Genomic DNA, 51775 nt, shown 5'->3' on the forward strand with positions numbered 1-51775 from the left:
GTTTTACTAGCCTTTGCCATTTTTTGTAGATAAAAATCTTTATTGACTACCTGCATGTAACCCAAGCGTGCAATTAACCCAATAAAAAGCAGAATAACCACGCCAAATAAGAGATTAAGCCGCCTAGGAATAACACGCGGATCAAAACTTCTTTTCTTCTTGCTCATGTCGTCCTCGTTCTAGAAAATCTACCTTTTATTTTACCACAAAATCAGCAAAAACAGTTTAGAATTTTTCAAAATACAAAAAGGGAGTGGGACAGAACTCCTTCCTAAAATAGAAGAGTTCGTAGTCCCACCCCCGCGATGCCTATTAGGCTTGTACGGAGTCTGTCAAGACGAACGTAAAAGTCAAGAGGCTACCGCGTCTAGCACTTAAACCGAACATGATTCAGAGGTCAAAGACTTTTGTCTCAGCCTCCTTTGATATCATTTTCCAAGGTAGTATTCCTTGACAAGATTCAAATTATCGTCAAATTCAAATACAAGCGGTGGGAAGTTTGGAATTTCAACACCCATGATTTCATCGTCTGACAAGTGTTTGATGTGTTTTACAAGAGCACGGATTGAGTTACCGTGGGCACCAACAAAGACATTTTTACCGTCTTTAAGGTCTGGAGCAATCTTGTCTTCCCAGAATGGAAGTGCGCGTTCAAGCGTTACTTTCAAGTTTTCAGCGTCTGGAATAACAGAGTCGTCAAGATGTGAGTAGCGACGGTCCGTGTGCGCTGAATATTCATCATCTCTTGGCATTGCTGGAGGCAATACATCATAAGAACGACGCCAAATGTGCACTTGTTCATCACCAAATTTTTCAGCAGCCTCTGCCTTATTTTTAGCTGTCAAACCACCGTAGTGACGTTCGTTCAAGCGCCATGATTTTTCAACTGGCACCCAAAGTTGGTCAGCAGCTTCAAGAGCAAGGTTGGTTGTTTTGATAGCGCGTTTCAAGACTGAAGTGTAGGCTTGATCAAATTCGATACCAGCTTCTTTAATCAACTTACCAGCGTCAATCGCTTGTTGTGTTCCTTTTTCAGACAAATCAACATCAGCCCAACCAGTGAACAGGTTAGCTTTGTTCCATTCAGACTCACCGTGGCGAGCAAAAACCAATTTTACCATTTGAATTCTCCTTGAAATCAGTTAAATTTTTGAAAACTGCTGTGCAGTCACCTCTATTATTTTACAAAATTTTTTCAAAAAAAGCTAGGAAAAGTAGGAAAGTCTTTGCATTTTTAAAATTTTTTTAAATTCCTATTTTACAAGCAAATTCTTTTAAAAACCTGATTTGCTCATCATCCGTCCAAGAAATGAGCGACAAGCCGTCAAATTCCTCAATCGTTTGATCTGCATGTTGGCACTTGAAATACCATTCCACAACTGTTTGATTTTCCTTATGGAAAAATTGCTTAATTTTCCAAACTAAAACCTGATGTGTTTGATTCCAAGCCTCAAACCAATCCTTTATTTCCTCAATCCCTTCGTAGCGTGGACCCCAAGATTCAATATAAATAACTTCTTCTGAAAAAATCCCCTCAAAGTCCAGAGAATTTTTACTTAACCAACTATTGAACCACTTGCTGATAATCATTTCTTTCTCTTCGTGTTCCATTTTATTCTCCTAAAAATGACCACTTTTCAGACACTCTGGACAAATACCATAGGCCATCATTTGTGTTTTGCGAATACGGTAACCTGTACATTCTTCTGCTTCTCGCTTAAGATCTGGAATATCTATATCCATATCAGCGATTTTACCACAAATTTCACAGATAACATTGAGGTGCTGATGCCCCATATAGTCAAAATAAGAAGTAGGATCTTTACTGATTTTCAATTCTGTGACAAAACCCTCATCAACCAAAAATTTGAGGTTATTATAAACTGTCGCTAAACTCATTTTTGGAAAATCTGGTTTTAAATCCTGATAAATTTTTTCCGCACTCGGATGACTTTTGCTTGCAATCATATAAGCTGTCACTGCCCGCCTAGTATCCGTCAGCCGAATTCCTTTTTTGCGAAAAATATCTAAAATGCGCGTTAATTCTTTTTCACCACGCTTTGTCAAGACGATACCCATCATCTTTGCCTACTTTCTTAACTACTTTATCTTATTATATCATGAAAATGGTTTAATGAGATAGAGAACAAGTTTTAAAACGCTAGTAAAAATACTATCCGAAACTTTTTCCACTCGCCATTTTACTCCACCCGCTCTGACAGGTCTTCCCATTCCTCTAGGAGGGTTTCTTGTTGGGCGGTGAGCTGGTTGATTTGCTCTTGGTGCTCCATGAGCTCTGCCGCATCGTTGGTGGCTGCCATGAGCTGATTGATTTCTGCTAGCTCTTGCTCTAGCTGCTCGATTTGATTTTCCACTTGCTCCAAGCGTCGCGCGAGTTTGCGCTGCTCTTTCTGGCTTTCTTTTTGGGCTTGGTAATCGTTGGATGCGCTCACTCGCTCCGCTGGGACAGTCTCTGCTTCCGCTTCTCTTAGGGCTTCCTGCTCTGCCTTTTTTTCCAAGTAATAATCATAATCGCCCAAATAAAGGGTGGAGCCAGCCTCTGTCAGCTCCAGCACCTGCGTGGCGACGCGGTTGATAAAATAGCGGTCGTGGCTGACAAAGAGGAGCGTGCCGTCAAAGTCAATCAGCGCCTGCTCTAGCACTTCCTTACTATCAATATCCAAGTGGTTGGTCGGCTCGTCTAGAATGAGAAAATTATTGTTTTCCATGGATAGCTTGGCAAGAAGCAAGCGTGCCCTCTCACCACCTGACAGCATGCCGACGGATTTCTTGACATCATCGCCCGAAAAGAGAAAGGCACCCAGCCGATTGCGGATTTCGACTTCGGGCGTCAGCTTGAAACCATTCCAAAGCTCGTCCAAAACCGTATTGCTAGCCGTCAGCTTGCTCTGGGTCTGGTCATAATAGCCGACCTCCACATTGGCGCCGAATCGCTCGCTCCCCTTGATAAAAGGAATTTGCCCGACGATAGACTTGATGAGGGTGGTTTTGCCAATGCCGTTTGGCCCGACAATAGCGACCGCACCTAGTTTTCTAAGATCAAGGTTAATGGGTGCAGACAAAATCTGCCCCTCGTAGCCAATGGCTGCATCCTCCACCGTCAACACCACATTGCCCGATACCTTGTCGGATTTGAAAGTCATGTTGGCGGATTTGCCCTTGCTTTCTGGCTTGTCCAAACGCTCCATTTTTTCCAACTGTTTGCGCCGCGACTGCGCCCGCTTGGTCGTCGAAGCTCGCACCAGATTGCGATTGACAAAGTCTTCCAAAGCTGCGATTTCCTTTTGCTGCTTTTGGTAATTTTTCGCCTCGGTCAATAATTTCTGCTCTTTTTGCTCCACAAAGCTGGAGTAATTGCCCACATAGCGATCCAATGAGTGCTTGGTCAAATCCAGCGTCACGGTCGCCACCTTGTCCAAAAAATAACGGTCATGGCTGACGATGACTAGCGCCCCTTTGTAGTTGACTAGATAGGTTTCCAGCCAAGCAATGGTCTCAATATCCAAGTGGTTGGTCGGCTCGTCCAAAACAAGAAGATTGGGCTTTTCCAACAACATTTTAGCCAAAGCCAGCCGCGTATTTTGCCCGCCTGATAGGTCGGAAATCTTCATGTCCCACATGGACTGGTCAAACTTGAAACCGTTCAAAATGGCGCGAATATCCGCCTCGTAGCTGAAGCCGCCTGCTTGCCGAAATTCCTCAGACAGCTGGTCGTACTGGCTCATGAGACTTGCCAAATCAGCACCCGTCAACTCGCCCATTTGCAGCTCCAGAGCTCGCAAACGCTGCTCTAGCGCCCGCAAATCATCAAAAACATGCAGCATTTCATCGTAAATCGTCTTGCTGGACTCAAAGCGGCTATCCTGCGCCAGATAGGACAGAGACAGGTCGCGTTTTTTGTTGATTTCGCCAGAAGTCGGTTCTTCCTCGCCCACCAAAATTTTCAAAAGCGTAGACTTGCCCGCACCGTTTTTTCCCACCAGAGCAATGCGGTCGCGCTCATCCACTTGCAGGTTGATATTGTCAAAAAGCAGGTCTCCTGCAAAAGACCGCTCAATTTTGTTCGCTTGTAAAATAATCATGTTTCTATTATAGCAGAAAAATACCCTTGAATACACTACCTTTCTATCTGATTTTTCAATAAACGAATTGCTTACATTTAAGCCGGATAACGTTATGAGGCAACTCTTTGAAACTATTTTCTTACTCTTTAGACACTATCAAAAAAACAGACCTCTCAACGAAGCCTGTTTTATCATCTTAATTACCACCCATAAAAGCTTCTTCAAGACTTGTATAAGTGTAGTCACTTGTATCAATTGTCCATTTATCGTTCTTACGAGTCATCTTGATTAGGTAACCATTTTTATCCATATATTTAGGGGTATCTAATGGTGTGCTTTCAAATTTACTTGGAGCTTGTTCAAGAACATATTTTTCCGCAGCCTTTACAGCCTCTGAATAACTAGAATATTTTCCTGAGTTTTCTTGCACAAATTGTGATGTCAAGTCTGAGACATTTAAATTATCCAAGTCAATAACTTCAGGACGAACATAAACTTCTGCTGAGTCAGGAAGATAGCTCTTGATTGTGTAGGTTATTTTAGCACGTTTAGCATTAGCTTTGATATAAGCTTCTACAAATGTACGATATTCCGCATCAGAAGGTTTATAATAAGTAAAACTGTTACCAAAACTCTTAATAAAGTTTTGGATAAAATTATTCCGTTCTTTCTCAATATCGTTAGCTAAAACAAAACTCCCTTTTTTAGATGATTTATTATCAAGGAAAGTCACCTGACCGCTCTTACCATCCGTTGAGACGTTTGTTGCTCCTCCGCTGTTCTCGCCATTTAGAAAGACTTGGTCAACATAAGACTTAGCTAAATCCGTAATTTTTTCTGTGTTATCTTCAAATTTAGAGGCATCTACCTTGAGTTCAATATCTTTATCCTTTTTCTTAGCATCAAACTCTAAAGGAGAGTAGTGCAATTCATATTTTTCTTTAGGATTTACTTCATAAACGACGTAAGCACTTGCAGACTTGCCTTTTGCAATACCTTCATAGCCAAAAGTTTGAAATTTGTCATTTGAATCATACACATGCTTTGGTTCTAATTTTTCATCGTCTGAATTATATAGCGTGAAATCACTTTCTGAGATGTTCAGTTTTTTATCACTTGTATTTTTGACTTCAACTTTGAGTGCTAAATATTTATTATCCGCACTCTCATCTTGTGGTACCACATAAGTTCCACTCTTAATTTTTACTTCAACACCATTTGCAGAAGCAACTTCATTTCCCTTAGCATCTTTTTTAGATGCTTGTCCGCATGCTACAAGAGCAGATACAGTCAGTAAGACTGCACCAAATTTTAACAACTTCTTCATAAGGTCTCCTTATCTACTTGATAAGCTAAGAGGATTCTAATGAAAAACAAAGAATCACAGAGTTTATGCTAAAAGCTTTAAAATCAGCTTTAACATCTGTCTAAATCTACACCCTTATTCTACTAAAAATATGGCAAAATGTAAACATTTACTTTAATTTCATACGTTGAGTTATTTTAAAATAAAAAGAAAAACGTCCCAAAAAAGACGTTTCTCCGTTGAAGAATCTTAATTTTGATATAAATTTTTTACAGCTGCAATATCAACTGGTTGGATACTATAATAAGATCCGGAAGACTGCATTACTGAGATATTTTCATTATGTTCGAGACCGATTGCGTGCCCTAATTCATGCTCTGCCGTATTGACAATTCTTTCAAAATTATAGCCGTAAAGAGGATTACGCAAATAATACTGGTTTAATTTAACTGTAACATGTGTAAATCGCTTGGTCAGCAAATTTGTCTCCGACTCCGCTAGACCCGCCGCAGAAATACTACTATCATTTACATCTGTTGCCACAATATCGGCTTTTTGTTCACTATCACTTATTTCAAAAAGGAAAGCACCTGTCTGGTTCCAACTTTGAATCGCCGCTTCATAAGCAGATAGTATTGTTGTATCTTGGCTTGCAATATAAATCGTGGCTTTCGCTTGTGGCCATCTTGCCCCTTCGGTTGAAGTATGCCCGTCATCGGTTGGTGTTTTTATCTGATTATTTCCTAACCACTGCTGTAGCTGTTCGGAGGCTTGATAGACAAAATTAGTTAGTGAATTATTTGTATTTGTCGTGTTCTGACTACCTGATATTCTCCAATAAAGAAGAGCAAATATGAGCACTGACAAAACAAGCGTTATACCGACCAGTCGCATCAAAAATCGCCAAACAAATCTGAAAAAACGAAAAATAAATCTCATACCTTCTCCTCTCCTCAAAATGAAAGGGTATTGTACGAGATTTATCTTAAAACAAACTTAAATACAAAGCAATTTTTGTAAATGAAAGAATTTTAACTATTTTGTTATTTACTTTATGCCAACCTTCTTGATAAAACGCATGAAAGCGGCTTGCCCTTCTTCAGTACGTTTGTAAACACCAGCATCTTCAAGGACACGTGCAAAAATCTGGCCAACAGATTGACGTACAATATTTGTAACTGTTTCTTCTGTTACATTGGGATGAGACTCTTTAAGTTCTGTTGCCCAAGCCTGATGAATTGGTGCCACGGCATCACACTTGCCTAAAAGATAGTCTTCCACTTCTTGCAACTCTGTTTTTAGTCTTGGCGGTAAAATAGCTAACCCCATCACCTCTATGAGACCAATGTTCTCTTTTTTAATATGCTGAACATCAGGATGTGGATGATAGATCCCATCTGGAAATTCATTCGACGTTTGATTGTCCCTAAGAACAAGATCAAGTTCAAACTGACCATTGCGCATCCGTGCAATCGGAGTGACTGTATGATGAGGAATTCCTTGTGTTTCTGCCACAATCCCTACACTTTCATCTGAGTAACCTTGCCAAACCGTATGAATTTTATCTGCCAAATCAATCAAACTTTCCTTGTCTGCTGAGCGTAAACGAATGACTGACATCGGCCATTTAACAATACCTGCCTGCACATGTTCAAAGCCAGCAAAAGTAAAGAGACATTCCAGTTCTGCCTTGTCCATTGGAAAACTATGGCGTCCACCTTGATAATGATCATGAGTCAAGATGGAACCGCCAACAATTGGCAAACCAGCATTTGAACCAACAAAGTAGCCCGGAAATAGCTCTAAGATTGTCAAAAGTCGCTCAAAACTAGTCCGAGTGATCCCCATCGGAACATGCTCGCAGTTCAAAAAGATACAATGCTCATTAAAATATGCATAAGGCGAATACTGAAATCCCCATTCTTCCTCACCCAGATTAAAACGAATGATACGGTGATTCGCGCGCGCAGGATAATCTAGGCGCCCTTGGTAACCCTCATTTTCCATACATAATTGACAGGCCGGATAGTTACTTGCCTCACGCAATTTTGCTTTGGCTATTTCTTTGGGGTCTTTTTCAGGTTTGGAAAGATTAATAGTAATCTCAAGATTGCCATACTTTGTTGGAGTCGTGTAGGCGATATTTTTGGCAATTGCTTTTAGCTTAATATAATCATTCCGCTGGCTAAGTTGATAAAAATCAGCAATAGCTAATTGTGGCTTAAAGCCATGCTTATGCCAGAAACATTGATTCAGTTGACTGGGTGACGGAGTTATAAAATCCATAAGTTGAGCGCCTAAAATATCTGCTGCTGCCATAGTATCATCTATCACCCCAGCTTTTTGAGCATTGGCTACCAACTCATCCTTCAGTTCAATCAACTGTGTTTCTTTTGTTTCGACTGTCAATACCTGTTCGCCAACTAGCGCTAAGACACGATTTTTTAGATAAATGCGATCCAATTCTTCATATGATGAAACAGAAATCACACTTGTTATAAAGGCATCTAATAAATTCGACATGGCTTCCCCTTAGTCCAAGACCCGACTTCCACCAGCTACTTCAGCGATATAGAAACTTGGTGCATAGCCTACAAGGTCTGTATAAGTTTTTTCTACAGCAACTTTAAAATCTTCTACTGCGTCTTTATTGACTAAAGCAATGGCACAACCACCAAAGCCAGCACCAGTCATGCGGGCCCCTAGAACGCCCTTTTGTTGCCAAGCTGTGTGTACAAGAGTGTCTAACTCAAGCCCAGTTACTTCATAATCATGTTCCAAAGACACGTGAGAAGCGTTCATAAGTCGACCAAATTTTTCTAGGTCACCAGCTTCTAAAGCTACCTTGGCTTGGAGAGTACGTTGATTTTCTAGAACTGCATGACGAGCGCGTTTAAGTCGATTTTCATCCTGAATTAAGTAAGCATATTCATCAAAAGCCCACTCATCAAGCTCACCCAAAGTTTGAATATCCACTTTTTCTTGCAATCCTTCTACTGCTTTTTCACACTCAGCGCGACGCTCATTGTACTTAGAATCAGCCAACTCACGGCGTTTATTGGTATTCATAATCACAACAACATTATCTTTGAGATCCAGTGGTACCAGCTCATAGTCTAATGTGTTTGTATCCAAATAAATAGCTCGCTCATCAGCTCCCATTCCGATGGCAAATTGATCCATAATACCAGAATTAACTCCGATAAATTCATTTTCAGTTTGTTTACCAATTTTTACTAAATCTAAGCGTTCTAATTTTAAATCAAAGAGTTTCTCAGCAACAACCCCTGTCAGTAGTTCCAAAGATGCAGATGAAGACAAGCCTGAACCATTAGGGATATTACCAAAAACATAGATATCCATACCTTTGTCAATCACATGACCTGCTGCCTGCAAGAAATGTAGCACACCTTTTGGATAATTGGTCCAGTTATGCTCTTTTTCAAACGCCAAATTTTGTAAAGGAACCTCAATGATCCCCTTATCTGCAAAATTAGCTGAGTAAAAACGCAGAGTTTGGTCATCGCGTTTACGTGCTGCACCGTAAGTTCCTAAACTAATGGCCGCTGGAAAAACATGACCTCCGTTGTAGTCTGTATGTTCACCAATCAAGTTAATGCGACCTGGTGAGAAAAAGGTGTGATCTGGCGCTTGTCCAAATATTTCCTCAAAATTTACTCGCAATTGTGCTGCTGAAAGTTCGTTTGCCATAAAATGACCTCCATTTGTAAACGTTTTATTTAGTTCCATTTTACTACACTTTTAGTAAATTTTCAAGCATATTTACTAATTTTTAGTATATTTTTATTTATTATAGTAAGGAGTGCCACTATATTCTTTCATCCATTTAGGGATTTCTTTACTAATATCCGTCGGAAGAACCACATAGGCTTTTTGCGAGAGTTGGTCTGCGATTGCCGAGTGCAAGTAAGTCGCTGCCAGCACCCGCTTGAGCAGGCTTGTCTTAGAAAATTGCCCTGCAAAGCCCGCAATCATGCCCGCCAGAGTATCCCCCATACCGCCCGTCGCCTGATAAGGACCACCGACCGCTAGCTGATAACAGTCTGCCGCACCGCTTTGGTAAAGGGTTGTTCCATGCTTTTTCTGCACGACAATCGTCCCATGAGCAAAGCGATTGACCGCCTCTTGGTTAGCTGTATCACTCTGCTCAGAAAGCGGTAAGCCGCTCAGTCGCTCCCACTCCTTTTGGTGGGGCGTAAAAATCGTTTGGGCTTGGGAAAATGGCAAAGCTGCTTTGCTAAAGAGGGAAATGGCGCCGCCGTCCAAAATCAAAACCTGCTGCTCATTGACCCGCTCAAGTACGTTTTCAAGAACCTTCAACCCCAAGTCATTTTCAGCCAGACCTGACCCTACCAAAACAACATCCGCTCTTGCAATCCGCTCTTCTAACCTATCCTTGTCCTTGACATCAAAAGCCATAGCCTCAGGCAAATGACTGTGGAGAGCTGGGATATTCTCCCTATCCGTCGCCCCCGTCACCAATCCCGCACCGCTATGAACAGCCGCCAGAGCCGCCATGATAATAGCTCCGCCGTAAGGATAAGTCCCGCCAATCAAAAGCAAACGACCATAGTCGCCCTTATGGCTGTCCGTAGAGCGCTCCCGAATGACTTCATTTAAAATTGTTTGTTCCGTTATCTGTTTCATGATTTTGCCTCTTTTTCTCTATTTTACCACAAAAGAAAAGGGCTTTCAGCTAGAAACCCCATTCCAAAAATCAAGAGGCTGGAACAAAAGTTTGCAACCTCGAAAATCTGTTCGAAATATGTACAAGACGCTGTAACCGCGTCGAAGAACCTTTCGCTCTGCACTTGCTTTCTGCAAGCTAACCGCTCCCAGTCTTCTCCTTCTTTCAAGGCATTCATCGAATTCCTTGAAGCTTTGTTCTCCATTACAGGCTCCGGATTTTGACACAAGCTTTGCTTGTTTTATCCGCAACCTTACACAGTCCACTGGACTGTGTAAACGTCAGCCTAGAAACAAGAAAAGCTGACGAACTTTTCCTTTTACAGGAAGAGAAGCAAGTGTCACTTGCCACATCTCCAACTTCAAATAGTTCAGTGAACTATTTGAACTGTCCCACTTCCTTTTTATTCTGATTGAATTTTTTGATAGATAGCATCAGCTAAAATTTGATAACCTTTCAGCCCGAAGTGCAAACCGTCATTTTCTAGCCCCGTCATTAGTGTCATCAAATTTTCTTCAGTATGATTGAGAAAAAGCTGGTATAGATTGAGAAAGGCACAATCTGTATCAAGAGCTACCATTTGCATCGTTTTCACATACTCTTCAATAATTGAATTTTTCCGATATTGCTGTTTACTCTCATCAACAGGTGGTGGAGAAATTATACATAAATTTATATGTGTAAATTTCTCTCGAAGTCGTAAAATCAGCTCAAGCAAATTTTCTTTAAACTCCACTAAAGGAATCTGCTTATGAGTCGCTAAATCATTAGCTCCAATCAAAAGAAATAGGTAATCTGTTGCCGACTGAGACAAGATATCTGCTTCCAACCGCGCCAACAAGTCGCGAGTATTATTGCCTGAAACAGCTGTATTTATAACTTGTAAATTTGCTATCTTTTGTTTAAGCAAATAATTTAAAATCGGCTCTTCGTAACCTTCAAAACGAGCCGCTAAGCTATCTCCTGTAATATGAATACGCATTTAATTTTTTAAACTCCGGACAGCTGCTTCATAAGTCTGCTCCATGAGCATGGTAATGGTCATGGGGCCAACGCCTCTGGGAACTGGCGTAATCAGGCTCGCCACTTCCGCCACCTCGTCAAACTTGACATCGCCGATGAGCTTGCCGTTTTCATCGCGGTTCATGCCGACATCGATGACAACCGCGCCTTCTTTGACAAAGTCCTTGGTCACAAAATGCCCGCGCCCGATTGCCACGACCAAAATATCCGCTCTCTTGGCAATTTTCGCCAAATGGTGGGTCCGCGAGTGGGTCAAAGTCACCGTCGCATTTTTAGCTAGAAGTAGCTGCGCCATAGGCTTTCCGACAATATTGCTGCGGCCGATGACAACCGCGCTTTTTCCTTCTAGCTCAACTCCATATTCATGAAACATTTCCATAATTCCAGCTGGCGTTGAGGGAACCATGACTGGATGCCCACTCCAGAGCCGCCCCATATTCATTGGGTGAAAACCGTCCACATCCTTTTCAGGATCAATGGCTAGCAGCACCGCTTCCTCATCAATATGTTTTGGCAAGGGCAACTGCACCAGCACACCATGCCAAGTGGGGTCTAGATTGTATTTCATAATCAGGGTCAAGAGTTCCTCTTGGCTGACACTTGCTGGTAGCCGTACAATTTCACTACGAAATCCAGCTGCCAGAGCTGAACGCTCTTTATTACGGACATAGACCTGACTGGCTGGATTGTCCCCAACCAAAATCACGACCAACCCTGGTGTCACCCCAGTCTCTTCTTTTAATTTTGCAGTTTTCACTGCTAAAGCCGCTTGTTTTTTTTCCGCCAAGGCTTTTCCATCAATGATTGCCATAAACACTCCCTTATTTGTATTCCCTAAAATTATACCAAAAAAATGACCTCTTGAGTATTTGCTTTTTTCTATAAAGGGTTATAGATAAGAAAAAAACTGGAAGTTTAACTCCCAGCCCATTCTTTACACTTAATATAAGAGCTCGTAGATTTCCATTGCAATGAGGTCAATACTGTCAAAAGTAAAGGTTTCATGTGCAGCTACATCACGCAAGGTGAAAACTGAACCATTTTCCTCGTCATAGTTGTAGGCAACCTCGGCCACTACAACACCATCACGCTCAAAATTGCGTTTCAAAGTCCCTCCATCAGTCGCCATACTCTCAAGGCGGTTAATTATTCTTACTAAATGTGATTCCATTTTCTTACTCCTATTTACTTAGTACTCTTCCATTTTACCATAAAACACAGCCAATAGACTAGCAAAAGTACTGAATTTTAATAAAAATATACTACTTTTTCCAAGAATTGTTAAAAGTGAACATCAATTACTTGCATTGTAAATTTTTCCTGCTATAATAGTAGATAAGTAGTTTGACCTTTTCTGACCTTTTTAATTTAAGTCAAACAAATCTACTTAGAAAGTGTGTCAAATCTAAAATCCTAAGAAATCTGGTGTACTGAAAAACGTTTTTTAATTGAGTTCTATCCTTACTCAAATTTGTTAAACTTCTAACTGTTCTCATCTTTTCTTTCGATTTTTATGACCTCTTATCTTTCAGTAAAGGAGAAAATCTATGCTTTGTCAAAATTGTAAAATAAACGAATCAACCATTCATCTGTATACAAATGTCAATGGTCATAAGCAACAAGTTGACCTCTGTCAAAATTGCTACCAAATTATGAAAACCGACCCCAACAATTCACTTCTAGGTGGTATGACCAATTTGGGCAACACGCCAAGCGATCCTTTTAGTGACTTCTTTAATAACTTAGGAAATTTCCAGACTCCTCAAGAATCACAGACACCTCCAACACAATCTGGTGGCGGAAATGGTGGTTACCGTGGAGGTTCGGGTTCAATGAATGCCCAACAAACGTCCAAACAACCTAATGGTCTTTTGGAAGAGTTTGGAATTAATGTAACTGACATTGCTCGTCGTGGTGATATTGATCCGGTCATCGGACGCGACGAAGAAATCACGCGCGTGATTGAAATTCTCAACCGCAGAACCAAAAATAACCCTGTCTTGATTGGCGAACCTGGTGTCGGAAAAACAGCCGTTGTTGAAGGATTAGCACAAAAGATTGTTGACGGGGACGTACCACAAAAACTTCGTAACAAGCAAGTTATCCGCCTAGATGTGGTTAGTTTGGTTCAAGGAACGGGCATTCGCGGTCAATTTGAAGAACGAATGCAAAAACTCATGAAAGAGATCCGTGAACGTGAAGATGTTATCCTCTTTATTGATGAAATTCACGAAATTGTCGGCGCCGGTTCTGCTGGTGATGGCAATATGGATGCTGGTAATATCTTAAAGCCTGCCCTAGCTCGAGGCGAATTGCAGCTGGTCGGGGCGACCACGCTCAACGAATACCGGATCATCGAAAAAGACGCCGCTCTGGAGCGCCGTATGCAGCCTGTCAAGGTTGATGAGCCAACAGTGGAGGAAACGATTACTATCCTCAAAGGGATTCAAAAGCGTTATGAAGATTATCACCACGTTCGCTATACCGATGAAGCAATCAAAGCAGCTGCTGTTCTATCCAACCGTTATATCCAAGACCGTTTCTTGCCAGACAAGGCGATTGACCTTTTGGATGAATCTGGCTCTAAGATGAACTTGACTCTTAACTTTGTTGATCCTAAAGAGATTGATCAACGCTTGATTGAAGCTGAAAATCTCAAAGCACAAGCAACACGTGACGAAGATTACGAAAAAGCCGCTTATTTCCGTGACCAAATTGCCAAATACAAAGAAATGCAAAATGCTAAGGTTGATGAGCAAGATACCCCCATCATCACCGAAAAAGAAATTGAAGCTATCGTCGAACAAAAGACAAATATTCCTGTTGGTGATCTCAAAGAAAAAGAACAATCCCAACTAATTCATCTGCCCGATGACTTGAAAACTCACGTCATCGGGCAGGACGCCGCTGTAGATAAGATCGCTAAGGCGATTCGCCGCAACCGTGTCGGCCTCGGCAGTCCCAATCGTCCAATCGGTAGCTTCCTCTTTGTCGGACCAACTGGTGTCGGAAAAACGGAACTCTCCAAGCAACTGGCTATCGAGCTCTTCGGATCTGCTGACAGCATGATTCGCTTTGACATGAGCGAATACATGGAAAAACACAGCGTGGCGAAGTTAGTCGGAGCACCTCCAGGCTATGTTGGCTATGAAGAAGCGGGGCAATTAACCGAGCGCGTCCGCCGCAATCCTTACTCGCTCATTCTTTTGGATGAGGTCGAAAAAGCGCACCCAGATGTCATGCACACCTTCTTGCAGGTGCTGGATGACGGTCGTTTGACTGACGGACAAGGTCGGACAGTTAGCTTTAAAGATACCATTATCATCATGACTTCTAATGCTGGAACTGGTAAAATGGAAGCCAGCGTCGGTTTTGGTGCTGCACGCGAAGGTCGAACCAATTCCGTCTTGGGTGAGTTAAACAACTTCTTCAGTCCAGAATTTATGAACCGCTTTGACGGCATTGTCGAATTTAGCGCCCTCAGCAAGGAAAATCTCCTGCAAATCGTCAACCTCATGCTAGAAGACGTCAACGAGCGTCTGTCTAGCAACGGACTTCATCTCGATGTGACCGAAAAAGTAAAAGAAAAACTGGTCGACCTCGGCTATGACCCTAAAATGGGGGCGCGTCCGCTACGCCGTACCATTCAAGAGCATATCGAAGACGCCATTACCGACTTCTATCTCGAAAATCCAAGCGAGAAAGATCTCAAGGCAGTCATGACTAGCAATGGAAAAATCATCATCAAATCAGCTAAAAAAGTGGATCAAGAAGATGTCCAAACGGAAGTCATTGAATAAACATAAAAATCAACCCTAATTTTATCAGGGTTGATTTTTTTAATTATTTCACATGTTTTTCCAAGTCTTTTTGATATTCTTCATTGGACTTAGCTTTTTCTTCTAACCATTTCTTACGAGCACTTTCGTATTCTTTGGTTGTCACTGGATCTTTTTGAAGTTCTACATATTTGTAGTAATTTTTCCCTTTGTTCCCTACCAAAGCAAAAGATTCTACAAATGGCACTTTTCTTTGAACTCCTGGAGCACCACCACTAGAATAAAGTGGCAATATCAAGCTGCTATCTGACAGCCATGCTTGTGCCGCTGCATATTTTTCATAGCGTTTAGCAATATCTGTTGTTTCACTATTCGCATCGTCCAAGAGTGTTTGGTAGTCATTGAGTCCTACCTTATTAATTAGCTCGGTATCTTTTTCTCCTAGTCCTAACTCTTTAAGATTATTCCCATTTTTAGGACTAAAGATATCCAAGTAAGAAGACGGATCAGCATAGTCAGGCGACCAAGCCAAACCATACATATCATAGTCTTTTTGTGCAGGTGTTTCTGCGAAGAAACCGACATTGTTATAGTCATCTTCTGACATCATATTCAAGTCAACTACAACATTTTCTTTACCCAAAGCTTCTTCAACGGATTGTTTAAAAGAGCTTTCTCTCTGTACCAAATCTTGCGCATTTTGTGATACAGGTACATCGAGGTGAATTGGGAATTCAACTCCTTCTGCTTGTAGAGCCTCCTTGGCTTTAGCAAACTCAGCTTTAGCCTTATCTACATTGTGAAGATTGTCTTGACCATCTGCCAGACTAACCCCTTTCCACTCATCGCCAAGAGTAGGAAGTTTTTCATCAACAATTTGTCCAAAATCTTTATCACCTACTTGGACAAAATTTGTAGGTACCAGCGATGTCCGAAGAATATGACTAGCCCCTTCTTTACCATTCACCTGTGCTGCATAGGCCGTACGATCAACAGCAAAATTGATAGCTTGACGGAAATCTTTATTTTGTACTGCTTTTTGCGTAGAAGTTTTTTGTGCTTCCGTCGTCTTAGCCGTATGACTGTAGCTTTGACGATTTACATTGAAGTAATTAAAAGCGGTATCTGCACTTTGGGCTGTGTAAAAGAGATTGTTCTTATATTTCTTTTCGACAGAAGCATAGTTTGAACTGGTTGGGAAAACCCGCGCTTGAGAATAGGCACCATCACCAAAACCACGAATTAATGTTTCTACATCTTGACCATCATAGTAAGACAATTTGATGCCATCAATCTTAACCTTGTCCTTATCCCAATAATGTTCATTCTTGCTATACTCAATGACAGATTTAGAAGTCATATTTTTGAGAAGGAATGGTCCATTGTAAAGGATACTAGTCGGGTCTCCTGCTTTACCAAAATCTTTACCTTTAGAATTCAAAAATTCTTCATTAACCGGATAAAGAATTCCCATGGTAGTTTTAGAATTCCAAAAACTTTCTGGCTGATTTAAAGTATACTGAATCGTCTGATCATCAACTGCTTTAATTCCAACATGACTAAAATCTTTATCGTCGCCCTTGACATAGGCATCTAGCCCCTTGATAGAGTTTTGCACAAGGAAGAGAGCACTAGATTTAATGTCAGCTGCATGTTTAAGCCCTGCAACAAAATCTTGAGCTTTCACCGCTGCATACTCTTCACCTTCGTTAGTGTACCATTTAGCACCTTTGCGGATCTTATAAGTATAGGTCAGACCATCTTTAGATACTGTCCAATCTTCAGCTAGCGATGGTGCTAAATTCCCATATTTATCATTTTCCAAAAGCCCATCAACACCTTGTGATACTGTCTCTGACACTGTTGCTTTAGTGGTGTTCAGATAGTCTAAAGTATCTGGCTCAGTTGTATAAACATAAGAGTAAATACTACTTGCACTCTTGCTATTACCGCTACAAGCTACAAGTAAAACTGTTGAAGCAAGAGTAACACCTGCTACAGCAAACCATTTCACTGATTTTTTCATAATAGTCCTCCATAAAATCATTGATTGACATAATCTATTATAACGAATATTTGAAAAATTTCAATTCTTTTTGGTCAACTATATAAATAAAAATAAATTTTATGTGGGCTTTTTGTATATTTTTTGCTATAATACCAGTAAACAAATGTAGAAAAGAGAAAACTATGACCATTCCTACCTTTGGTAAAAAAGTAGAAGGTGTACCTTATCAGAATCGCTACGGCGTCTATGCCGTCATTCCCGACACTCATAAGGAAAAAATCATTCTGGTGCAAGCGCCCAACGGCGCTTGGTTTTTACCCGGCGGCGAGATTGAAGCAGATGAAGACCAACTGACAGCACTTAAACGCGAATTGATTGAGGAATTGGGCTTTACGGCGCAAATCGGACAGTACTACGGTCAGGCCGATGAGTATTTTTATTCTAGCCACCGTGATACTCACTTTTACAATCCTGCTTATATTTATGAGGTAACTGCTTTTGAGCAAGCTCAAAAACCTTTAGAAGACTTTAACAACCTTGCTTGGTTTCCTGTTGATGAGGCAATAGAGCATTTAAAAAGAGGCAGTCACAAATGGGGTGTAAAAATGTGGAAAAATGAACATATCTGCTAAAAGATAGTTTCATAAATTCTAAAAAAGTGCTATAATGAACTTAACTTAGAAGACGGTGCAAATGTGTAAGATCATTTAATGATCATCTTACACCTATCAGGAGGAATGCTTATGAAACTCATTAACACGACTAATAGCCACTCGAAACTTGTCCAAAGCCAATTAGAGAGTACCGATGCCTCTTTAGTAGAGACCTACTCGGCTGGCAATACTGATGTAGTTTTCACTCAGGCACCTAGCCACTATGAAATTTTGATTTCAAATCATCATCGCGCTATTCGAGAAAAGGAAGTAGAAGTGATTCGTAATTTCTTCCTCAAGCGTAAAATTGATACAAAAGCTATTGACAATGAAGGAATTAGAACTCTTTATTCCGATAAATTGATTGAAATTTCCATTCCTATCAAATAAAAAATAAGCTAAGCTAGCTTATTTTTTTGTTTTCTGCTGATAAATCATGGCTAAATGCGGCGTACTCTCAAAAATGAAGGGCTCTCCTACCGCTTCAAAGCCATACTTTTCATAGAGGGCGACCACCTGCTCCTGCGCTTCGATGTGAATATCCTTGCTTTCCCTAGCTGCTTCTTCCAAGATTTGCTCAATCAAACGACCGCCCAAGCCTTGACCACGAGCTGCTTGAGCTGTCACCACGCGACCAAAAACAAGATGTTCATTTTCCTCAAACAGCCGGGCATAGGCATCCACTTGCCCTGACGCATTTTTATGGAAAATATGCAGAGCAGCCAAATCTTTATCGTCCAGCTCATGGTAAATCCGCTCCTGCTCCACCACAAAGGTATCAATCCGCAATTTTAAAATCTGATAAAAATCCTCTACGTTCAACTCAGCTAATTTCTTCCTATACCACATACTTGTTTCCTTTCAAAAAATATTATATAATAATTGCAAATACAACTATTTCAAGAGGTAATGATGACATCATTAGACATTTTTAGACAGCTAGGAACGATTTCCAGACAGGCCATGCTTGCTATGAATAAAAGAGCCAGCCAGTTTGGGCTTGATAACAATCTTTTTCTCTATCTGACCCGCATCGTTGAAAATGAAGGGCTGAGCCAGTCCGCTCTAGCAAACATGCTCCAAATTGACAAGACGACAATCAGCCGCGCCCTTAGAAAACTAGAGGACAAGGGCTTGATTAAAAAGGAACTGGCTTCTAATAACAAAAAGCTCAAGCATCTCTATCCGACAGAGGCGGCTCTAGACATCTATAATCAACTTTTGACCTTTGAAGAAGATTACACGCAAAGAGCCCTGCTTGACTTGACTCCTCTGGAAAAAATGCAGCTGACGCAATTATTGGCTCGCTTCAAATCCTTTTAAACCTTCTCTTTATTTTAACACATTTTAGTTGCGTTTGCAACTATTATCCAAAAACAAACTCCACCTGAAAGTGGAGTTGATTTTTTATTTTTCTTCAAAGCCTTCTGCTACTGCCTCAGCAAAATTTTCCTCCAAAATCGCTGCACAGTGGTCGCAGACAGTTGCTAAATGCGGATTTGGATTGCTACCAACTGTCTCATCAAGGCGACGGCAACGCTCACAAACTTGACCGCTCGCATGCTCCACCTGAAAGGCGACATCTTCAAAAGCCAGAGCATCCGCAGGAGCCGCTTCTTCTGAAATGGTTAATTGCGAAACGATGAGAAGCTGAGCCACATTGCTATTGACCGCTTCAAGCAAGGTTTTCACAACTTCATTTGGATAGACCGTCAAGTGAGCTTCCAAGGATTTACCGATTACTTTTTCAGTCCGCGCTTCTTCCAAGGCTTTCTGCGCTTGCGTACGGAAATCCATAAAGGCAGACCAAGTGTCCAAAATTTCCTCTTGATTTGGGAAGGTTTGGGCTTCTGGCAATTCAGCCAGCTGAACATAGTCTTCAGCCTCGTGCTCCAAGTAAGACCAGATTTCCTCTGCTGTATGCGGCAGGATTGGCGTCAACAATTTCGTGATTTTTACTAAAATATCATAGAAAACAGTTTGCATCTGGCGGCGTTCCAACGACTTAGCCCCTTCGATATAGACGACGTCCTTGGCAAAGTCCAGATAGAAGGCAGACAAGTCGACCGTCACAAAATTCACAATCGCCTTGTAAATGGTCAGAAATTCAAAATTTTCATAGGCCTTGCGAATGGTCGCTACTAGCTGATTGAAGCGAATAGTCATGTACTTGTCTACCGAGCGCAGCTCGTCATAAGCAACCGCGTCTTCTCTCGGGTCAAAGTCAGAAGTATTGGCCAGCAAGAAACGCAAGGTGTTACGGATTTTACGATAGGTCTCAGAAACCTGGCTGAGAATATCCATTGAAATCCGCACATCGTTGCTTGAGTCGACAGAAGTCACCCAGAGCCGCAAGATTTCAGCACCGAATTGCTTTTCTACATCGCTCGGAAGAATGGTATTGCCCAGCGATTTAGACATTTTCTCGCCCTTACCGTCCAAGGCAAAACCTTGTGACAGGATTTGCTTGTAAGGAGCTATGCCGTTTGACGCGACTGAAGTGATGAGCGAGGAGTTAAACCAACCACGGTACTGGTCGGAGCCTTCCAAGTAGAGGTCGGCTGGGTAGGTCAATTCTGGGCGATTTCTCACCACACCATTCCAGGACGAACCAGAGTCGAACCAAACATCCATGATGTCTGTTTCCTTGACAAACTCGCCATTTGGCGAAGCGGGGTGGCTAAATCCTGCTGGCAAGAGGTCTTTTGCCTCGCGTTGCCACCAGACGATAGAGCCATGCTCTTCAAATAGCTGCGCTACGTGCTCAATCGTTTCCTCGGTCATAATCGGCGTCCCGTCTTCAGCGTAGAAAATTGGCAGCGGCACACCCCAAGCACGCTGGCGAGAGATGACCCAGTCACCGCGGTCGCGAATCATATTGTAAAGGCGCACCTTGCCCCATTCAGAATGGAATTTGACCTTTTCGACTTCGTCCAAAATCTCCTGACGGAATTTGGAAACAGAGGCAAACCACTGCGGCACTGCCCGCCAGATGATTGGCTTTTTCGTCCGCCAGTCGAATGGATAGGAGTGGCTGATTTCGTCTTCCGCAAGAAGAAGCGAGCCTAGTTTCTCGATGACTGTTGGCGTGACCTTATCATAGAATTGTCCAGCAAAGTCAGAACCAGCATTGTCCATCATAATCCCGCGTTCGTTGACCGTCACAGCTACTTCCAGTCCATTCGCTACCCCGACATTATAGTCGTCTTCACCAAATCCCGGCGCCGTGTGGACAATCCCTGTACCAGAATCAAGGGTTACGTGTTCCCCCAGAATCACCAATTCATCTACTTCTTCATCCCAAGGATGCTCTGTCACGATGTGATTGAATTCCGCACCGCGATAGGTTGCCAGAACTTGAGGATTTTCCCAATCGAAACGCTCAGCCAAGCTATTCAAAAGGTCAGCGGCGATGACAAATTTTCGCTCATCATTTTCAGGCTTAACCACCACATAGTCAAAATCTGCACCGACAGTCAAACCGCGTGAAGCTGTCACCGTAAATGGTGTCGTCGTCCAAACCACGATATATGTGTCTCTATCGAGCAAGCCTTTGCCGTCTTTGACGCGATTGGCATAGTAAAGCGAGGTCGAAACTAAATCATGATATTCAATTTCTGCTTCAGCAAGAGCAGACTCAGATGACCAAGACCAATAAACAGGCTTGGCGCCGCGGTAAATGTAACCCTTTTTAGCCATTTGGCCAAAGACACGAATTTGAGCAGCCTCATAATCTGGCGTCAAGGTCACATAAGGATTGTCCCAGTCGCCAGAAATTCCCAAACGCTTGAAGTCCTCGCGCTGCTTATCTACCTGACTAAGCGCATAATCCCGACACATGCCAAGATATTCAACCAGGTCGAGCTCCTTGCGCTTGACTCCTTTTTTAGCCAAAACTTGCTCAATCGGCAGCCCGTGCGTGTCCCAACCCGGAATATAAGGCGCATAAAAACCAGACATTGACTTGGAACGAACAATAATATCTTTGGAAATTTTGTTCATAGCATGGCCGACATGGATATTTCCGTTAGCATAAGGAGGGCCGTCGTGCAGCGTAAAGTGAGGTTTGCCCTCATTTAATTCTTGCCGCTTTTGGTATAATTTTGCCTCATCCCATTCTTTTTGCCAGATTGGTTCCTTGTTGGGTAGCCCTGCCCGCATGGGAAAGGCGGTCTTGCCTAGATTGAGCGTTTCTTTTAATTTCATTTCTATCCTCGCATTTAAAAATATAAAAAAGCACCAGAGTTCCTAAAAGGACGAAAACTCGTGGTACCACCTTCGTTCGAGAAAAAACAAACGTTCTTTCTCCTCTTAGCCGGTAACGTCAGCTAGACGTCTAGACTTACTTGCTTCAGCCTAGATTTTGTAAAATGATAAGTCTGACAAAAGGGATTGCAGGACTTCCACCCTCACCTGCTCGCTAGAAATATCTTGTCAGCCTCGTGTTTTTACAGTTTATAATAAATCAATGGCCTCTTTAGCCGGCTCTGTTGGAGAATGATCTTCTCCTTCAATTTCTCGATTTGCTTCAATTGCTTCATTGATCTCTTGATTCAAATTTTTATAAGACAAAGTCTCGGAAAGTTCTTTGTTGGCTTGAGCGATACGCTCTTGTAATTCTTCCATTTCTTCTGGTGAGAATTGACGGGTTACATCAACTGTATCTTCCTCATTTGTCAAAACAGCCTCACCAAGCGCTTCTTGGACAACTTCCTTGAATGCCTCATCACTAGTTTGTAAATAAGTGGCTGTCGGACGAAGAATTTCTTCCCATTCAGATGAATTGATAATTGCCAATTGTGCTTCCACTGTAGATTTGAGACGTTGATGGAAAATACGCGTTTTGTTTTTCAACTCTTCGGTCTCCACAGCTACCTTTTTGGCACTATCTGTCGCTTGACGAAGAATTTCATTTGCCTTATATTTCGCCTCTTCAAGTAGACGTTGTGAATCTTGCTCAGCCTGACGAAGAACTGTATTTGCCTGATCATTAGCAGCTGTTTTTACTTTTTCTGCCGTATCTTGTGCAATCAAAACAGACTGACTAAGAGAATCTTTCATCTCATCAAAGTAGTTCAAACGCTCTTCAAGATTTCGAATATGCGCATCCTTGTCATGATTACTACGAACCAAATCTTCAAAATCACGGACAATGATGTCTAAGAACTCATCTACTTCATCAACATCATAGCCGCGGAATTTGCTTGCGAAAGTTTTATCTTTAATTTCTAATGCTGTAATTGCCATTTTTTCTCCTTATTTACTGACTAGTACTTCCACTGTTAATTTATGCTTGTTATTTCTGGACAATCCCTTATTTTCAATCAAACGAGCTCGTCCAAATCTCCTCACACTTATCATATCTCCCAAGTTCAGTAGATAACTGACGTTATCTACCACTGTGTAATTAACCTTAACAGCTCCCCCTGATATAAGTGCTGCTGCATTGTTGCGAGAAAGCTTAAAAACACTGGCCACAATCTTATCCAAACGCAGACTTGATGATAATACATTTATCGTTTTAGCCGAAGTCCCTATTTTCAACATCTTTGTCCATGGAACAACTTTCAGGTTAACTGGAACCTTTGCAATTTTAGAGATATGATCAATAAAATACTGGCTAAAGCGGCGGTCTACTACCAACTGCGCTTGCGTATCTGCTACCAAGATATCTCCAAAAGTCCAACGTTCAATCCCTAAATGGTGTATCAACGTTCCTAAAATCTGATTGTGATGCAGCCGATTAAATCTCTTAGCATAAGCAATTTCTAGTAAATCCATCTCAAAATCATTCTCATCTAACACATAGTAGTCTGGAGCAACAATGACTCTTGCATTTTCGGTTGCCCAAATTTCTGAACTAGCAAAAATATTTATCTGCATATGATTACCGAGTGTTTGGAGAATCCTAACCTGATGAGGATTAAGAAATGGAGTTACAAAGAAATGATAACTATCCTCTACTCGATTTAGCCACTCAAACGCCTTATCTATAAAAGAACGGTCTTCGTTACTAAAATGCTGATAGATTTCCTTATCTCTATTATTCATAAGAACGCTGCAAAGAGACGAATCAGAAATTCTGTCAATCCATTAAGCAAGAGAATGGCTACCCAAACGGTCCAATCTAAACCTGCAAACTGCAGGTGCAGACGTCTCAGCGGTTTCAGAACAGGCTCAGCAAGTGAAATAACAAGCCGTCCTATTGAAGACTGATAAGCTCCTGGGAACCACGATAGAAGTGCATACACTATTAAAACCAGAGAATAGATGCGGATGAAATAATACAAAATCTGAAATAATAAAATCATCATGATCTTTGTTTCATATCAAAGCCGAAATCACTGATCTGCACGCCATCTGGAAGTTGGATATCTTCAATATTTACAACTACATTAATTGGTGTCAACAGGTACATAGTACTCGCAACTTTCTTCAGATTACCAGCCAAAACATAACGCGCTCCATCCAAGTAGTCTAAACAACGACGAGCTTGAACTTCTGTCATGTATTGGAAATCAATCAAGATGCTCTCGTTGGCAATCAACAAATCAACAATGTCTGTAGCTTCTTCGTAATGACGAGGATAACGTACATCAATTGTAACCTTCTTTTCAGTGATTGGATGCTGTTGTGCCAATTCTTGCTGACGAGCGTGAAGACGAGTAATATTCTCCTTACTAGCTGCAGGAGTCGGCTTACTTTGAGCTACCGAACGCACTGGCTCAGCTACTGGAGTAGATTGCTCTCTTACTGGGCGAGTTGGCGTTGCTACAGGAGCTGATTTAGGCTGTGCATTTACCACTGTTGGTTGAGGTGTACTCGCCTGCTCTTGCATCACCATATCATCTTCATCTTCTGTAAAATAATCAATAAAACGATCAAATCTATCTTTTAACGACATATTTCTTCCCTACTTGAAAAATGCTGTTCCGATACGAACAAAGGTTGCGCCATGTGCGATTGCTTGTGCAAAATCACGACTCATTCCCATGCTTAGTTCAGAAAAAGGCATGTTTTCTATCTGTTTCTTCTGTAATGTTTGTTGAAGCTCTTGAGTTTGCTTGAAAATTTCATTCAATTCCTGCTCAGTTGCATCAATCGGAGCCATGGTCATCAAACCGACCAATCGGATATGCTTGAAAGTTTTCATCAGTTTGAGAACTTCATCAAGTTCTTCAACTGCAAAACCATGTTTACTTTCCTCGCCCGATATATTGACTTGTAAAAAACACTTTACCACATGTTCTGCACGTTTGTCAATCTCTTCAGCTAATTTAACTGAATCAAGCGCATGAAAATAATCTACGTAGTTAATAACTTCCTTAACTTTGCGACGCTGGAGGGTTCCAATCAAGTGCCAAGTTATACCTTGACCAGCTAAAGTATGGTACTTGTCCAAAAATTTGTCTACTCGGTTCTCAGCAATATGAGTAACCCCTGTAGCAATTAACTTTTTGGCAATTTCACTATCCACATATTTAGTAACTGCAATGATTTTCACAGTATCTTGAGATCGCCCTGCGGCTAAACTAGCCGCAAGCACCTCATTGAAAACTTTTTCTTTATTGGCTTGTAAATCCATTCTTAATGATTACGGAAAAATGGTGGTGTTTCTAATTCATCATCGTCAGAAGAATGATCTTCGTAACGTTCAACGCTAACAGATGATGCTGGTTCAGTTGGACGAACAATGTTCTCACGTCGCAAATCCCAATTTCCAAATGCAGAGCCTTGATTATTGGTTGGTCGAGGACGACTTGGAGATGGCATTTCAACATTTTCAGCCATATCAAAATTTCGGTCATAAGTGCTTGTCGGAACTTCCTGACGACCTTCTGACGGACGGCTTGGACGTGCTGAACGGACACCGCTAACTTTATCAACCTTATCCTGACGAACACCAGTTGCAACAACTGTTACGCGGATTTCATCTTTCATGTTTTCGTCAATTGAAGTCCCTAACCAGATATTTACGCCGTGACCAGCAGCTTGATTGACAATTTCAGAGGCTTCTTCTGCTTCAATAAGAGTCATGTCAAGACCACCAGTTACGTTGACGATAACATCTTCTGCACCATCAATGGTAGTTTCAAGAAGTGGTGAGTAGATAGCTTTACGAGCAGCTTCCATAACCCGCTCTTCACCACTGCCAATACCGATCCCCATAAGGGCATTCCCTTTGTCTGCCATAACTGTTTTTACGTCAGCAAAGTCAAGGTTAATCAATCCTGGATTAGTAATCAAGTCGGTAATCCCTTGAACTCCCTGACGGAGAACATTATCGGCTTCACTTAGGGCTTCAAGAAGTGGTGTCTTTTTATCAACGATTTCAAGCAAATTATTGTTTGAAATAATGAGCAGAGTATCCACATGCTCGCGCAACTCGTTAATTCCTTCAACAGCAAAGTTTCCACGTTTGCTTCCTTCAAAACCAAATGGTCGAGTAACAACTGCCACAGTTAATGCACCGAGCCCTTTAGCGATACGTGCAATAACTGGTGCCGCACCTGTACCAGAGCCACCGCCCATACCAGCAGTAATGAAAACCATATCTGCTCCTGTCAGAGCTTCTGTTAATACTTCTTCGCTTTCCTCAGCTGCCTTACGACCAACCTCAGGTTGACCTCCTGCGCCAAGACCGCGAGTTAATTTTGGACCAAGCTGAATCACAGTTTCTGCTTTTGAACTGCTAAGAGCTTGAACATCGGTATTTACAGCGATAAATTCAACACCTGCAACACCTTCTGCAATCATTCGGTTAATGGCATTGCCACCGCCGCCACCTACACCGATAACTTTAATCACCGCTCCTTGAGCAGCTGCTGTATCAAATGAAAATGTCATCTTGTTCTATTTCTCCTTAATCAAACATATTACCAATCAAACCACGGACACGGTCGCCCACGCTCGGACGCTTAGCCTTAGGCTCTGATAGTTGCTCCACACTTTCAGTCTGTCCTGTTGGTGCAGAGAATGGCTGACTAGCCGGCTGACTATATCGTGGAGCCTCATCGGTTACTTGATTCGAACGAGTGAAATCTACCGGGCGTTGACGAAGTGCCTCATCGCCTCGAACAGCCGCCTGTGCTAAAACATCAACCTCGGTTAGATTTCCTGCGTACTCAGAAAGGCTAATCACATGCGCAAAGGCAGGGTTGCGAATTCCAATTTGGTTTGGTACAAAAAGCTTGACATTCACACCAAAAACTTCCTGTGCCAATTCCACAACTCCCGGCAAAATGGCACCACCGCCAATTAAAACAATACCACCAGGATACTCCAACATATGGCGTCGATCCAAATCTTGACGAATCTGATCAAAGATATGTCTTACACGAGCTGAAATGATTTCTGCCAAATAACGCTCAGAAACCTCCACTGGCTCAATCTCACCGATAACTTCAACTTGAAAAGTTTCAGACTCGCTTGCTGCTGGCGGATAAGCTTCACCGTAATTGAATTTAAGTCCTTCAGCCATTTTTTGCGATGTACGCAACACCTTGGAAATATCTTTAGTGACATACTCGCCACCTTCTTGATAAATATTGGTAAACTGTAATTCTTGACTGCGAACAGAAGCCACTGTTGTCTGACCTCCACCCATATCAATAACGGTTGCTCCGAACTCACGCTCTCCTTCATTTAAAACTGAATGAATAATCGCGAGTGGAGAAATAATAATATTTTCTGCTTGGACACCTGCACGCTCTACTGTTTTACGAAGATTGTGCAAAATTGTTCGTGGGCCTGTGTACAAAAGACCACGCATTTCTAAGCGAATCCCCATCATACCACGTGGATCGCGAATACCTTGGAAGCCATCAACGATAAATTCCTCAGGAATAAAAGTAATCACTTCACGATCGGGAGTCATACTCTTAGTCAAGGCAGATTTAACAACGTTTTCTACATCTTCATCTGTGATTTCCTTGCTATCGTTAGTGACTGGAATCATACCTTGCGTTGGTTCAATTTGCAACAAGTTAGCTGGCAAACCAACATTCACTGTATTGATGGAAATCCCTGCTTTTTCCTCTGCCTGAGTAATTGCGGATTTAATCGCAGTTGAGGCTGCCTCAATATCTACGATAATACCATCTTTGACTCCAGCGCTCTTAGCGTTACTAACGCCAATTACATTCATTTCACCATTTATATACTCTGCCACCAAAACTTTGATGGAGTTTGTTCCAATATCTAAACCTGTAAAAAAGCCATCTCTAGCCATTACACCTGTCCTCTCTATCTACGGAGTTCTTTGCCTTGTATTCGTTCATTCAAAAAGGTAGAACTATTCGAAGTTTATTTTATCACATCTTTCCAACTTTTACAATCATTTACGAAAACTTACGTATTAAAGATTTGTAACAGAATGTCTTTTTTTATTTTTCCGACATATTACAAATTATATTCTTTAAATAAAAGATTATTCTTTATCTTTTCAGATTTTTAATAAAAAGTGAAAACGAGAATATTCTTTCGCATATTCTCGTGCTCAAATAGCTCTTCTATGATTTTTCAAAATAGAAAACAGTTACTGTGTTTCATTACTCCGTTGTTCGTTTTCTGCTGGAGCCTGCTCTGTGCCTTGTTCAGTATTTTGCCCAGATTCCTGATCAGTATTTTGTTCGCTATTTTGTTTTTGCTCCTGCTCAATCGGATAACTATAAGCTCCTACTTCCATATCAACGATACTCGCTACTTCTAGTTTCTCCTTGATAACTGAATAGTAAGGGAGTTTTTTCTTTATTTCACTTAAAGGTACTAAAACTCGATTGCCATCAGTCATGGTCAAATTGAGCAAATCTGGTGTTGCCTTGCTTGGTGCTAGAGCCACCGTAGCAATACTATCCTTGATTGAAGTAGAAACATCTTTCATCTGTTGGACAAATTGCTTTAATAGGTCTGCATTGTTAATACTGATGAGTAAATATTTTTGAGGCATTTTGTCAGCCGTCACTATATCCTGACTTTGTACACCACTCGCTAATACTGGGTGAAATTGATCTCCTTCTTGAGTATAGCTAACTATGTCATACTCTTTTACTTTAATGTGGAAAGTAGTCGGAAAACTGTAAGATATACTAACACTTTTTAACCAAGGATCAGCTGCCTGGATATTACGACTATGATTAGCACGATTGACCCAAGTTGTAAGGGTATAATCACGTTGATCAATGCCAGAATGACTGAGAATAGTGTCTGTAGACACCCGATTATTTCCCGAAACGATAACATGTTTAATACTTGCTAAAGGAGTCATAAAATACCCTCCTACAAGTGCAAGTATTCCTGCAAGCAAGAAAATTGGGACAGAGCGAACAATGTGCCTAGTAGCAATTTTTCGTCCTCGTTTTTTTTCTTCTTTTATGGCTTGTTTTGCGACTTTTTTCTGCTCTTTAGGATTTAGAGATTCTTGGCTCTGCTCTTCAGTTTCCTCATCTAGTTCTAGCTCTTCAGAACTTTTCTCGGTTGAGTTATCATCATTTTCGTCATCTGCATCTACTTCTGTTTTTTCTTGTTCCTCTGTCTCCTTCTCGTCCTCTTCTGTTCCATCATCAGTTTTATCTTCAAATACCTTTAGATGTTCTTCTTTTTTGAGTTCGAGTTCTTCTTTCTTATCAGCTTCTTCTTGAGCCTTTTTCTCAAGATAAGCCTTGTTACGCTTTTGCCACTCAGACAAATCTTGTTTTTTTTCTTCGACTTGTGGAGATTTCTGGGAATTTTTATTTTTTTTCTTAGCCATTCTACCTCCTTGATGTTATATCGTTTTTTAGTAAAGTATAAAATTCTTCGACAGATTTGATTTCATTAGATTGTGTCATCGCCTTATGATAAGTTTCCTGATGAAGAAAAAGTTGAGATAAGCTGGCATTCAAGTTCTCCAAGGTCAAGTCTCTTTCTGCCAACTTCTCAGCATAGCCTTTTTTGACAAAGTAATCTGCATTTTCAATCTGGTCGCCGCGACTAGCCTCGCGCCCCAAAGGGACGATAAGGTGGAGTTTATCCATAGCCAGCAGCTCGAAAATGGTATTGGAGCCACCGCGCGTCACCACCACATCTGCCGCATGAAGCAAGGGCTGGTAGAGGTCAGTCACATAGTCCACACGATAGAGGTTTTGCGAGAGTTCGTTGAGCTCGCTATGCCCTGTCAGATTGATGACATTGTAGCTCTGCGTCAAACTTTCCTTATACTGGTCAATGAAATCATTGAATACCTTAGCACCTGCTGAACCACCGACAAAGAGTAGAGTCGGCAGCTCCTTGTCAAAATGAGCGAGAATTTCTTCCACTTCTTGATTTGGCGCCAGGTTCTCGCTTGCTACCTTGGTCACCGCTCCGACATGCTCAACCTTGGTTAAAGAATGAGCCTGCTCAAAAGTCGAATACATCTTGGTGGCGCACTTGTAGGCGATTTTGTTTGCCAAGCCAATGGACAAATCAGACTCATGCACATAGACTGGGACGCCTGAAAGGCGCGCTGCAATCACAGGAGGCACCGAAACAAAGCCGCCCTTGGAAAAGAGAATTTGCGGCCGCACCTTTAGCATGATAAAGAGCGACTGGATAATCCCCCAAACGACCTTAAAACCGTCCAAAAGATTTTGCCAAGAAAAGTAACGCCTGAGCTTGCCTGTGGCAATCGAGTGAAAGGTCACATCCAGACCTGACTTCTGGATTTCTTGGTATTCGATGCCTTTTTTGTCGCCGATATAATGAACCTGCCAGCCCTCTTTGATAAACTTCGGAATGAGCAGGAGATTGAGGGTAACATGCCCGACTGTCCCTCCACCAGTAAATACTATTTTTTTCATCTTATCCCTTTAATTCTTCCACCGTTGCCAAAAACTCATCTCCACGCACCTCAAAGTTTGCATACATATCCCAGCTTGCATTGGCTGGGCTGAGGAGGACAATATCGCCTGGCTCTGCTGCTGCAAATGCCTTGCGGGTTGCGTCAGCAACATCTGCCGCGTCTTGATAGGCTACGCCTGCTTGGTCAGCCGCTCGTTTGACCCGCGCAGCTGATTGACCTAGGATAATCATCTGCTTGAGCCCCTTGATGTCCGGCACCAGCTCGTCAAATTCATTGCCACGGTCAAGACCGCCCGCAATCAAGATGACCTTTTGATTGTCAAAACCTGACAGGGCCTTTTGAGCAGCTAGGATATTAGTGGATTTGCTGTCATTGTAAAACTTCACGCCCTTGATGTCACCAGCGTATTGTAAGCGATGCTTGACACCTCCAAAAGCAGACAAGGTTTCCTTGATTGCTTGACTAGCAATGCCGCGCAGCTTTGCCACAGCAATGGTCGCCAAAGCATTTTCGATATTGTGGCTACCAGGGACACCCAGCTCGTCAGCTCTCATAATGGCTTCGCCGCGGAAATAGAGGACTTGGTCTTTGAGGTAAGCCCCGTCCACCTCTTCCTGACTGGAAAAAGGCACAACTGTCGCTGCCGTTTGCTCCGCCAAGTCCTTAGCCAAATCTTGGTTGAAATTGAGGACGACAAAATCCTTAGCCGTCATATTTTTCTGGATATTCCACTTGGCAGCGACATATTCTTCAAAGGAGCCGTGGTAGTCGATATGGGTCGGTGTCAGATTGGTAATGACAGCGATTTGCGGATGAAAAGCTTCAATGCCCATAAGCTGAAAGCTGGACAACTCCATAACCAGCGTATCTTGCTCGGTTGCAGTCTGGGCAACTTGACTGGCAGGAAAACCGATATTGCCAGACAAAAGACCATTTTGTCCGCCAGCAGTCAAAACTTCCGCAATCATGGTCGTCGTCGTTGTTTTCCCGTTTGAGCCCGTAATCCCGATGATTGGCGCGTCCGAAATCAAATAAGCCAGCTCAACCTCCGTGATAACAGGAATACCTTTTTCCAAAGCTCGCTCCACCATAGGATTATCGTAGCGGATGCCTGGATTTTTGACCATGAGCGCAAAGTCCTCGTCCAAGAGCTCCAAAGGATGCCCTCCTGTCACCACTTTGATGCCTTCTTCTAAGAGCGATTGAGCCGCAGGATTTTCCTCGAAAGGCTTGCTGTCATTGACTGTGACAATCGCGCCCAGCTTATCCAGCAAGCGCGCTGCGGATTCGCCCGATTTTGCCAAACCCAAAACCAGCACTTTTGTATTTGTAAATGTTTCTATATATTTCATATCAATCCTCGAATTTGTTTCTCTTTTCTATTTTACCATTTTTCAGCGAATAAAAAAGTCACAACTATCATTTCGATCAGATATTATTAAGTTTTCCTTCCTCTTGCTTCCACTTTTGAAATTTGCTATAATTAAATTGCAAATCAGCCGTTTTTACTTCTTAACTTTTTCATCAACGAAAGGTTTCCCATGCTTACAACGATTATTTATGCTCATCCTTACGACAAGAGCTTCAACCACGCTATTTTAGAAACAGTCACTCAAAAATTGAAAAAACAAGGTCAAACTTACCAAGTGCTGGACCTATACGCAGATGGATTTAATCCTGTTTACAAGGCAGAAGAGTTAGCCCTCTTTTCAAAAGGCAAGGCGGTTGACCCTTTGGTGCAACACTATCAAGAAGTCCTTAATAAGAGCAATCGCTTAATTCTCATCTTTCCGATTTGGTGGTATGATGTGCCTGCTATCGTCAAGGGATTTTTCGACAAGGTCTTCCTCAAAACCTACTCTTATCACGAAGAAAAAAGTGGACTCTTGACAGGACATTTAACTCATATCGAAGAAGCACTGATTTTGACTACCTCTACTGGACCTACTTGGTATTTGAAGATATTTGGCGGCAATGTCATTCAAAAGGCAGTGCTCAATAATACTTTCAAAACAGTCGGTATTGGAAACAAATCTCGCAAATGGTTCAATGTCGGACGGATTGCCCGCATAACCGATGATAAACGCAGAGAAACTCTGGGCAAGATTGCGGATTTGGTTTAAATAGTCATCAAACAAATATAAAACAGCACTGCTATGATAACAATGCTGTTTTTGTTTGCCACTTACTTGGGAAATCTTACCACTTAGCGAAAAGAGGTGGATTTTACACTTTCACTTTGTTAAAATGAAGAAGTAGATTATCAATATTTTAAAAACAGAAAGGTAAAAAATGGAAATACTAATTGTTGGTTTGGGTGTCATCGGATCTATTTATGGTTATGCATTTCAAAAATCTGGAAATAAAACAGAACATTTCTTGAGAAAAAATAGTCCTAAGGCAGCAATTACTGACTTGAACGTTCAGATGTTAGATGGTAGAAAGAATCCTAAGGGAACACAAATTCAAGATGTTTATAAAGTCAATCATTTTAGTAAGAAAGAATACGATTTTATTTTTGTGAGTGTCCCATCTGGTAGTCTGGCAGAGGTCATAAAAAATCTTGATGAGGCTGGTATCTCGGGCACCTTTATTCTTGCTTGTGGTATCTGGGAAAGTCGTCAGAAACTTGATGAATTGATGAGCGGTAAACCCTATATCTTAGGCTATCCCGTCGCTGGCGGAAATTTAGAGCAGACAGGACTCAATTCTTGTCTATTTGACCATTTTATCTTGGAACAAGAAAAGAACACACAAATAAAAAACTATAGACAGTTGGTTAAACTGTTTGCTGATTGCCAGATAAAACTCGAGCAACCCTATGATGCACTGGAATGGATCTGGCTACATATGGCAATCAATGCAGCCGTCGTCTCTGTTGCTGGAAAATATGGCGACATCAAAAATCCAACCGCTTCGGCTGAACAACTAATGAATTCACCAAAAATATTGGCAGAAGCTATCCGAGCTATTCGAGAAACTTCAAAAATCGTAGCATCTCGCGGAGTGAAACTAAAACATTATAACAATGAATTATTAGCATATAAACTTCCCACTTTCATCTCTGCCCCAATTATGAAAAAGATGTTCGCACAAAATATTTTAAGCAGAAAAATAATGACTCTTCACAACAATTTCAACGATCTTTTCTACGTTTGTAAAACTCTTTACGATAGCGGGAAAAAAGAAAAAGTTCCAGCTCCTATCTTTTATGACGCCTACGAAAAGACGATAGAAAAATTACAAGAATAAGATAGTTAAATGTTAAAAACAGCCTGTGAGTGTAAGTTCACAGGCTGTTTTCTTCATGTTTATTCATCTTTTTAGGCTTTTTCCGATCTGGCATATGCTTGATATCTCTCAAAGAAAAATATGCAAGAAAAATCATAGCTACACCAATCAGGTATTCCCAAGGGAGCTGGAAGAATTTCAATACTCCCAGTCCAAGTAAAATGAGAATCACTACGGACAGCAAGACCAGACCTACAATATTGAAAGTCCCCTTGATACTAGGAGGAGCTGCAAAAAGGTAAAATAAGAGAATGAGAATTCCCACAATCAAATAAAACATAAGCTCTCCTCCCTGAATTTACTAGCTTTCAGCTGCGGCAGACCGCCTACTCAGCTGATTTTTTCTTCTTGTTGGCTTTTTCGCGTTCTGCTTTATTGAGAATTTGCTTGCGCAGGCGGATTGATTCTGGCGTTACTTCCATGTATTCATCATCGTTGAGAAATTCCAGCGACTCTTCCAGAGTCAAAATCCGCGGCGTTTTGATAACCGCCGTTTGATCCTTGGTTGCTGACCGAACGTTGGTCATTTGCTTGGCTTTGGTAATGTTGACTGTCAAGTCGTTATCGCGAGAATTTTCTCCGATAATCATACCTTCGTAAACTTCCGTACCCGGATTGACAAAAATCGTTCCCCGCTCTTCAATAGACATGATTGAGTAGGTCGTCGCCTTACCAGCGTCAATAGAAACCAGCGCTCCGCGGTGGCGTCCACCGATTTCACCAGCGATAAGCGGAAGATACTGGTCAAAAGTATGGTTCATAATCCCGTAACCGCGCGTCATAGATAGGAACTCAGTTGAGTAACCAATCAGCCCGCGAGCAGGCACGAGAAAGACCAGACGAGTTTGCCCGTTGCCCGTTGCCACCATATCCAGCATTTCACCCTTGCGCTCAGACAGGCTTTGAATGACCGAACCTTGGTATTCTTCTGGTGTGTCAATTTGCACGCGCTCGAAAGGTTCCATTTTCACGCCGTCAATTTCTTTGACAATGACTTCTGGACGTGATACTTGCAGCTCATAGCCCTCACGACGCATGGTCTCGATGAGAATGGATAAGTGCAATTCTCCACGCCCTGAAACAATCCACTTGTCAGGTGAGTCTGTCGGATCAACGCGCAGCGATACATCGGTTTGCAGCTCGGCTTGCAGGCGTTCTTCCACCTTACGTGAAGTCACCCATTTCCCTTCGCGACCTGCAAAAGGAGAGTTGTTGACTAGGAAAGTCATCTGCAAGGTCGGCTCGTCAATATGGAGAATCGGCAGAGCTTCTACTGCATCGGTCGGCGTAATGGTTTCACCGACGAAGATGTCTTCCATACCAGACACGGCAATCAAATCACCAGCTTTGGCTTCGGTGATTTCGCGGCGTTCCAAGCCAAAGAAACCAAAGAGCTTGGTTACGCGGAAGTTTTTGGTCGTGCCGTCCAGTTTTGACAGGGTAACTTGGTCTCCAACCTTAACTGAGCCACGGAAAACACGCCCAATTCCAATCCGTCCGACGAAATCATTGTAGTCCAAAAGCGATACTTGGAATTGGAAAGGCTCATCAGAATTGTCCACTGGCGCCGGAATATGGTCAATAATGGTATCAAAAATCGGTGCCATGGTGTGCTCTTGCTCAGCCACATCGTCCGACAGAGAAGACGTTCCGTTGATTGCTGAAGCGTAGACAACTGGAAATTCCAGCTGGTCGTCGTCCGCACCAAGCTCGATAAAGAGCTCCAGCACTTCATCCACTACCTCTGCTGGACGAGCTGACGGCTTGTCGATTTTATTGACAACAACAATCGGAATGAGATTTTGCTCCAGCGCTTTTTTCAAGACGAAACGCGTCTGCGGCATGGTTCCCTCATAGGCATCAACGACGAGGACAACCCCGTCTACCATTTTCATAATCCGCTCAACTTCTCCACCGAAGTCCGCGTGCCCCGGCGTGTCCATGATGTTAATCCGCACACCATTGTAAGCAACCGCTGTATTCTTAGCCAAAATGGTAATTCCACGCTCTTTTTCAAGGTCGTTAGAGTCCATAGCCCGCTCGGACAATTCGGTACGCGCGTCCAAGGTTTCTGACTGCTTGAGCAGTTCATCAACCAGGGTCGTTTTCCCGTGGTCGACGTGGGCAATAATGGCGATGTTGCGGATATCTTCTCTTAATTTTGTCATGGTTTCCTCTAAATATTTCAAATTTTATTCCAATTAACGATTATAACACAGATTGGGGCAAAAAGCACACACCAGCCCGATGTAAATGTTTTCAGTGAAATTCTTGAGCTTGCAAGAAAGGTTTTAAGAGAAAATTTTCAAAAAAGAGCTACCTAGTCTGCTTTTATGGTATGATAGAAAAATACTAAAGGAGAAATCATGCGTTTAGATGTTTTGCTGGCAAAAGCCAGAGTCAGTCGCAAGGAGATGAAGCGGGCGCTGCTGCAAAAAAAGATACTGGTTGACGGCTTGCCGGCTCAAAAATTAAGCCAAAATGTGGATACTGACTTGCAAGTGGTGACTTTTATGGCACAAAAGCTCCCTGCCACCAAGCACCATTACTTTCTGATGAATAAACCTGCTGGTGTCGTCACTGCCAACAAAGATAGGGATAAGCCGACTGTTATGGACTTATTGAGGCCAGCTGACTATAATGACCAGCTGTACGCTATCGGACGGCTAGACCGCGATACCCGTGGACTGCTTTTGATTACCGACAATGGGCCGCTTGGTTTTCAGCTCCTTCATCCCCAGTACCATGTGAAAAAGACCTATTATGTGGAAGTTAATGGTCTGCTCAGCCAAAAAGACGTAGAAAGCTTTGAGCAAGGTATTGTCTTTAAAGACGGTACAAGCTGCCAGCCTGCTGAGCTCGTCATTCATGACGCTAGTTCCCAGCATAGCTCTGCTTCCGTCACGCTAAGACAAGGAAAATTTCACCAAGTCAAAAAAATGTTCCTCTCCGTCGGCGTCAAGGTCACCTATCTCAAACGAACCCATTTTGGCACTTTCACGCTGGATCCCGACCTTGCTGAAGGTGACTACCGCCCTCTAAGCAAAAAAGAATTGCAGCTTATCAAGAATTATCTAGAAAAAACATCTTAATACAAAACAAATCACTGTAAAAGAAAGCCTTTTCATGATAGAATAAACAGTGAGGTAGCTAATATGAAAAAATTTTTCCCAAAACTTGTACTAGCAATACTGGCCTTACTTTGTCTAATTGCTTGCAGTTCTCAAACAAAAAAGTTCAGCGCTGCGAAAAAAGCGAAAACTACAGACAAAATCATCAGAATTGCAGCTCTTAAAGGAGCTCCTACTGGTATTCTGAAACTCGTTCAAAATGATTTAGAAAAACTGGGCTATGAGCTGAGTATTCTTCAAGTAAACAATGCTAGCGAGGCAAATCAGGCACTTTCAGAGAAAAAGGTTGACTTCACTTTTGCACAAGATAGGCTAGCCATGCGCGCTTATAATTATGAGACCGGTAGCAATTTAAATGATATTCAACCAATCTATAATGAACAGGTGGCTTTTTATTCCCAAAAATGGAAAACACTTGATGAAATTCCTAATGGTACTACAGTTGCTCTCCCCGCCGATACAAGTGAAAAAACACGCGCCCTGCGCCTACTAGCTCAAGCCAAACTTGTTGAATTAAAAGACAAGTACAGTTATGAAGTAAGTACGAATGATGTAACGATAAATCCTAAAAATTTACAATTTAAAGAAATTCAAAAGAAAGATTTCGAAAAAGTTTACCAAGAAGACACTCTTGCATTTGCTTATCCCACTGAAGCTGCTCAACTAAAATTGCAGCCTCAAAACGGACTGGTACGTGAAGCTCCGCTCGATGATATGTTTGCGATAGGGATTATTGGACAAGAAGGATCTGAAACGCCTCTTATCTACGATTTAAGGGTTGCTTTGACCAATAGTGAAGTTCGAACCTATATTCAAACGAAACTTAAAGGACGGGCTTCCATCGCCTTTACACGACCACACACTTGTTGTTTTTAAAAAATGAAAAGAACTCGGTCAATACCGGGTTCTTTTTTACAACTGAAAAATTAAACTTAAAGCATTGCTCGACCGCGTGCTGTCAATAAGAAACTAATTTCTTCAAATTCTCGCTTGAATCGAAGTTCCTCTTCTGCCAAATGATACTGACCACGAACACTGGTCAAACACCAACTCAACTCGTCTTGAAAACGCCTAAGCTTTGCTCCAAAGGCCTGCCCATATAACATTTCCAGCTCAGGAAGATTATCCTCAATACGACCAGCGACTAGAGCCGCTGCTGGATGGTTATGACACTCAAGAGAGGCTTTCAACTTTCTAAGAAGCGGCAGAATTTTCTCTCTAACCTTATCTTCGTCCAAGTGTTCATCTTTGGTTTTTTTGTGAAATTTCAGCATCATGTAACCCCTTTCTTTTGATTTATTTGAGCCTATCATACTCTTCTCACAATAAAAAATCAAGGATTTAAGTGGAAAATCATAAAGAAAAAACTGGAAAATTCCAGTTTCTGTTATTATCTAGTTTTTACTTTTCCATCCCAGCTATCAAGACCATAAGAAAGGATATAAATATCTTTGTAGCCCTGTTTTTTAAGAAAAATAGCGGCATTTGATACTTTTTGACCACGACTATTTTCATAAAGCAGAATAGGCTTGTCCTTACGCAAAGCAGCCAAACTGGTCTTCAACTGAGTAGAGGGAATATTACGCGCACCTAAAATATGTTTGCGATGAAATTCCGCACTATCTCGCAAATCAATTAGTTGCCCCTGACGAATAAGTTCCGCAAACTCTGCATTATCTACTAATTTAGCTGCACGTCTTAAACGCCAGTAATTAAATCCCATCCAAGCTAAGATTGCCACTGAAACAACTAATAAAATTTCCATAATTTCCTACTCTTTCTCTAGATACTTTAACTCTAACTGATGTTCCCGTCTAAGAATGCTCTCTGCCTGCAAATACTCCAAGCGTTCTATCAAACCAGCATCATAAACCTGCTTCAACTCAATTTTCATCATCTCAATGTCATAGAGTCGCTTCCCCATATAGACAATGATTCCAAACTGCTTTAAAAACTGCTGAACATCATAAAAGGTTTTCATACCATCCATTGTAACAAATTTTCAGTCGGCTTTCAATGGTCTAAACAGAAAAAACGCACCTTACGGCACGTTTTCATATTTTACAAACTAGGATCTTGACCTAATTCTGCTGCTAACATCCAAATTGTCTTTTCAACTTCAGCTTGTGCAGCAGTATAGATATCGTTGGTTACATCATCACCTTCTTCATCAGTGACTTCCAACCCTTTAGTAAATAACTTCGCTAGGTAGCGATAAATATCAAGAACACGTTCTAAACTTTCAGCGACATCCTTACTAAAATGTCCTTTCAGTTCAGTAATTTCTGTATGACTAACAAACTCTGCTAGAGTAGAATAAGGCTTTCCACCAAGCGTAATCAAGCGCTCGCTGATTTCGTCCAAGTAGCCATCGATGCTAGCTATATACTCATCCATTTTAGGATGCCAAATCATAAAGCCAGCTCCGCGCATATACCAATGAACTTGGTGAATAGCGATACGTGCTGTGTATAGATCCGCAACGGATTGATTGAGAATTTCCTTTGTTTTGGGCAATTCTTGTTTTAAGTGATTAACATTGGCAAAGGATACCACATCTTTTGCTGCTTCATTTTTCATCTGCATCATAATTTATACCTCATTTCTTTTTATAAATTAATTATAATTGTTCTAAATAAGAAAGTCAAGGATTTAGACTTAAATTAAAAAAGTTGCAAAATTTTAGAAATTTTTTCGTTTTTTTACGAATAAAGAAGTATGAAAACAATATTTTTATTTATCATTGGAACGGTTATTTTTTCGTTTTTGGGCTTGGTTTTAGAACGCTTTCCCAAGGAGAGCATTATCCGTCCGGGCAGTCGCTGCGATAGTTGCAAACATCCACTTAAGGCGCGCGATCTGATTCCTATTTTCTCGCAAATCATCAACAAATATCACTGTCGCTACTGCAAGGCCGATATTCCTTTGACCTATCTCTATTTTGAACTTTACGGTGGCATGCTCTTTGTGCTTTTTAGCCTTGAGCTCCTAACCGTAGCTCAGTTAATCCTTGTTACGATGGGAACACTCCTTGCTTTGTATGATATCAGGTACAAGGAATATCCATTTGTCATTTGGCTGGTTTGTCATCTGGGATTGATCTGTTTCACTGGTTTTAATCTCCTGATGTGGTTTTTTCTTTTTATTGCTTTTATTTCTTATATTGTAGATATAAAAATCGGAACGGGGGATTTCCTTTTTCTTGCTTCCTGTGCTGGCTTGTTTGATTTGACACAAGTTTTATGGATTGTGCAAATCGCTAGTATCATCGGAATTCTCATTTTTCTTATCAGAAAAAAGAAAGGGGCACTCGCTTTTGTTCCTTGTCTACTCCTAGCCATTTTTCCTCTGCTTTTGGTTTAAAAGAGACTAGAAATTCTAGCCTCTTTTTCACTATTTTTGATAAGCTGCTGCTTCTTTGATAAAGTCTGCTATGGTCTGGTCTTTTTCGTGGAGGGCTCGGACAATTTTGGAGCCAACGATAACACCGTCTGATACCTTGTTGAAACGCTCTACATCGGCCAAGCTAGAGACACCAAAGCCTGTTAAAACTGGGATTGGCGAAACTTCGGTCAGGCGTTTGAGGTGCTGATCAAGGTCATCACGATAGGCATGAGACTTGCCGGTCACACCGTTGATTGCCACCGCATAGACAAAACCTTGAGCATTTTCAATCAATGTTTTCTGACGCTCCAAGCCCGTTGTTAAGCTGACTAGAGGAATGAGAGCAATATCACTCTTTTCCAAGAAAGGCTGCACCATGTCTGCATGTTCATGGGACAAATCAGGAATAATCAAACCTTTAACAGCTGTGCCTTCTAGGTCTGCTATAAATTGTTCCAGCCCATATTGAAAAATCGGATTGAAATAAGTCATGATAATCAAGGGGATTTCAGTTGTGATCTGCCGCAAAACCTCAACCAATCCTCTCGCCGACGTTCCCTTGGCTAAGCTGCGTAAACCTGCCGCCTCAATAACGGGTCCGTCTGCCACTGGGTCTGAAAATGGCAGACCAATTTCAATAGCGGAGACACCATTTTCTTCTAAAAATCGAATCGTCTCTTCTAATCCTGCCAAACCTTGCTCATGGTCGCCCGCCATGATATAGGGAACAAAAATTCCCTTTTTTTTGCGCCTTAATGGCTTTTAATGTTCGCGTTAATGTTTTAGTCATCAGCTTCTCCTATTTCTTTGCGGCACCGCGCTTCAAGCGCTCTTTGACTTGAACGACATCCTTGTCTCCTCGACCAGACAGGCAGACAATCATTGATTTATCAGGTCCTAATTCCTTGGCCAATTTGACAGCGTAGGCGATAGCGTGGCTTGATTCTAAGGCTGGAATAATGCCTTCCACGCGCGACAAAAGTTTGAAACCTTCCAGCGCTTCTTCATCCGTAATCGGCACGTAAGTTGCCCGCTTAATGGCATTAAAATAAGAATGCTCTGGTCCAATACTCGGATAATCCAAGCCTGCTGAGATAGAGAAAGCCTCTAAAATCTGCCCCTGCTCATCCTGCAAGACATCCATTAGAGCACCGTGGAGGACTCCCAGGCGCCCCTTGGTCAAGGTCGCAGCGTGTTCCTCTGTATCCAGTCCAAGACCTGCTGCCTCTGCACCGTACATAGCAACGGATTCATCATTGACAAAAGGATAGAAAAGTCCGATAGCATTCGAGCCACCACCGACGCAAGCAACGAGAGCATCTGGCAGAGCACCGTCATTTTGCTCAGCAAACTGGCGCTTGGCCTCCTGACCGATGACACTCTGATAATCGCGCACAATCTCTGGGAAGGGGTGGGGACCCAGCACAGAGCCCATGACATAGTGAGTGTCTTCGACTTTTGCCACCCAAGCCCGCAGAGCCGCATTGACCGCGTCTTTTAGAACACGCGAGCCGTCCGTCACAGACTCTACCTTGGCTCCCAGCAATTCCATGCGAAAGACATTGAGCGCTTGGCGCTTGACGTCTTCTTCGCCCATGTAAATGGTGCATTCCATATTAAAAAGAGCTGCCGCCGTTGCCGTAACAACGCCGTGTTGCCCTGCTCCCGTCTCAGCGATAATTTTCTTTTTGCCCATGCGTTTGGCTAGCAGAACCTGCCCCAAAGCATTGTTAATCTTGTGAGCACCCGTGTGATTGAGGTCTTCACGCTTAAGATAAATCTTCGCTCCACCTGCATAATCTGTCAAGTTTTTGGCAAAATAGAGGGGATTTTCACGCCCGACATATTGCTTTAATAAATCTGCTAATTCTGCCTAAAAAGCTGGGTCTTCCTTGCTTTCACGATAAGCCTGATCCAACTCTAAAACTGCTGTCATCAGGGTTTCAGGGACAAAACGCCCGCCGAATTGACCGTAAAATCCTGCTTCGTTTGGTTGATTATATGCCATATTTCACTCTTTCTACAAATCGTTTGATTTTTGCTAGATCCTTGTGCCCCCCGCTTTCTACGCCGCTCGATACATCTACTGCATAAGGCGAGAAATAACGAATAGCCTCAAGAACATTGTCTTCATTGAGACCGCCTGCGATAAAAAAAGGACGGTCTATTCTTTTGTGGTCTAACTCTTGCCAATCAAAGGTCTGCCCGCTTCCAGCTAGAGGAGCATCAAAAAGCAAGAAATCCGCTGGGCTATCCAGCAGGTCAGTAAAATCCTGACTGACCTGATAGGCACGAATAGTTGGCAAGTGAAAACTTACCAAGAACTGGTCGTCAAATGGACCATGGATTTGCACCATGTCTAGGCCAACTTCTGCAATCGTCGCTTTTACTTCTGCCATGGTCGGCGATAGAAAGACGCCGACTGTTTTGACCGTTTGGGGAACTAATTTGGCTAATGCTCTAGCCTCTGCAAGGCTGACCTGGCGCTTACTGGGAGCAAAGACAAAGCCGACATAATCCGCACCTGCTTCAATCGCCGCTTGGAGGGCTTCCTTGCTTGATAAACCGCAAATTTTAACCTTTGTCAATTTTCAACTCCTTGATTTTCGCTGGAACATCTGCCGCCTGCATCAGAGCCGTCCCAACCAAAATCGCTTGGAAATAAGGCGCTACCAAGGCCGCATCTTCCTTAGAAAAAATGGCTGATTCTGAGACATAAACTGGCTCCGCCTTAAAATGCGTTGACAGCTCCAAGCTCGTATTGATGTCGGTCGCAAAAGTAACCAGATTGCGATTATTGACACCGATAATCTTGGCGCCGATACGGTGGGTAATCTCTAATTCTGCCAAATTATGGGTTTCGACTAAAATTTCCAGGCCCAGCCCTGTCGCAAAATCATAGAGTTCTTGCAGACGTTTTTCAGGCAAAGCCGCCACAATCAAAAGAATCACCGTCGCACCTGCATTTCGTGCTCGGATAATCTGCTTTTCATCAATCATAAAATCCTTATTTAAAGTAGGAATCTTGACCTGCCCAGAAATCTCCCGCAGATAATCCAAGTGCCCCTTGAAGAAAATCTCGTCGGTCAAGACCGAAATCATGGCTGCGCCAGCCTGTTCATAACTGAGCGCTTGTTCGGTAATATCCACCTCTAAATTGATGTCGCCCAAGCTCGGGCTGGCTTTTTTGACCTCGGCAATCACCTGCAACTGACCCGACTGGCTTTTCAGAAAATCGTAAAAAGAATAGGTTTGGCGCAAGGGCTGCAAGTCCTCGTAAGCTATTTGAGCGACCTCTTGCTTTTTTGCTTGATAATCGTGGGAAGAAATTCCTGACTCATTTTTGATACTCCTGCAAAATGCTTAATTTTTGGTAGGCACGACCGTCTGCCAAGACTTGACGCGCAAGGGCAATGCCCTCTTGAATGGAGGTGACTTTTCCATTGGCATAAAAGCCCAGACCCGCATTTAAAATGGTCATTTCCAGATAAGGACTGGCTTCATTATTCAAAACGCTGAGCAAAATCGCTGCATTCTCCCTAGCATCACCGCCGCGAATGGCTTCCAGAGCCACCCGCTTCATGCCAATATCTTCTGGGCTAAAAGTCTTCAAACTTATTGTACCATTTTCTAGCAAAGCAATCTGACTTTTACCATGCAACGCAGCTTCATCAAGTCCCTCAGGGCCCGTCACAACAACTGCCCGCTTGCGTCCGATATTTTTTAAAACATGGGCTGTGCTTTCGAGCAGGTCTGGCCGACTGAGCCCCAAGAGCTGGGTTTCCAAGGGCATGGGATGAATGAGTGGCCCTGTCAAGTTCATAATCGTTGGAATGCCTAGAGCCACGCGCGCTGGCATGATATATTTCATAGCTGGGTGCATATTTTTGGCAAAGAGAAAGATGATCCCCGTCTGCTCAAAAATCTGTCCCAAACTTTCAGCGTCCATGTCCACATTGACACCGAGCGCTTCTAAAACATCGGCCGAGCCCGACTTGGAAGAAATGGAACGATTGCCGTGCTTGGCCATATGGATACCACCGCCAGCTAGGACAAAGGCTGCTGTAGTTGACACGTTGAAACTAAAGGATTTGTCCCCACCTGTCCCGCAGTTATCCATAGCATGTTCAACCTTGGTCGGAATATGCAGTGCATGCTCTCTCATAACTTGAGCCAGAGCCGTCCGCTCCTCTACCGTTTCACCCCTCATTTTCAGACCCATTAGAAAAGCTGTGATTTGTGATTCACTAACATTCCCCGTGACAATCTGCTCGATGACAGCCGTCATCTCCTCGCTACTCAAGTCTTCAAAACTGGCTAATTTTTCAATAATTGCTTTCATCTCTTCTCCTCTCTCACTAAGTCAATAAAATTCTTCATCGAAGACAAACCGTCTGGCGTGCCAATGCTCTCTGGATGATATTGCAGACCGTAAATGGGCAAGGTCTTGTGCTGAATGGCCATAATGGCTTGGTCATCCATAGCCCGTGCGGTCACCTCAAAGTCCGTTAGCATGTCTTCAATCAAAATACTGTGGTAGCGCATAATGGGCTGTTCATCCGCCAAACCTTGATAAAGCGGCGACGGTGCCTCAAACTTCAAATTGCTTTGCTTGCCGTGCATGACCTTGGGAGCGAGCCCGAGCCTGCCGCCAAAGACCTCAGCAATCGCTTGATGTCCCAGACAAATCCCTAACATGGGCTTCTTGCCTGTGAAATCGCGAATCATCTCCTCCATTTTCCCCGCGTCAGCCGGCCAACCGGGACCAGGTGAAAAAACCAGCGCTTGCGCTCTTTCCGCTTCTTGGTACAGATTGTCATCATCATTGCGTAAAACCTTGACTTCGGCAAAAGTCCCGATGTACTGGGCGAGATTGTAGGTGAAGGAATCATAGTTATCAATCAATAAAATCATAGAAGGTCTCCTATCTTGGTCATGGACTTGGCTTTGTTAATGGTTTCTTGGTACTCATTGGCTGGGATAGAATCGTACACAATCCCAGCACCTGCCTGCACATAAGCTCTGCCATTTTTCAAAATCATGGTCCGAATGGCAATAGCGAAATCCATATCACCGGTCGCAGACAAATAGCCGATAGCCCCTGCATAGACACCGCGCTTTTCTGTCTCCAGCTCGTAAATCCGCTTCATGGCGCGAATCTTGGGCGCACCCGACACGGTACCTGCTGGCAGAGTGGACTTGAGCGCGTCCATGGCGGTCATGTTTGGGAGAAGCTGCCCCTTGACCACACTCGTCAGGTGCATGACATAGCGAAAGAGCTCTACTTCCATATACTTACTAACCTCAACGCTAGCGGTCTGCGCGATTTTTCCGATGTCATTACGCCCCAAATCCACTAACATGCGGTGCTCTGCCACTTCCTTTTCATCAGCCAAGAGGTCGGCTGCGAGAGCCTTATCGGCTGCATCGTCCAAGCCACGCGGTCGTGTTCCAGCAATAGGATTGGTGGTCACCACGTCCCCCTTGACTGAGACCAGACTCTCTGGGCTCGCGCCAATAATCTGATAATCACCAAAATCATAAAAGTAAAGATAGTTAGACGGATTGGTCACCCGCAAATTACGATAATAATCCAGCGGCTCGCCGGCAAAATCAGCCGAAAAACGCTGACTGAGCACACATTGGAACATATCCCCGTGCCGAATCAATTCCCGCGCTTTTTCAACCATTTTCTCAAAGGTTTCGGCTTCCAAGTGGCTCTTGAAAGTCAAACTTTGCACCTGCAAATCGGAAAATTCCTTGGCTGCTGGCTGCTGGAGTTGCGCTAAAATATCCTCTAAACTAGCTTGGAGCTGCTCCTTTGTCCGCTGACTATAGAGCGCCTCTTCCACCAAATAAATTTTTTCTTTCTTGTGGTCAAAAACCATGTAGCTCTCATGGACAAAAAAGTGCATATCAGGCGTCTGGATAAGGTCGGCAGGAATATCGCCGATATTTTCATAGAGCGAAATCATATCGTAACCCACAAAACCAATAGCGCCACCGCCAAAAGGCAAATGAGAATCATGCTCTTTCTTAACCGTCAACTGGCTGATATAATCCAGCGGGTCTGCTTCAACCACTTGCCCATTTTGCAAAAGTTGACCATGCTCATACTTGACTTCAAAGACCGGATTGTAAGCCACGATAGAAAAACGAGCGTTTTCCTTATCCCGAGGGATACTTTCTAAAATGACCTTGTGGTCTCCTTTAATCCGCATATAAGCCAAAATCGGTGATAAAATGTCTGCTGCTAAAATTTTTTGCATGTGAAATCCTTTCTATATAAGCCAGAGCCTTTGCCTTGAAAGCTACAAAAAAGCCCACACACAAAAACTCTGTGTGAGGGCGCTTGACATAGCGCGGTACCACCTCATTTATGGAAAATTCCATATCTCTACCTTGTCCACTCAACAGACCAGCCACCTACAGCAACAAAAACGCCCCGCACAGAAAAAACTGTGCGAGGGCGCTTAACATAGCGCGGTGCCACCTCATTTATGGAAAATTCCATATCTTTGTCTTGTCCAACAACAAGTTGCACTATAAGGTGTGCCTACCGAATTTACATTGTTTAAAATTCAATTTGACCTCAGCCCATTTCGTCAAAATAGATTGCTCGTTCACAATAACCACAAGCTCTCTGAAAATCTTATTTTGAGTACTTCTTCTGATTGAGACTTATTATAGCCACTTTTTTGATGTTTGTCAAGAAATTTATTAAAAAAATATCAAAAGAAAGAAAAATAAAAGTAATTTTCTTCTTATTTCCGAACATTTCTTTTATTTATAAATAAATTATAAACTAATAACGCTAAATAAGCACCCAAGGTATTGGTCCACAAATCGTCAATTTCAAAAACGCGGTTAAAATCCCAAAGGTAATCCAAAATCAACTGACTACACTCAATAAAAAGACTGAGCCCGAATCCTAAAATAAGCACTCGCTTGATCTGACGCAAAGTTGGAAAAAGAAAGAGCAATTGCAAAATCAAAGGAAAAATCAGAAAAATATTAGCGAGATTTTGCACTACAACCTTGATTAGTTGAAACCAACTGGTGATTTGGCCTAGATTAACCAAGGAATTAAAAGGAATCAGCAAAACAACCAAACGACCAAAATGCCGAATGCCCGGTGTCTCGGGCGCTCCTTCTAATACAAGCTGAGGAGTTAAACACATAAGTATCAGTAAAATACTATAAAAGACACTCCCTGACAGCAGTATTTTTCGTCTTGTGGGAGTGAGAGTTTTATCTATTTCCATCACTTAAACCTTGTCCTTAGCAATCGCCTCTTGGCGATCTTTTTTCATGGTATTTGAACGCAATTGACCACAAGCAGCATCAATATCTGTACCGTGCTCCTGACGAACCACACAGTTAATGCCGTGCTTTTTCAATGTATCATAGAAAGCCATGACACGTTCCTTAGGACTACGACTGTACTGGTCGTGCTCACTGACAGGGTTATAAGGAATAAGGTTGACATAGGACAGTTTCTTGATATTTTTGAGCAAATTCGCTAACTCCAAAGCCTGCTCAACACCATCATTGACTTGATTAAGCATGATATACTCAAAAGTAACCCGTCGGTTGGTCATCTCAATATAGTACTCAATCGCCGCAAAGAGTTTCTCAATCGGAAAGGCACGATTGATTTTCATGATGCTTGAGCGAAGCTCATTGTTTGGTGCGTGAAGAGAAACCGCTAGGTTAACTTGTACCCCTTCATTAGCAAAATCACGGATCTTATGAGCCAAACCAGAGGTCGAAACAGTGATATGGCGCGCCCCAATAGCTAGCCCCTTGTCATCATTTACCGTCCGTACAAATTTCAGCACATTTTGGTAATTATCAAAAGGCTCACCGATCCCCATGACTACGATATGGCTCACACGTTCATCTTGACCACGTTCGTCAAAATAACGCTGCACTAGCATGATTTGGGATACAATTTCACCATTATTGAGATCTCGTTGCTTTTTGATCAAGCCGCTAGCACAGAAAGTACAGCCAATATTGCAACCGACCTGAGTTGTTACACAGACAGACAATCCGTAGTGCTGGCGCATGAGAACCGTCTCAATCAGCATGCCATCTGACAATTCAAACAAGTATTTTACTGTCCCATCAGCAGACTCCTGAACGACCCGTTGTTTAAGCGGATTAACGACAAATTGCTCGTCTAATTTAGCTATCAAATCCTTGGATAGATTAGTCATCGCGTCAAACGACTGAACACGTTTCCGATAAAGCCACTCCCAAATTTGGGCTGCTCGAAATTTCTTTTCCCCATTTTCCTCAACCCAAACAATCAAATCATCGCGGGTCAGGCTATAAATAGATGGTTTCACTTAATTTTCCTCTTTCTGACGAATAACAAAATGACGCTTTTCAGTTTGCTTGTGTCCGTCTTCTCTTCTAGTTTTACGATTGCGATTTCGTGAACGCTTGCGCTGGTTATCATGTCCCTGCTGGTTACGTTCACGATTTTGTCTATTATTTTTACTGCCCCCGTCCTTTTCCTTTTTAGGCTTTGATTTCTTATCAAAAGAAGCACGATGGGGATTAGGATTTTCCAACACAAAATAAGCACAACCAAAACTACAATATTCAAGTAAATAGTCTTCCAGACGACTGATTTTTAAATCTTCATCAACTGCACGGCTGTCCTTGTAAAAACCTCGTAAACGTAGCTGCTCATTACTCCAGTCACCGACAATATAGTCAAACTTAGTCAAAACTTCTGAAAACCGTTGAGTAAATGCCGTTGTGTCAAAGGCATCTTTAAAGTTATCCAGAATTTCAAATTGCAAATGTTCGCTTTCAACAAGGTTCCCACGATGATGAAAAGTAGGTCCTGGATATTTATTATAATTGTATAATTCAGGCGAAATTTCTTTACGCATACCTCTCCTTTTTAGTATGATTGATTTAAATTTTATATACTACACAGTAATTACTTTTTATGATAAAAATTACTTTAGCCCTATTATTATACCACCTTTTCTCTTGCTTGGCGATGAAAAGAAACATTATGAAAAATGTCCGACAATTCAATTGTTTTCCATATGATGTAAAAAACCGTTGATGAACAACGGTCATTTTTTTAAATAATCAATTGCTTCTTGCAAGGTTTTAACAGGAACAATTTTCATTTTAGTCTTGATTTTTTTAGCCGCTTCAACCGCGGTATCATAGTTACTTTTGGCTTTAGGATTTGCCTTTTTCATCTCATCAGTCACAGGATTATTAGGTGCAAAGAAGATCTCAGCTCCAGCTTTATCCGCTGCAACGACCTTCTTATCAATTCCACCAATATCACCGACATTCCCATCACGGTCAATCGTTCCTGTCCCAGCTATTACTCGTCCCTTACGCAGTTCTGGTTCTGCCAATTGGGTGTATATATCTAGACTGAACATCAGCCCTGCGCTTGGACCACCAATTCCTTCAGTTGAAAACTCAATCGGAATCTGACTGGTTACCTCTGTTCGGTCAGTCAAAGTGATACCAATCCCATTCTTAGCATTTTCTAGCTTGATAATCTTGCCTTCTGCTGATTTCTCTTGCCCATCTTCTTGATAATTAACTTTGACCTTGTCTCCAACCTTCATAGCACCAACAGTCTTTATCAAATCTGCTGAACTCTCAAATTTCTGGTCATTAACTCCAGTCACAGTATCTGCAATATTTAGAATCCCCTTAAAAGTGGAATTTTTTGCAACATTAAGCACATAAACACCTAGATATTTCAACTCAATCGCTTTACCAGCTGTTTTCAGTCCTTGATATTTGGCCATATTTTGCGAATTTTCCATGTAAAATCGGTTGATTCGCTGGTATTCGATATTGCTCGCTCCGCCTGTAACTTCTTGTGCGGAATAAATATCAGTAAAGGGAGTTAGCCAGGCGTAGATCAAAAGCGGAAGATTTGCCTGTGCTACGCCTACTGTTACAAATTGGTATTCTCCACTAGCCTTATCTTCTTGTTTATTTACGCGTAAGACCTGTCTAATATCTTCTGAAGTCCCAGGCATTTCCACGTAGTAAGGCAAGCGCACAAATATAGCTGCAAGAATTAATACAAAAATTGTCACAAGGACAATTGGAACCTTATATTGTCTTAGTTTTTTCATTTTTTCTTTCTAATTCATTCATAACACTTTGAGGGACATAAGCTGAAATATCTTGATCAAAAGCCAACAACTCACGTATTCGCGAAGAAGTGAGGTATTGGTACTGAGGCTTACTGACAAGATAAATCGTTTCAAGCTCAGGTGCTAGGTGATTATTATAAAACTGCATATTTGCTTCATAGTCAATGTCTGCTCCATTGCGTAAGCCACGTACAAAGGTAGTTACGCCAAGTCTTTTTGCAACATCAACCGCCAGTTCATCATGAGAAGTCACAAATCGAACATTCGCTAAATGCTCAACAGTTTTTCTCACCATACGCTCCTTTTGCTCAATATTAAACAATTCTTGCTTGTTAATATTGTAAAAAATTCCTACATAAAGAGTATCAAAAAGCTTACTGGCACGCTCAATCAAATCCAAATGTCCCTTCGTAACAGGATCAAAAGAGCCAGTAAATAAACCGATTCTATCTGGCATAAATAGTCACCTTTGAAATTCCATAAATTTTTTGCTTCCACATGCTAAGAACAGCAATTTTTTGAGGCAAGTCAACCGACTTCTCTGTTTCACAAACTACAAAAGCCCCCTCTGCTAACAAGTTCTGCTCTGTAAGCCTTGTTATAACTTGCACGATTTCTTCCTTGGCATAGGGAGGGTCCAGAAAGACTAAATCAAACATACCCGTCAGTTGGGAAAGCGCTCGTTTATCATCCAGCTTAAGAAGTTGAAACTTTTCCATTTCTTGAGTCACAGCAATATTAGCTGCTACCACTCCTTGAGCCCTGCGATCTTTTTCTACTAAAACAGCTTCTGCCATGCCACGAGATACTGCCTCAATAGCAAGACCTCCACTCCCCGCATAAAGATCCAAAACACGCCCTCCATCAAAGTAGGGACCAATCATATTGAAAATTGCACCTTTGACCTTATCCGTTGTAGGCCGTGTTGTTTTCCCAGCTAGAGATTTAAGAGGACGCCCTCCATATTTACCTGCAACAACTCTCATAAAAAACATTATAACAGATTACTAAAAAAATTTCATGTTTAATTCTTGGAGGCTGTATGATTCATCAATTTTGCCATGGTTTAAATTTATTTTGCATAACTACAAACAAAACCCAAGTAACGAGGCTCTATAATTTCTGTAGTGGGTAAAATCACTTTAGGAATGATGGAGCCTATTTTGTTGTAGAAAAAAAGTCCCATAAGACCTATAATGAAAAGCGATCAAACCATCATTAGAAAGAATCTTATGGAACAATTAAATTTTATCACAAACTTACTCGGAATTAAAGACCCTAACATCACTATTTTAGATTATGTAGATGCTGGAACACATAAAGAAATCATGGCTAAGCTAGATTATCCCGCTCCTAAATGCCCTCACTGCCAAGGACAAATGGCTAAATATGACTTCCAGAAAGAATCGAAAATTCCCTATTTAGAG

The 51775-nt window shown here is 42.1% G+C and carries 51 protein-coding genes, 4 pseudogenes and 1 other annotated feature (1 of these 56 cut by a window edge); of the genes and pseudogenes, 10 read left to right on the forward strand and 45 right to left on the reverse strand.

Features of this window, described 5'->3' with window-relative positions; translation table 11 throughout:
* The 13 genes from pbp2b to A3I3_RS0100955 form a co-directional block, all read right to left on the reverse strand.
* Positions 1–167, reverse strand: the 5' end (the start) of a protein-coding gene (pbp2b, locus tag A3I3_RS0100890) for a penicillin-binding protein PBP2B (RefSeq protein ID WP_018370855.1). Its footprint begins 1882 nt before the window's first position; the window shows 167 of its 2049 coding nt (coding positions 1–167); the start codon lies at positions 165–167; the stop codon falls past the left edge of the window.
* Between the two features lie 261 nt (positions 168–428).
* Positions 429–1121 carry a phosphoglycerate mutase gene (locus A3I3_RS0100895; protein WP_018370856.1) on the reverse strand — a complete coding sequence of 231 codons (693 nt, stop codon included), beginning with the start codon at positions 1119–1121 and terminating at the stop codon, positions 429–431.
* A gap of 124 nt (positions 1122–1245) precedes the next feature.
* Positions 1246–1611, reverse strand: a complete 366-nt coding sequence (locus A3I3_RS10050; RefSeq protein ID WP_018370857.1) for a nuclear transport factor 2 family protein — start codon at positions 1609–1611, stop codon at positions 1246–1248.
* A 9-nt stretch (positions 1612–1620) separates the two neighbouring features.
* Positions 1621–2079 (reverse strand): Fur family transcriptional regulator, encoded by a 459-nt coding sequence (locus A3I3_RS0100905; protein WP_174222137.1) that lies wholly within the window; start codon positions 2077–2079, stop codon positions 1621–1623.
* Positions 2080–2201: 122 nt separating this feature from the next.
* Complete coding sequence (locus A3I3_RS0100910; protein ID WP_018370859.1) at positions 2202–4103, reverse strand: ABC-F family ATP-binding cassette domain-containing protein; 1902 nt, start codon at positions 4101–4103, stop codon at positions 2202–2204.
* A 178-nt stretch (positions 4104–4281) separates the two neighbouring features.
* Complete coding sequence (locus tag A3I3_RS0100915) at positions 4282–5412, reverse strand: DUF4352 domain-containing protein (RefSeq protein WP_018370860.1); 1131 nt, start codon at positions 5410–5412, stop codon at positions 4282–4284.
* 228 nt (positions 5413–5640) lie between these two features.
* A complete protein-coding gene (locus tag A3I3_RS0100920; protein ID WP_018370861.1) occupies positions 5641–6330 on the reverse strand; it encodes a zinc metalloprotease in 690 nt (229 codons plus the stop codon).
* Between the two features lie 108 nt (positions 6331–6438).
* Positions 6439–7914 carry a UDP-glucose--hexose-1-phosphate uridylyltransferase gene (galT, locus tag A3I3_RS0100925; RefSeq protein WP_018370862.1) on the reverse strand — a complete coding sequence of 492 codons (1476 nt, stop codon included), beginning with the start codon at positions 7912–7914 and terminating at the stop codon, positions 6439–6441.
* A 9-nt stretch (positions 7915–7923) separates the two neighbouring features.
* Positions 7924–9102 (reverse strand): galactokinase, encoded by a 1179-nt coding sequence (locus A3I3_RS0100930; RefSeq protein ID WP_018370863.1) that lies wholly within the window; start codon positions 9100–9102, stop codon positions 7924–7926.
* 93 nt (positions 9103–9195) lie between these two features.
* Complete coding sequence (locus tag A3I3_RS0100935; protein ID WP_018370864.1) at positions 9196–10059, reverse strand: NAD(P)H-hydrate dehydratase; 864 nt, start codon at positions 10057–10059, stop codon at positions 9196–9198.
* 443 nt (positions 10060–10502) lie between these two features.
* Positions 10503–11081, reverse strand: coding sequence for a DUF459 domain-containing protein (locus A3I3_RS0100945; RefSeq protein ID WP_018370866.1), 579 nt, complete (start codon positions 11079–11081; stop codon positions 10503–10505).
* Positions 11082–11933, reverse strand: a complete 852-nt coding sequence (locus A3I3_RS0100950; RefSeq protein ID WP_018370867.1) for a bifunctional methylenetetrahydrofolate dehydrogenase/methenyltetrahydrofolate cyclohydrolase — start codon at positions 11931–11933, stop codon at positions 11082–11084.
* Between the two features lie 129 nt (positions 11934–12062).
* The gene (locus tag A3I3_RS0100955; RefSeq protein WP_018370868.1) at positions 12063–12293 is read right to left on the reverse strand and encodes a DUF1797 family protein; all 231 of its coding nucleotides are present in this window, start codon (positions 12291–12293) and stop codon (positions 12063–12065) included.
* A gap of 376 nt (positions 12294–12669) precedes the next feature.
* Here A3I3_RS0100955 and A3I3_RS0100960 point away from each other — a divergent pair, with 376 nt between their 5' ends.
* The gene (locus A3I3_RS0100960; protein WP_018370869.1) at positions 12670–14922 is read left to right on the forward strand and encodes an ATP-dependent Clp protease ATP-binding subunit; all 2253 of its coding nucleotides are present in this window, start codon (positions 12670–12672) and stop codon (positions 14920–14922) included.
* Positions 14923–14965: 43 nt separating this feature from the next.
* On the opposite strand, the gene A3I3_RS0100965 is transcribed toward A3I3_RS0100960, so the two are convergent.
* Complete coding sequence (locus A3I3_RS0100965) at positions 14966–16927, reverse strand: peptide ABC transporter substrate-binding protein (RefSeq protein ID WP_018370870.1); 1962 nt, start codon at positions 16925–16927, stop codon at positions 14966–14968.
* A gap of 164 nt (positions 16928–17091) precedes the next feature.
* Between A3I3_RS0100965 and A3I3_RS0100970 the strand changes: the two genes are divergently transcribed.
* Positions 17092–17541 carry an NUDIX hydrolase gene (locus tag A3I3_RS0100970; protein ID WP_018370871.1) on the forward strand — a complete coding sequence of 150 codons (450 nt, stop codon included), beginning with the start codon at positions 17092–17094 and terminating at the stop codon, positions 17539–17541.
* Between the two features lie 111 nt (positions 17542–17652).
* Entirely contained in the window at positions 17653–17952 is a 300-nt protein-coding gene (locus A3I3_RS0100975; protein ID WP_018370872.1) for a DUF1827 family protein, read from the forward strand.
* Between the two features lie 18 nt (positions 17953–17970).
* Here A3I3_RS0100975 and A3I3_RS0100980 read toward each other — a convergent pair whose 3' ends face one another.
* Entirely contained in the window at positions 17971–18411 is a 441-nt protein-coding gene (locus A3I3_RS0100980; protein WP_018370873.1) for a GNAT family N-acetyltransferase, read from the reverse strand.
* Between the two features lie 63 nt (positions 18412–18474).
* On the opposite strand from A3I3_RS0100980, the gene A3I3_RS0100985 reads away from it, so the two are divergent.
* Positions 18475–18885, forward strand: coding sequence for a MarR family winged helix-turn-helix transcriptional regulator (locus A3I3_RS0100985; RefSeq protein ID WP_018370874.1), 411 nt, complete (start codon positions 18475–18477; stop codon positions 18883–18885).
* 84 nt (positions 18886–18969) lie between these two features.
* Here A3I3_RS0100985 and ileS read toward each other — a convergent pair whose 3' ends face one another.
* The 11 genes from ileS to murD form a co-directional block, all read right to left on the reverse strand.
* The gene (gene ileS / locus A3I3_RS0100990) at positions 18970–21768 is read right to left on the reverse strand and encodes an isoleucine--tRNA ligase (RefSeq protein ID WP_018370875.1); all 2799 of its coding nucleotides are present in this window, start codon (positions 21766–21768) and stop codon (positions 18970–18972) included.
* Positions 21769–22017: 249 nt separating this feature from the next.
* Positions 22018–22809, reverse strand: a complete 792-nt coding sequence (locus A3I3_RS0100995; protein WP_018370876.1) for a DivIVA domain-containing protein — start codon at positions 22807–22809, stop codon at positions 22018–22020.
* 9 nt (positions 22810–22818) lie between these two features.
* Complete coding sequence (locus A3I3_RS0101000; protein WP_018370877.1) at positions 22819–23613, reverse strand: YlmH family RNA-binding protein; 795 nt, start codon at positions 23611–23613, stop codon at positions 22819–22821.
* The gene (locus A3I3_RS0101005) at positions 23610–23873 is read right to left on the reverse strand and encodes a YggT family protein (protein ID WP_019231855.1); all 264 of its coding nucleotides are present in this window, start codon (positions 23871–23873) and stop codon (positions 23610–23612) included. Before A3I3_RS0101005 ends, A3I3_RS0101000 begins: the two co-directional genes overlap by 4 nt.
* Positions 23873–24466: a cell division protein SepF gene (locus A3I3_RS0101010; protein ID WP_018370879.1), complete on the reverse strand. Its 594-nt coding sequence runs from the start codon at positions 24464–24466 to the stop codon at positions 23873–23875. Before A3I3_RS0101010 ends, A3I3_RS0101005 begins: the two co-directional genes overlap by 1 nt.
* A 9-nt stretch (positions 24467–24475) precedes the next feature.
* Entirely contained in the window at positions 24476–25147 is a 672-nt protein-coding gene (locus A3I3_RS0101015; protein ID WP_018370880.1) for a YggS family pyridoxal phosphate-dependent enzyme, read from the reverse strand.
* Positions 25148–25149: 2 nt separating this feature from the next.
* Entirely contained in the window at positions 25150–26409 is a 1260-nt protein-coding gene (ftsZ, locus tag A3I3_RS0101020) for a cell division protein FtsZ (protein ID WP_018370881.1), read from the reverse strand.
* Between the two features lie 16 nt (positions 26410–26425).
* Positions 26426–27793, reverse strand: coding sequence for a cell division protein FtsA (gene ftsA / locus A3I3_RS0101025; protein WP_018370882.1), 1368 nt, complete (start codon positions 27791–27793; stop codon positions 26426–26428).
* A gap of 306 nt (positions 27794–28099) precedes the next feature.
* On the reverse strand, positions 28100–29311 hold the full coding sequence (locus A3I3_RS0101030) for a cell division protein FtsQ/DivIB (RefSeq protein ID WP_018370883.1): 1212 nt from the start codon (positions 29309–29311) through the stop codon (positions 28100–28102).
* A gap of 1 nt (position 29312) precedes the next feature.
* On the reverse strand, positions 29313–30380 hold the full coding sequence (locus A3I3_RS0101035; protein ID WP_018370884.1) for a UDP-N-acetylglucosamine--N-acetylmuramyl-(pentapeptide) pyrophosphoryl-undecaprenol N-acetylglucosamine transferase: 1068 nt from the start codon (positions 30378–30380) through the stop codon (positions 29313–29315).
* A gap of 1 nt (position 30381) precedes the next feature.
* Positions 30382–31734, reverse strand: coding sequence for a UDP-N-acetylmuramoyl-L-alanine--D-glutamate ligase (murD, locus tag A3I3_RS0101040; RefSeq protein WP_018370885.1), 1353 nt, complete (start codon positions 31732–31734; stop codon positions 30382–30384).
* Between the two features lie 189 nt (positions 31735–31923).
* On the opposite strand from murD, the gene A3I3_RS0101045 reads away from it, so the two are divergent.
* Both A3I3_RS0101045 and A3I3_RS0101050 read left to right on the forward strand, forming a co-directional pair.
* Positions 31924–32505, forward strand: a complete 582-nt coding sequence (locus A3I3_RS0101045; RefSeq protein WP_018370886.1) for an NAD(P)H-dependent oxidoreductase — start codon at positions 31924–31926, stop codon at positions 32503–32505.
* 169 nt (positions 32506–32674) lie between these two features.
* Positions 32675–33634: a ketopantoate reductase family protein gene (locus A3I3_RS0101050; RefSeq protein WP_018370887.1), complete on the forward strand. Its 960-nt coding sequence runs from the start codon at positions 32675–32677 to the stop codon at positions 33632–33634.
* Between the two features lie 37 nt (positions 33635–33671).
* Here A3I3_RS0101050 and A3I3_RS0101055 read toward each other — a convergent pair whose 3' ends face one another.
* Positions 33672–33953 (reverse strand): DUF3165 family protein, encoded by a 282-nt coding sequence (locus A3I3_RS0101055; RefSeq protein WP_018370888.1) that lies wholly within the window; start codon positions 33951–33953, stop codon positions 33672–33674.
* Between the two features lie 46 nt (positions 33954–33999).
* A complete protein-coding gene (gene typA, locus A3I3_RS0101060) occupies positions 34000–35841 on the reverse strand; it encodes a translational GTPase TypA (RefSeq protein WP_018370889.1) in 1842 nt (613 codons plus the stop codon).
* Between the two features lie 198 nt (positions 35842–36039).
* On the opposite strand from typA, the gene A3I3_RS0101065 reads away from it, so the two are divergent.
* Positions 36040–36765, forward strand: coding sequence for a pseudouridine synthase (locus A3I3_RS0101065; protein WP_018370890.1), 726 nt, complete (start codon positions 36040–36042; stop codon positions 36763–36765).
* A gap of 63 nt (positions 36766–36828) precedes the next feature.
* Entirely contained in the window at positions 36829–37680 is an 852-nt protein-coding gene (locus A3I3_RS0101070) for a MetQ/NlpA family ABC transporter substrate-binding protein (protein WP_018370891.1), read from the forward strand.
* 56 nt (positions 37681–37736) lie between these two features.
* Here A3I3_RS0101070 and A3I3_RS0101075 read toward each other — a convergent pair whose 3' ends face one another.
* From A3I3_RS0101075 to A3I3_RS0101090, 4 genes are all read right to left on the reverse strand, one after another.
* Positions 37737–38081 (reverse strand): hypothetical protein, encoded by a 345-nt coding sequence (locus tag A3I3_RS0101075; protein WP_018370892.1) that lies wholly within the window; start codon positions 38079–38081, stop codon positions 37737–37739.
* Positions 38082–38194: 113 nt separating this feature from the next.
* A complete protein-coding gene (locus A3I3_RS0101080) occupies positions 38195–38569 on the reverse strand; it encodes a rhodanese-like domain-containing protein (RefSeq protein WP_018370893.1) in 375 nt (124 codons plus the stop codon).
* Between the two features lie 6 nt (positions 38570–38575).
* A complete protein-coding gene (locus tag A3I3_RS0101085; protein WP_018370894.1) occupies positions 38576–38794 on the reverse strand; it encodes a YqgQ family protein in 219 nt (72 codons plus the stop codon).
* Positions 38795–38865: 71 nt separating this feature from the next.
* On the reverse strand, positions 38866–39393 hold the full coding sequence (locus A3I3_RS0101090; RefSeq protein ID WP_018370895.1) for a Dps family protein: 528 nt from the start codon (positions 39391–39393) through the stop codon (positions 38866–38868).
* 129 nt (positions 39394–39522) lie between these two features.
* On the opposite strand from A3I3_RS0101090, the gene A3I3_RS0101095 reads away from it, so the two are divergent.
* Positions 39523–40167 (forward strand): prepilin peptidase, encoded by a 645-nt coding sequence (locus tag A3I3_RS0101095; RefSeq protein WP_018370896.1) that lies wholly within the window; start codon positions 39523–39525, stop codon positions 40165–40167.
* 30 nt (positions 40168–40197) lie between these two features.
* On the opposite strand, the pseudogene trpA reads toward A3I3_RS0101095, so the two are convergent.
* The 13 genes and pseudogenes from trpA to rsmD form a co-directional block, all read right to left on the reverse strand.
* Positions 40198–40978 (reverse strand): annotated as a pseudogene (trpA, locus tag A3I3_RS0101100) (tryptophan synthase subunit alpha).
* Between the two features lie 9 nt (positions 40979–40987).
* Positions 40988–42196: pseudogene (gene trpB / locus A3I3_RS0101105) on the reverse strand (tryptophan synthase subunit beta).
* The gene (locus tag A3I3_RS0101115) at positions 42186–42776 is read right to left on the reverse strand and encodes a phosphoribosylanthranilate isomerase (RefSeq protein ID WP_018370900.1); all 591 of its coding nucleotides are present in this window, start codon (positions 42774–42776) and stop codon (positions 42186–42188) included. Before A3I3_RS0101115 ends, trpB begins: the two are co-directional and overlap by 11 nt.
* Positions 42763–43529: pseudogene (gene trpC / locus A3I3_RS0101120) on the reverse strand (indole-3-glycerol phosphate synthase TrpC). The gene A3I3_RS0101115 and the pseudogene trpC overlap by 14 nt, the downstream one beginning before the upstream one ends.
* A complete protein-coding gene (gene trpD, locus A3I3_RS0101125; RefSeq protein WP_018370902.1) occupies positions 43526–44530 on the reverse strand; it encodes an anthranilate phosphoribosyltransferase in 1005 nt (334 codons plus the stop codon). Before trpD ends, trpC begins: the two are co-directional and overlap by 4 nt.
* Positions 44527–45102 carry an aminodeoxychorismate/anthranilate synthase component II gene (locus A3I3_RS0101130; RefSeq protein WP_018370903.1) on the reverse strand — a complete coding sequence of 192 codons (576 nt, stop codon included), beginning with the start codon at positions 45100–45102 and terminating at the stop codon, positions 44527–44529. The genes trpD and A3I3_RS0101130 overlap by 4 nt, the downstream gene beginning before the upstream one ends.
* On the reverse strand, positions 45099–46457 hold the full coding sequence (gene trpE / locus A3I3_RS0101135) for an anthranilate synthase component I (RefSeq protein WP_018370904.1): 1359 nt from the start codon (positions 46455–46457) through the stop codon (positions 45099–45101). The genes A3I3_RS0101130 and trpE overlap by 4 nt, the downstream gene beginning before the upstream one ends.
* A 193-nt stretch (positions 46458–46650) precedes the next feature.
* Positions 46651–46876 (reverse strand) — a binding site (T-box leader).
* Between the two features lie 76 nt (positions 46877–46952).
* Positions 46953–47453 carry a VanZ family protein gene (locus tag A3I3_RS0101140; protein WP_037588937.1) on the reverse strand — a complete coding sequence of 167 codons (501 nt, stop codon included), beginning with the start codon at positions 47451–47453 and terminating at the stop codon, positions 46953–46955.
* 3 nt (positions 47454–47456) lie between these two features.
* Positions 47457–48542, reverse strand: coding sequence for a dual-specificity RNA methyltransferase RlmN (gene rlmN / locus A3I3_RS0101145; protein ID WP_018370906.1), 1086 nt, complete (start codon positions 48540–48542; stop codon positions 47457–47459).
* Positions 48543–49097, reverse strand: a complete 555-nt coding sequence (locus tag A3I3_RS0101150) for a YutD family protein (RefSeq protein ID WP_018370907.1) — start codon at positions 49095–49097, stop codon at positions 48543–48545.
* A 192-nt stretch (positions 49098–49289) separates the two neighbouring features.
* Positions 49290–50327, reverse strand: coding sequence for a SepM family pheromone-processing serine protease (locus A3I3_RS0101155; RefSeq protein WP_018370908.1), 1038 nt, complete (start codon positions 50325–50327; stop codon positions 49290–49292).
* Complete coding sequence (gene coaD, locus A3I3_RS0101160; RefSeq protein ID WP_018370909.1) at positions 50305–50805, reverse strand: pantetheine-phosphate adenylyltransferase; 501 nt, start codon at positions 50803–50805, stop codon at positions 50305–50307. The genes A3I3_RS0101155 and coaD overlap by 23 nt, the downstream gene beginning before the upstream one ends.
* A complete protein-coding gene (gene rsmD, locus A3I3_RS0101165) occupies positions 50795–51343 on the reverse strand; it encodes a 16S rRNA (guanine(966)-N(2))-methyltransferase RsmD (protein WP_018370910.1) in 549 nt (182 codons plus the stop codon). The genes coaD and rsmD overlap by 11 nt, the downstream gene beginning before the upstream one ends.
* Before the next feature lie 237 nt (positions 51344–51580).
* Here rsmD and A3I3_RS0101170 point away from each other — a divergent pair.
* A pseudogene (locus A3I3_RS0101170) lies at positions 51581–51775 on the forward strand (ISL3 family transposase); the annotation flags it as partial.

Source organism: Streptococcus massiliensis DSM 18628 (assembly GCF_000380065.1).
Taxonomy (GTDB): domain Bacteria; phylum Bacillota; class Bacilli; order Lactobacillales; family Streptococcaceae; genus Streptococcus; species Streptococcus massiliensis.

Bases quoted from the DNA above. Each gene is read 5' to 3' on its own strand.
- A3I3_RS10050 (WP_018370857.1), bottom strand. From the start codon at position 1,611: ATGGAACACGAAGAGAAAGAAATGATTATCAGCAAGTGGTTCAATAGT.
- A3I3_RS0100965 (WP_018370870.1), bottom strand. From the start codon at position 16,927: ATGAAAAAATCAGTGAAATGGTTTGCTGTAGCAGGTGTTACTCTTGCT.
- A3I3_RS0101045 (WP_018370886.1), top strand. From the start codon at position 31,924: ATGCTTACAACGATTATTTATGCTCATCCTTACGACAAGAGCTTCAAC.
- A3I3_RS0101090 (WP_018370895.1), bottom strand. From the start codon at position 39,393: ATGATGCAGATGAAAAATGAAGCAGCAAAAGATGTGGTATCCTTTGCC.
- A3I3_RS0100945 (WP_018370866.1), bottom strand. From the start codon at position 11,081: ATGCGTATTCATATTACAGGAGATAGCTTAGCGGCTCGTTTTGAAGGT.
- ftsZ (WP_018370881.1), bottom strand. From the start codon at position 26,409: ATGACATTTTCATTTGATACAGCAGCTGCTCAAGGAGCGGTGATTAAA.
- A3I3_RS0101155 (WP_018370908.1), bottom strand. From the start codon at position 50,327: ATGAAAAAACTAAGACAATATAAGGTTCCAATTGTCCTTGTGACAATT.
- A3I3_RS0101000 (WP_018370877.1), bottom strand. From the start codon at position 23,613: ATGAATAATAGAGATAAGGAAATCTATCAGCATTTTAGTAACGAAGAC.
- A3I3_RS0101005 (WP_019231855.1), bottom strand. From the start codon at position 23,873: ATGATTTTATTATTTCAGATTTTGTATTATTTCATCCGCATCTATTCT.
- coaD (WP_018370909.1), bottom strand. From the start codon at position 50,805: ATGCCAGATAGAATCGGTTTATTTACTGGCTCTTTTGATCCTGTTACG.
- typA (WP_018370889.1), bottom strand. From the start codon at position 35,841: ATGACAAAATTAAGAGAAGATATCCGCAACATCGCCATTATTGCCCAC.
- A3I3_RS0100910 (WP_018370859.1), bottom strand. From the start codon at position 4,103: ATGATTATTTTACAAGCGAACAAAATTGAGCGGTCTTTTGCAGGAGAC.
- A3I3_RS0100975 (WP_018370872.1), top strand. From the start codon at position 17,653: ATGAAACTCATTAACACGACTAATAGCCACTCGAAACTTGTCCAAAGC.
- galT (WP_018370862.1), bottom strand. From the start codon at position 7,914: ATGTCGAATTTATTAGATGCCTTTATAACAAGTGTGATTTCTGTTTCA.
- A3I3_RS0100935 (WP_018370864.1), bottom strand. From the start codon at position 10,059: ATGAAACAGATAACGGAACAAACAATTTTAAATGAAGTCATTCGGGAG.
- A3I3_RS0101075 (WP_018370892.1), bottom strand. From the start codon at position 38,081: ATGATGCTGAAATTTCACAAAAAAACCAAAGATGAACACTTGGACGAA.
- A3I3_RS0101035 (WP_018370884.1), bottom strand. From the start codon at position 30,380: ATGAAAAAAATAGTATTTACTGGTGGAGGGACAGTCGGGCATGTTACC.
- A3I3_RS0101065 (WP_018370890.1), top strand. From the start codon at position 36,040: ATGCGTTTAGATGTTTTGCTGGCAAAAGCCAGAGTCAGTCGCAAGGAG.
- A3I3_RS0100950 (WP_018370867.1), bottom strand. From the start codon at position 11,933: ATGGCAATCATTGATGGAAAAGCCTTGGCGGAAAAAAAACAAGCGGCT.
- A3I3_RS0100915 (WP_018370860.1), bottom strand. From the start codon at position 5,412: ATGAAGAAGTTGTTAAAATTTGGTGCAGTCTTACTGACTGTATCTGCT.
- A3I3_RS0101095 (WP_018370896.1), top strand. From the start codon at position 39,523: ATGAAAACAATATTTTTATTTATCATTGGAACGGTTATTTTTTCGTTT.
- A3I3_RS0100970 (WP_018370871.1), top strand. From the start codon at position 17,092: ATGACCATTCCTACCTTTGGTAAAAAAGTAGAAGGTGTACCTTATCAG.
- A3I3_RS0101050 (WP_018370887.1), top strand. From the start codon at position 32,675: ATGGAAATACTAATTGTTGGTTTGGGTGTCATCGGATCTATTTATGGT.
- A3I3_RS0101055 (WP_018370888.1), bottom strand. From the start codon at position 33,953: ATGTTTTATTTGATTGTGGGAATTCTCATTCTCTTATTTTACCTTTTT.
- A3I3_RS0101010 (WP_018370879.1), bottom strand. From the start codon at position 24,466: ATGTCGTTAAAAGATAGATTTGATCGTTTTATTGATTATTTTACAGAA.
- A3I3_RS0100895 (WP_018370856.1), bottom strand. From the start codon at position 1,121: ATGGTAAAATTGGTTTTTGCTCGCCACGGTGAGTCTGAATGGAACAAA.
- A3I3_RS0101140 (WP_037588937.1), bottom strand. From the start codon at position 47,453: ATGGAAATAGATAAAACTCTCACTCCCACAAGACGAAAAATACTGCTG.
- A3I3_RS0101030 (WP_018370883.1), bottom strand. From the start codon at position 29,311: ATGGCTAAGAAAAAAAATAAAAATTCCCAGAAATCTCCACAAGTCGAA.
- A3I3_RS0100920 (WP_018370861.1), bottom strand. From the start codon at position 6,330: ATGAGATTTATTTTTCGTTTTTTCAGATTTGTTTGGCGATTTTTGATG.
- A3I3_RS0100995 (WP_018370876.1), bottom strand. From the start codon at position 22,809: ATGGCAATTACAGCATTAGAAATTAAAGATAAAACTTTCGCAAGCAAA.
- A3I3_RS0100930 (WP_018370863.1), bottom strand. From the start codon at position 9,102: ATGGCAAACGAACTTTCAGCAGCACAATTGCGAGTAAATTTTGAGGAA.
- A3I3_RS0100980 (WP_018370873.1), bottom strand. From the start codon at position 18,411: ATGTGGTATAGGAAGAAATTAGCTGAGTTGAACGTAGAGGATTTTTAT.
- murD (WP_018370885.1), bottom strand. From the start codon at position 31,734: ATGAAATATATAGAAACATTTACAAATACAAAAGTGCTGGTTTTGGGT.
- A3I3_RS0101070 (WP_018370891.1), top strand. From the start codon at position 36,829: ATGAAAAAATTTTTCCCAAAACTTGTACTAGCAATACTGGCCTTACTT.
- trpD (WP_018370902.1), bottom strand. From the start codon at position 44,530: ATGAAAGCAATTATTGAAAAATTAGCCAGTTTTGAAGACTTGAGTAGC.
- trpE (WP_018370904.1), bottom strand. From the start codon at position 46,457: ATGCAAAAAATTTTAGCAGCAGACATTTTATCACCGATTTTGGCTTAT.
- A3I3_RS0100985 (WP_018370874.1), top strand. From the start codon at position 18,475: ATGACATCATTAGACATTTTTAGACAGCTAGGAACGATTTCCAGACAG.
- A3I3_RS0101130 (WP_018370903.1), bottom strand. From the start codon at position 45,102: ATGATTTTATTGATTGATAACTATGATTCCTTCACCTACAATCTCGCC.
- rsmD (WP_018370910.1), bottom strand. From the start codon at position 51,343: ATGTTTTTTATGAGAGTTGTTGCAGGTAAATATGGAGGGCGTCCTCTT.
- A3I3_RS0100905 (WP_174222137.1), bottom strand. From the start codon at position 2,079: ATGGGTATCGTCTTGACAAAGCGTGGTGAAAAAGAATTAACGCGCATT.
- A3I3_RS0101150 (WP_018370907.1), bottom strand. From the start codon at position 49,097: ATGCGTAAAGAAATTTCGCCTGAATTATACAATTATAATAAATATCCA.
- A3I3_RS0101085 (WP_018370894.1), bottom strand. From the start codon at position 38,794: ATGGATGGTATGAAAACCTTTTATGATGTTCAGCAGTTTTTAAAGCAG.
- A3I3_RS0100960 (WP_018370869.1), top strand. From the start codon at position 12,670: ATGCTTTGTCAAAATTGTAAAATAAACGAATCAACCATTCATCTGTAT.
- ileS (WP_018370875.1), bottom strand. From the start codon at position 21,768: ATGAAATTAAAAGAAACGCTCAATCTAGGCAAGACCGCCTTTCCCATG.
- A3I3_RS0100955 (WP_018370868.1), bottom strand. From the start codon at position 12,293: ATGGAATCACATTTAGTAAGAATAATTAACCGCCTTGAGAGTATGGCG.
- ftsA (WP_018370882.1), bottom strand. From the start codon at position 27,793: ATGGCTAGAGATGGCTTTTTTACAGGTTTAGATATTGGAACAAACTCC.
- A3I3_RS0101015 (WP_018370880.1), bottom strand. From the start codon at position 25,147: ATGGATTTACAAGCCAATAAAGAAAAAGTTTTCAATGAGGTGCTTGCG.
- A3I3_RS0101080 (WP_018370893.1), bottom strand. From the start codon at position 38,569: ATGGAAATTTTATTAGTTGTTTCAGTGGCAATCTTAGCTTGGATGGGA.